The organism is Variovorax sp. efr-133-TYG-130, assembly GCF_030208835.1.
Taxonomy (GTDB): Bacteria; Pseudomonadota; Gammaproteobacteria; order Burkholderiales; family Burkholderiaceae_C; genus Variovorax.
In genome coordinates, this window is the sequence record NZ_JARVTD010000033.1 from 54848 (window position 1) to 111507 (window position 56660).

Below are 56660 nucleotides of genomic sequence, written 5' to 3' on the forward strand. Positions count from 1 at the left end.
AGCGCGTGGCAGGAGTCGAGCAGCTGCTCGACCGCATCGAGGCCGTGGCGCTCCTCGCATTCGGCGATGTAGTGCCGCGCGTAGACCAGGTAGTCGATGATGGACGAGGCATCCGTCCACATGCGGAACAGGTAGTTGCCCTTGAAGAAGCTGTTGTGGCCGTAGGCCGCATGCGCGATCACCAGGGCCTGCATGGCCATGGTGTTCTCTTCCATCAGATAGGCGATGCACGGATCGGAGTTGATGACGATCTCGTAGGCCAGCCCCATGTGGCCGCGCTTGTAGTTCTTCTCGGTCGAGATGAACTGTTTGCCGTACGACCAGTGGCGGTAGATCATGGGCATGCCCACGCTGGCGTAGGCGTCCATCATCTGCTCGGCCGTGATGACCTCGAGCTGGTTCGGGTACACGTCGAGGCCGTAGCTCCTGGCCGTCTTGGCGATCTCGGCGTGGTAGGTCTCGATGAGTTCGAAGGTCCAGTCGGAGGGGCTGGGCAGGCGTTCGTGAACACGGTCGGTGATCATGATGTCACCCCTTCCTTCTTGAACAGGTCGCGGAAGACCGGATAGATGTCCTGCGCGTCGGACACCTTGCGCATCGCGAAGTTGGGCTGCACGCCTTCGAGCTGCTGGTACTCCTGCCACAGGTTCTGCTCGGTCTCGGCCACCTGCACGTAGGCGTAGTAGCGCACCACGGGCAGGATGTTGTCGACCAGCAGCTCGCGGCAGCGGCCGCTGTCCTGGTGCCAGTTGTCGCCGTCGCTGGCCTGCGCGCCGTACACGTTCCACTCGCCGCTGGGGTAGCGCGCCTTGATGATCTCGTCCATCAGCACGAGCGCGCTCGACACCACGGTGCCGCCCGTTTCCGTGGCGTGGAAGAACTCTTCCTCGGTCACCTCCTGCGCCTGCGTGTGGTGGCGCAGGAACACGAGGTCGATCTTCTCGTAGTGCCGCGTGAGGAACATGTACAGCAGCATGAAGAAGCGCTTGGCCATGTCCTTGCGCGCCTCGTCCATGGAGCCCGACACGTCCATCAGGCAGAACATCACCGCCTTGGCGCTGGGCACGGGCGTCTTCACGCGGTTGCGGTAGCGCAGGTCGATCGGGTCGATGTAGGGCACGTGCCGCATGGTGCGGCGCAGCTCGGCGATGCGCTCCTCGGTCTCGCGGATCTCGTTCTGGACGAGGGCCTGCGCGGCCTGCGGATGCCGCTTCAGCTGCTCGAGGTGCGCCTCCAGGCGCTTGAGTTCCTTGCGCGGCTCGCCGCCCAGCGCGATGCGGCGGGCGAGGGCGCCGCGCATCGAGCGCACCACGTGCAGGTTGTTGGGGGAGCCGTCGCTGGTGAAGCCGGCGCGGTGGCTCTTCCACTCGGGCACGTCGGCGATCTGCGTGCGAATGAGGTGCGGCAGCGCGAGGTCGTCGAAGAAGACGCGCATGAACTCCTCGCGCGTGAGGCGGAAGACGAAGTCGTCCTCGCCTTCGCCGCCGTCGCTGGCTTCCTCGCTGCCGGAGCCGCCGCCGCCCCCGCCTTCGGGGCGCTTGATGCGGTCGCCCTTCAGGTATTCCTGGTTGCCAGGGTGCACATATTCGCGGTCGCCGCCGCGCGCATGGCCGAACACGGGCTCGGACACGTCGTGGCGCGGCAGGGTCACGTCTTCGCCTTGCTCCAGTTCGCGGATGTTGCGCCCGCTGACGGCGCGCCTCACCGCTTCCTGGATCTGCCCCTTGTAGCGCCTGAGAAAGCGCTCGCGGTTGCCAATGGACTTGTTCTTGCCCGATAGCCGGCGGTCGATGATCTGCTGCAGAATGGCCACGATGTCTGCTCCCTTAATGACGGATCACGCGTTCCTTCGTGAAACGCCGTGGAACCGGCTTTGCCGGGCCGCTGGCGTTGCCCCCTGCAAGGGGGTTGGCGAAGCGACACGAAGTGCGCGAAGCCTGGGGGTGTGCCATATCAAGAGCTCTTGCGCACCCGCAGATACCACTCGCAGAGCAGGCGCACCTGCTTGGCGGTGTAGCCCTTCTCCACCATGCGCGTCACGAAGTCCTCGTGCTTCTTCTGCTCGTCGGCGCTGCTCTTGGTGTTGAAGCTGATCACCGGCAGGAGTTCTTCGGTGTTGGAGAACATCTTCTTCTCGATCACCGCGCGCAGCTTCTCGTAGCTGGTCCACGCCGGGTTGCGCCCCGCGTTGCCGGCCCGTGCGCGCAGCACGAAGTTGACGATCTCGTTGCGGAAGTCCTTCGGGTTGCCGATGCCTGCAGGCCGCTCGATCTTCTCGAGTTCGGCGTTGAGCGAGGCGCGGTCGAACACTTCGCCGGTGTCCACGTCGCGGAACTCCTGGTCCTGGATCCAGTAGTCGGCGTAGGTCACGTAGCGGTCGAAGATGTTCTGGCCGTACTCGCTGTAGCTCTCCAGGTAGGCGGTCTGGATTTCCTTGCCGATGAACTCGGCGTAGCGCGGCGCCAGCAGCTCCTTGATGTAGCTGATGTACTTCTGCTCGACCTCGGGGGCGAACTGCTCGCGCTCGATCTGCTGCTCGAGCACGTACATCAGGTGCACCGGGTTCGCGGCCACTTCGGAGCTGTCGAAGTTGAAGACCTTCGAGATGATCTTGAAGGCGAAGCGCGTGGAAACGCCGCTCATGCCCTCGTCGACGCCCGCGTAGTCGCGGTACTCCTGGATCGACTTGGCCTTGGGATCGGTGTCCTTGAGGTTCTCGCCGTCGTACACCTGCATCTTGCTGAAGGTGCTGGAGTTCTCGGGCTCCTTCAGGCGCGTGAGCACCGAGAGCTGGGCCATCATGCGCAGCGTTCCCGGGGCGCAGGGTGCCTTGGCGAGCGACGAGTTGCGCACCAGCTTCTCGTAGATCTTGATCTCTTCGGAGGCGCGCAGGCAGTAGGGCACCTTGACGATGTAGATCCGGTCGAGGAAAGCCTCGTTGTTCTTGTTGTTGCGGAAGGCCTTCCACTCGCTCTCGTTGCTGTGCGCGAGCACGATGCCGTCGAAGGGGATGGCGCCGAAGCCTTCCGTGCCCTTGAAGTTGCTTTCCTGCGTGGCCGTGAGCAGCGGATGCAGCACCTTGATGGGCGCCTTGAACATTTCCACGAACTCCAGCAGCCCCTGGTTGGCCAGGCACAGGCCGCCGGAGTAGGCGTATGCGTCGGGGTCGTCCTGGGCGTAGGTCTCCAGCTTGCGGATGTCGACCTTGCCGACCAGCGAGGAGATGTCCTGGTTGTTCTCGTCGCCGGGCTCGGTCTTGGCCACGGCGATCTGCCGCAGCACGGACGGGTAGCGCTTGACGACCTTGAACTGGCGGATGTCGCCGCCGTACTCCTCGAGCCGCTTGACGGCCCAGGGCGAGAGAATCCGGTTCAGGTAGCGGCGGGGGATGCCGTATTCCTTTTCGAGGATCTCGCCGTCTTCGAGTGCGTCGAAGAGGCCGAGCGGGGATTCGTTGACCGGCGAACCCTGTATCGCATAGAAGGGCACGTGCTCCATGAGCTGCTTCAGGCGCTCCGCGATGGAGCTCTTGCCGCCACCCACCGGGCCCAGCAGGTAAAGGATCTGCTTCTTTTCTTCCAGTCCCTGCGCGGCGTGGCGGAAATAGGACACCACCTGTTCTATGGCGTCTTCCATGCCGTAGAACTCCTTGAACGCCGGGTAGATCTTGATGACCTTGTTGGCGAAGATGCGCGACAGACGGGGGTCGTTGCGCGTGTCTACCAACTCCGGCTCGCCGATAGCCTTGAGCATTCGCTCGGAGGCCGTGGCATACGCGGTGGGATCGCGCTTGCAGATGTCAAGGTAGTCCTGCAGCGAGATGACTTCCTCGCGTGTGCGCTCGTAGCGGGCGGCAAAGTTGCTGATCACATCCATGGTCACGCCTCCATCAAGAGTCAGTGGGCTTTTGGCCCGATGGCGTGCAACAAAGGCTTTGCGCAACATTTAAGGTGTGCCTGCCCTTGGCTGCATGCCGCGGAAAACTCCCTTACAACAATCTGCTAACAATCAGCATAAAGCAAAGATTGAACCCGGCAAATCATTTGTTAATTCAGAACCACGCTATCAAGTAAAGTTCCGCGAAAAACAAGGAACAAATTTCCGGATTTCGGCTAAATTCAAGGGCTGGCTTTTTGATTTTCTCCGGGTGAAAACGTCTATGCCGAACGGTCATTGGCCGTTTTTGATTTTTCTCCGGGAAAAACTCACCTATTGAGCTTCAAGTCTCAAAAAAACCTGCCTTCTTCTGCAATAACGCGCGATCTGCCGTTTGGTTTATTGCGCTAACAAAAAAATATAAAAGCAATCCTCGCGCCACCTCGCGCCACCTCGCGATAGGCGGTTTGCGCCAACCGGCGTGGGAGTGCCGCCCGTGCCCGCACCAACTTGGTGATCCATGAAAGACAAAGGGCCGCGATCGCGGCCCTTGTAGTGATGTGGTGCGGTCACGTCACCGCGGCGGCATCGAGTTCAGCTGAAGAACTCCTTCGCCTTGTCGAACCATCCCTTGTCGGTCGGGCTGTGCTTCTCGCCGCCCTTCTTGAGGGAGTCGTCGAGGTCCTTCAGCAGCTTGCGCTGGAACTCGGTGAGCTTCACCGGCGTCTCTACGCGCACGTGGCAGTACAGGTCGCCGGTGTAGCTCGAGTTCACGCCCTTGATGCCCTTGCCGCGCAGGCGGAACTGCTTGCCGCTCTGCGTGCCTTCGGGAATGTCGATGGCTGCCGCGCCCTTGAGCGTGGGCACGTTGATCTCGCCGCCCAGCGCTGCCGTGGTCATGCTCACCGGCACCACGCAGTGCAGGTTGTCGCCGTCGCGCTCGAAGATGTCGTGCTTCTTGAGGCGGATCTCGATGTACAGGTCGCCCGGCGGGCCGCCGTTGACGCCCGGTTCGCCGCTGCCGGTGACGCGCATGCGCTGGCCGTCGTCGATGCCCGCGCGGATCTTCACTTCGAGCGTCTTGTTGCGCTTGATCTTGCCCTGGCCGTGGCACGCGGTGCAGGGCTCGGGAATGATCTTGCCGCTGCCGTGGCAGGTGGGGCAGGTCTGCTGCACGCTGAAGAAGCCCTGGCGCATCTGCACCGCGCCCGCGCCGTGGCAGGTGGTGCAGGTGATGGGCTTGGTGCCGGGCTTGGCGCCCGAGCCGTGGCAGGTGTCGCACTCGTCCCAGGTCGGGATGCGGATCTCGGTCGTCTTGCCTTCCGCGGCTTCCTCGAGCGTGATCTCCATCGCGTAGCTGAGGTCGCTGCCGCGGAACACCTGGCGCCCGCTGCTGGTGCGGCCGCGGCCGCCGCCGCCAAACACGTCGCCGAAGATGTCGCCGAAGGCTTCCGCGAAGCCGCCGAAGCCTTCCGCGCCCGGACCGCCGCGCATGTTGGGGTCGACGCCGGCGTGGCCGTACTGGTCGTAGGCTGCGCGCTTCTGTCCGTCGGACAGCATTTCGTAGGCTTCCTTCACCTCCTTGAACTTGGCCTCGGCGTCCTTCGCGGTGTCGCCGTGGTTGCGGTCCGGGTGGTGCTTCATCGCGAGCTTGCGATAAGCCTTCTTGATTTCGTCCTCGCTCGCGTTCTTGGGGACGCCGAGGGTTTCGTAGTAGTCGCGTTTGGTGGCCATGGCAGGTCGGTCAGCAGATCAGGGAAGCAGCGGGAACTCGGGTAACTTGAAGCGAGAAAGGCTGGAGCACCTGCGCAGGTGTTCCAGCCTTGCCGAAGGGTCTGAAGATCAGCCCTTCTTGACTTCCTTGACTTCGGCGTCGACCACGTTGTCGTCGGCCTGCGCATGTGCGCCGGCTTCCGCGCCCGCCGGACCCGAAGCTGCCGAGGCGCCGGCCGCGGCCTGCGATTCGGCATACATCTTCTCGCCGAGCTTCTGGCTCGCGGTCATCAGCGTGTTGGTCTTTTCCTCGATCGCGGCCTTGTCTTCACCCTTGAGGGCTTCTTCCAGGTCCTTGATCGCGGCTTCGATCGCGTCCTTCTCGGTGGCTTCCAGGCTGGCACCGTGCTCGCCCAGCGACTTCTTCACGCTGTGGACCATGGCTTCGCCCTGGTTGCGGGCCTGCACGATCTCGAGCTTCTTCTTGTCGTCGGCCGCGTTCAGCTCGGCGTCCTTCACCATCTTCTGGATCTCGTCTTCGCTCAGGCCCGAGTTCGCCTTGATGGTGATCTTGTTTTCCTTGCCGGTGCCCTTGTCCTTGGCGCCGACGTGCAGGATGCCGTTGGCGTCGATGTCGAAGCTCACCTCGATCTGCGGCGTGCCGCGCGATGCCGGCGGAATGCCTTCGAGGTTGAACTCGCCGAGCAGCTTGTTGCCCGAGGCGATGTCGCGCTCGCCCTGGAACACCTTGATGGTCACGGCCGGCTGGTTGTCCTCGGCGGTCGAGAAGGTCTGCGCGAACTTCGTCGGGATGGTCGTGTTCTTGGCGATCATCTTCGTCATCACGCCGCCCATGGTCTCGATGCCCAGCGACAGCGGGGTCACGTCGAGCAGCAGCACGTCCTTGCGGTCGCCCGAGAGCACCTGGCCCTGGATGGCGGCGCCGACGGCCACGGCTTCGTCGGGGTTCACGTCCTTGCGCGGTTCCTTGCCGAAGAAGGCCTTCACCTTGTCCTGCACCTTGGGCATGCGGGTCATGCCGCCGACCAGGATCACGTCGTTGATGTCGCCCACGCTGATGCCGGCGTCCTTGATGGCCAGGCGGCAGGGAGCGATGGTGCGCTCGATCAGCTCGTCGACCAGGCTTTCGAGCTTGGCGCGGGTGAGCTTGATGTTCAGGTGCTTCGGACCCGTGGCATCGGCAGTGATGTAGGGCAGGTTGATGTCGGTCTGCGCGCTGTTCGACAGCTCGATCTTGGCCTTTTCAGCGGCTTCCTTCAGGCGCTGCAGGGCCAGCACGTCCTTGCTCAGGTCGACGCCCTGTTCCTTTTTGAACTCGCCGATGATGTAGTCGATGATGCGCTGGTCGAAGTCTTCGCCGCCCAGGAAGGTGTCGCCGTTGGTCGACAGCACTTCGAACTGCTTCTCGCCGTCGACGTCGGCGATCTCGATGATCGACACGTCGAAGGTACCGCCGCCGAGGTCATACACGGCGATCTTGCGGTCGGCCTTGTCCTGCTTGTCCAGGCCGAAGGCCAGGGCGGCAGCAGTGGGCTCGTTGATGATGCGCTTGACGTCGAGGCCCGCGATGCGGCCGGCGTCCTTGGTGGCCTGGCGCTGGGCGTCGTTGAAGTAGGCTGGCACCGTGATCACGGCTTCGGTCACGGTCTCGCCGAGGTAGTCTTCGGCGGTCTTCTTCATCTTGCGCAGGATGTCGGCGCTGACCTGCTGCGGGGCCATCTTCTTGCCGCGCACTTCCACCCATGCGTCGCCGTTGTCGGCCTTGGCGATGGTGTAGGGCATCAGGTCGATGTCCTTCTGGACTTCCTTTTCCTCGAACTTGCGCCCGATCAGGCGCTTGATCGCATACAGCGTGTTCTTGGGGTTGGTGACGGCCTGGCGCTTGGCCGAGGCACCGACCAGCACTTCACCGTCTTCCTGGTACGCGACGATCGACGGCGTGGTGCGCGCACCTTCCGAGTTCTCGATCACACGCGTGGTGTTGCCTTCCATGATCGACACGCACGAGTTGGTGGTGCCGAGGTCGATGCCGATGATCTTTGCCATGTTCTTTACTCCTGAAAGCCTGAAAAATATGTTGTTATGAACTTGTGGATAACCCGTCGCGATTCAAGGCATGAAGCGGGGATTTCCTGTGGGAATCTTGTGTGCGGGTGTTGGCTGGGGCCGATTACTTCGGCGCGCTGACCGTGACCAGCGCCGGGCGCAGCACGCGCTCGTTGATGGTGTAGCCCTTCTGCAGGACGGTCACCACCGTGTTCGGCTCCTGGTCGGCGGGCACCACCGAGATGGCCTGGTGCTGGTGCGGGTCGAACCTGGTGCCGGGGGCGGGGGCCACTTCGATCACCTTGTTGCGTTCGAGCGCGCTCTTGAGCTGGCGCAGCGTGGCTTCGGCGCCTTCGCGGATCTGCTCGGGCGTGGCGTCCTTGACGGCCAGGCCGGCTTCGAGGCTGTCGGTCACCGGCAGCAGGCTTTCGGCAAAGGCCTCGACGGCGAACTTGCGGGCCTTGGAGACTTCCTCGTCGGCGCGGCGGCGGGCGTTCTGCACGTCGGCCTGGGCGCGCAGGTACTGGTCGGCCAGTTCCGCGTTCTTGGCCTGCAGGGCAGCCAGCTCGCCTTGGGCCTGCGCCAGTGCGGCGAGGGCATCGGCTTCGTTGGCGGCTTGCGCGGCCTCCAGTTCTTCGGGGCTTGGCTCGCCTTGCAGCATTTGCGAATTCTGTGCGGATTGTTGCGGGTCAGACATTTTTCAAAGAACCGGCGTGAGCCGGAAAACAAACGATAGCCAGCCACTTGGGGCTGGCCAGAAGCATTTCAAGCGAAAAAAAGCAGCAAAAAGCGCCGCGCAGGCATGAAAAAGGCCCGCAAACGGGCCTTGGGGCCGTCGGCGCGAACGCTCAGTGGGCGTCGAGCAGCTCTACGTCGAACTTGAGCGTGGCGTTCGGGGGGATCACGCCGCCGGCGCCGCGGGCACCGTAGCCCAGCGATGCGGGGATGATCAGCGTGCGCTTGCCGCCGATCTTCATGCCGGCCACGCCTTCGTCCCAGCCCTTGATGACCTGGCCGGCGCCCAGCGAGAACGCGAACGGGTCGTTGCGGTCGCGGCTGGAGTCGAACTTGGCGCCCTGGGTGCCGTCGTTGTAGAGCCAGCCGGTGTAGTGCACGTGCACGTGCTGGCCAGCCTTGGCTTCGGCGCCGGTGCCGACTTCGGTGTCTTCGTATTGCAGGCCGGAGGGGGTGGTGGGCATGGGAAACGCTCCTTGCGTCGATGTGAGAAGAATGAATCGAAGGCGCGGAGTTTAACGAGGCCGGATTCGCCGGCCTGTCGTCTGTCAGCCGTGGCTGGTGTCGTCGCCGGGCTGCGCGGGTGTGGGAGCGGGCGCCGCGGCCGGGGTTTGCGGTTCCGGCGCGGGGACGGCAGCCGCGGGCGCGGGCACTGCCGGCGCTGCCGCCTTCTTGATCTGCCCCAGCTGCCACTTGCCGGCAAACGCCTGCAGGTCGGACAGCCGCTTGAGCAGGTCCTGTCCGCTGAGCGTGAGGCTGTAGCCGTCGCTGCCGTGGCCGACGATGCCGGCCTCGCGCAGTTCCTTGATGCGGGTATTGAGCGTGTTGGGAGTGATGCCGCCCACGCTGTCCTGCAGCAGGCGGAAAGTCTGGGCATGACCGTCGCGCAGCGCCCAGAGCACGCGCAGTGCGTAGCGGGCTTCGAGCAGGGCGAGCAGCTGGCTGACGGCTGCGTTTTCCTTGGTACTCATCGACATCATCTCCTCGAAGCTGGGCGGGCCGCCGACCTGGGTGCAGGGGCGACGGCGCGCGTTCTCTTGTATGTGGTTATGAACCGTCAGGGTGGCAGACGACTATAGCGCAAAGGATCGTGATGCTACTAGTTTTATAGCTGTGAACGCAAGCGGCATGCGGGTTGTGAGACAAAGCCTCACAAATTGGAGTAATTGGCCATGGCTTCGCCCAGCCGGATCGCGCGCCCTGGCGACCACTCCGGGTTGAACGCCAGCGCAGGCGCCGGGAACAGCATGACGACCGTCGAGCCGAGCAAGAAACGGCCCATCTCGTCGCCCTTGCGGATGTCGATCTGCTGGTCGTTGTAGCTCCACTCGCGCAGTTCGCCCACGCGCGGCGGATTGACCACGCCGTGCCACACCGTGGCCATGCTGCCGACGATGGTGGCGCCCACCAGCACCAGCACGAAGGGGCCGTGCGCCGACTCGAACACGCACACCACGCGCTCGTTGCGCGCGAAGAGGCCGGGCACGCCGCGCGCCGTGGTCGGGTTCACCGAGAACAGGTCGCCCGGCACGTGGATCATGCGCACCAGCCGACCGTCGCAGGGCATGTGGATGCGGTGGTAGTCCTTCGGGCTCAGGTAGAGGGTCGCGAAACTGCCGTGCGCGAACTTGGCTGCCAGCGTGGCGTCGCCGCCGACCAAGGCAGTGGTCGTGTAGTTGTGGCCCTTGGCCTGGAAGATCTGGTCGCCCTGGATCGGGCCGAACTGGCTGATCGCGCCGTCCACCGGGCAGGTCAGGTCGGCCTGCGCGAGCGGGCGCACGCCCGGCTTGAGCTCGCGCGTGAAGAACTGGTTGAAGCTCTTGTAGTGCTCGATGTCGGACTCGAGCGCCTCGCCCATGTCCACGCCGTACTTGGCCACGAAACGCCGGATGATCCACGTCGTGACCGCCCCCCGCTCCTTGCCCGCGACCCAGCCGGCGAAATTGGTCAGGGCCTGCTTGGGGAACAGGTATTGGGGCAGTACGGCGGAGCGGTCGGACACGTGGTGGGGGCCTGGAATGCGAATTGGAGGGGCATTCTATAAAGGGCTTCCCGGGCGGGGCCTAGGAAGCTTCCCTCGGTATTGGCCACGCGGGCCGCGGGCGCGGCGTTGCGTGCTAGTCGGCCTTGATTCCCGCGGCCTTGATCACCTGCGCCCACTTTTCCACTTCGGCCTTCTGGAAGGCCGCGATCTGCGTAGTCGTCAGGTCGGCCGGCTCCATGCCGAAGCCCTTGAGCTTGTCCTGCATCTCGGGTGTCGCGAGGATCTTGCGGATCTCGGCGTGCAGCCGGTCGACCACGGGCGCCGGCGTGGCGGCGGGCACGAAGATCGCCTGCCACGACACCACTTCGAAGTCCTTCAGGCCCGGCAGGCCCGACTCCGCGATCGTCGGCACGTCGGGCAGCGAGGCCAGCCGCTTCGATGACGTCACCGCGATGGCGCGCAGCTTGCCGCTTTGAATATGCGGGCCGGCCACCACCGTGGTGTCGAACATCATGTCGACCTGGCCGCCGATCGCGTCCTGGATCGCCGGGCCGCTGCCCTTGTAAGGGATGTGCGTGAACTTCACGCCCGACTTGTAGGCCAGCAGTTCGAGCGCCAAGTGCTGCGACGTGCCCGTGCCCGCCGAGGCCGACGACAGCCCGCCCGACTTGGTCTTGCTGGCCTCCAGGATGTCCTTCAGCGTCTTGTACGGGCTGTTCTGGCTCACCACCAGCACCACCGGGTTAGTGCCGATCAGCGTCACCGGCGCGAACGACTTGATCGGGTCGTAGCCGATCTTGGGGTACAGGCTCACGTTGATGGCGTGCGAGCTGATGGTGCCGCCCACCAGCGTGAAGCCGTCCGGCGCGGCGCGTGCGCCGACCTCCGAACCCACGCTGCCGCCGGCGCCGCCCTTGTTGTCGATGATCACGCTCGTGCCCAGCACCGGGCCGAGCTTCTGCGCGATGAGCCGGCCCAGCACGTCGGTCGTGCCGCCCGCGGGAAAAGGCACGAGGTAGGTGATGGCCTTGCCCGTCGGCCAGTTGCCGCTCTGCGCGAACGCCGGAAGGCCGGCGGCGAGCGAAGAGGCGAGGGCGGTGCGGATGAGTGTGCGGCGTTGCATGGTCTTGTCTCCTTTGATTTCAGCGCGGCTCAGGGCTTGATGCCGAGCTTGGTGATCAGCGCCTTGAAGTACTCGTTGTCCTTGGCCAGCGTTTCCTTGAAGGCGGCGCCGTCGGTGTAGGCGTAGCCCAGGTTCTGCTTGTCCATCACCTCGCGCAGCAGCGGTTCCTTGGCGGTCTTGGCGGCGATGTCGCGCAGCTTGGCCATCACTTCGGGCGGCGTGTTCTTCGGCGCGCCGAGGCCGCGCCAGGTGCCGATGGAAATGTCGATGCCGCGCTCCTTGGCGGTCGGCACCTTGTCGAAGGCGGCCAGGCGCTTGTCGGCCATCACCATCAGCATCTTGAGCTTGCCGGCCTGAACGTAGGTCGACACCTCGGCCGGGCTCACGGCCACCGCGTCGACGTGGCCGCCGAGCAGCGCCAGCACGGCCGGGCCCGCGCCCTGGAACGGAATGTGGTTGAACCTGGCGCCGGTCTTGTCCTCCAGCGCCGATGCGGCCAGGTGCCAGATCGAGCCGGTGCCCGAATTGCCCACGCCCAGCTCGCCCGGCTTCTTCTTGGCCGCGGCCAGGAATTCCTCGATGGTGTTGTAGGGCGAGTCGGCCTTCACCGTGATGGCGGCCGGGTCGGCGTTGAGCTGCGCGATCGGCTGGAAGTCGTCGTAGTTGAACTTGGCCAGGCCCAGGTGCGGCAGCGTCAGCAGCTCGACCGTGAGCACGGCCAGCTTGTAGCCGTCGGGCCGCGAATGGATCACCTCGTTCCAGCCGATGGCGCCGCCGGCGCCGGGGCGGTTCACGATCACGATGCTCTCGGACATGTGCTTGCGGCTCGCGTCGGCGAAGGCGCGGGCCAGCGCGTCGGTGCCGCCGCCGGGCTGGTAGGGCACGACCAGCTCGACAGTGTGGTTCGGGTAGTCGTTGCCGGCGGCTTGCGCGGCGGGCGCCGCAAGGCCGAATGCAAGGCCGAGCGCACCCGAGAGGGCCGCGAGCTTGCGCAGGAATTTCGTCGTCATCTGTCTCGTCTCCGTTGTTCGTCTTGCTGTTGCTGGAAAAAAAGCGTTCGCAGTCAGGGCATGTACTGCCCCCCGTTCACTTCGATCACCTGCCCCGTGACATAGCCCGAGAGCTGGTCCGAGGCGAGATACAGGAAAGCGCCGACGCACTCCTCGGGCTCGCCGAGGCGGCCCATGGGAATGCTGGCGCGGAAGTTGTCGAGCATCGCGGGCGTCGAGAAGCGGTCCTGGAACGGCGTCTGAATGACGCCCGGCGCCACCGCGTTCACGCGGATGCGGTCGCCCACCAGTTCCTTCGCCAGGCCGTGCGTGGCCGTGCTCACGAAGCCCTTGGAGCCCGCGTACAGGTACGCGGCCGGCCCGCCGCCGGTGCGCGCCGCGACGGAGGTCACGTTGATGATGTTGCCGCCGCCCTGCGAGCGCATCAGCGGCACCACCTCGCGGCAATAGGCGAGCACCGAGCGCGCGTTGATGTGCATCACCTCGTCGAACAGCGCGTCGTCGAACTCGGCGATGGGCACGCGCTTGACAAGGCTGCCGGCGTTGTTGACCAGCACGTCGATGCCGCCGAACTCGGCCACCGTCTGCTTCACGCTGTCGCGGATCGCGCCGGTGTCGCGCACGTCGGCCTTCACGGCCACTGCCGCGCCGCCCGCCGCGCGGATGGTCTCGACCACCTGGTTGGCCGCGGCCGCCGAGCTGTTGTAGTGCACCGCCACGCGCATGCCGCGCGCCGCGAACGCAATGGCCACCGCAGCGCCGATGCCGGTGCTGGCACCGGTGACGAGGGCTGTCTTGTCCTTGAGGTCTTCCATGTGTGTGCTCCGTACGGGGTTGTTCAGGTCACCGGCGCCGGGTTGAAAAGCACCAGCGCGTTGTGCAGCTTCCAGTGCTCGGCCCAGGTCTTCTTGCGGCCGCTGGCCACGTCGAGCATCAGGTGGAACATCTCCCAGCCGATGTCTTCGATGGTGGCCTCGCCGTCGGCGATGCGGCCCGCGTTCACGTCCATCAGGTCGTGCCAGCGGCGCGCCAGGTCGCTGCGCGTGGCGACCTTGATGACCGGCACTTCGGCCAGCCCGTAAGGCGTGCCGCGGCCGGTGGTGAACACATGCAGGTTGATGCCGGCCGCCAGCTGCAGCGTGCCGCAGATGAAGTCGCTGGCCGGCGTGGCCGCATAGATCAGGCCCTTCTGCGTGGCTTTCTCGCCCGGCGCCAGCACGCCCGTGATCGGCGCCGAGCCCGACTTGACGATGGAGCCCATCGCCTTCTCGACGATGTTCGACAGGCCGCCTTTCTTGTTGCCCGGCGTGGTGTTGGCGCTGCGGTCGACGCGGCCCTTCTGCAGGTAGGCGTCGTACCAGGCCATCTCGCGGATCATGGCTTCGGCCACCTCCGGCGTGGAGGCGCGCGAGGTGAGCTGGTCGATGCCGTCGCGCACCTCGGTCACTTCCGAGAACATGACCGTGGCGCCCGCGCGCACCAGCAGGTCGGTGCAGAAGCCCACGGCGGGGTTCGCGGTGACGCCGGAGAACGCGTCGCTGCCGCCGCACTGCACGCCCACCACCAGTTCGCTGGCCGGCACGGTCTCGCGGCGGCGTGCGTTCAGGCGTGCCAGATGCACCTCGGCCTGCCGCATGACCGAATCGATCATCGACATGAAGCCGATGTGCTCGTCGTCCTGCAGGCAGACCACGTCGAGTTCCGCGTCGCCTTCCTTGCCGTCGGTTTCGCCGCGCTTGTCGACGATGGGAATGCTGCCCGGCGGCAGGAGCCGCTCGGGCTGCAGCTTCTCGCAGCCCAGGCTCACCACCATCACCTCGCCGCCGAAGTTCGGGTTGAGGCTGATGTTGCGCAGCGTGCGGATCGGCACGATGGCGTCGGGCGCGTCGATGGCCACGCCGCAGCCATAGCCGTGCGCCAGCGCCACCACGTCGTCCACGTTCGGGTACCTGGGCAGCAGCTCGGCCTTGATGCGCTGCACCGCGAAGTCGATCACGCCGGCCACGCATTGCACCGTCTCGGTGATGGCGAGGATGTTGCGCGAGCCCACCGAGCCGTCGGCGTTGCGGTAGCCCTCGAAGGTGTAGCCCTCCAGCGGCGGCAGGGCGGGGGGCTTGACGGTCGCGATGGGCAGGCCGTCGAGCTCGGGCGCCAGCGGCATGCGCATCACGCGCTCGTGCACCCAGCTGCCGCGCGGCAGCGCCTTCTGCGCATAGCCGATCACAACGTTGTAACGGACGATGGCCTCGCCTTCGGCCAGGTCGACCAGCGCGACCTTGTGGCCCTGGGGTACGTTGTCCACCAGCCGCAGGCCGTCGGCGAACTCGGCGCCGGCCTTCAGGCCGCCATCGTTGGCGACGATGGCGACGTTGTCGTTGGCGTGGATGCGGATGTAGAGCGGCGAGGCTCCGGTGGCGTTGCTCATCGTGCGAACCTCTTTTTGCTTACAGCACCTTGTGGCCGGTCAGCATCGTGGGCAGCCAGGTGGAGAAGGCCGGCACGTAGGTCACCAGGGTGATGGCGATGAAGATCGCCAGATAGTAGGGCCACGCGGTTTTCGTCGCCTCCCCGATGGATATCTTGCCGATGGCGCAGCCGATGAACTGCACCGTGCCCACGGGCGGATGCACCAGGCCCAGTGCGCAGTTCAGCAGCAGCATCATCCCGAACTGCACCGGGCCCACGCCCATCTGGATGGCCAGCGGCAGGAACAGCGGCGTGGTGATCAGGATGTGCGCCGCCATGTCCAGGAAGATGCCCAGGAAGATCTGGATGATGTTGATGTACAGCAGCATCAGCCAGGGGCTGGAGGTGGCGGCCAGCAGCACTGTTTCGATGGCGTCCGGAATCTCCAGGTAGGCCATCTGGTAGCGCAGCATGTTCGACACGCCGATCAGCAGCAGGATCACGCCGGTGGTCTTCGAGGCCTTGGCCAGCGACTTGAAGAGTTTCTCGCGCGTCATCGTGCGGTAGGCCACCACCGTGAGCAATAACGAATACGTCACCGCGATGGCCGCCGCCTCGGTGGCTGTTGCCACCCCCTGCATCACGCAGACCAGGATGATCACGATCACCATCAGGCCGGGAATGGCCGACAGGAAGGTCTTGCCCACCATGCCCCAGCCGGGGAAGCGCTCGACCATGGTGCTGCCGTCGGTGCGCCTGGGGTAGCCGTGCTTGGCGGCCTGCCAGTAGGCGGCCACCAGCATGCACACCATGATCCAGAACACCGGGATCAGCCCCGCGAACATCAGGTCGCCGATGGACACGCCCTTGATGATGTGCCCGTCGATCGTGCCCACCGCGGCCTGCGCGGCGAAGGCGTAGATGATCATGTTGTGCGAGGTCGGCATCAGCGCGCCCGAGAGCGATGCATGCGTCGTCACGTTCACCGCGTAGGCCGCGCTGTAGCCCTCGCGCTTCATGATCGGGATCATCACGCCGCCCATGGCCGAGGTGTCGGCCACCGGCGAACCCGAGACGCCGCCGAAGAGCGTGGACGCCACCACGTTGGCCAGACCCAGGCCGCCCTTCCAGTGGCCCACCAGGCTGCGCGCGAAGGCAACGATCTTGTCCGCGATGCCGCCGTGCAGCATCAGTTCGCCCGAGAAGATGAAGAACGGAATGGCCAGGAACGAGAACACGTTCATGCCCGACACCATCATCTGGATGGCGGTCTCGAAGGGCAGGCCTTCGTAGGCGAACGTCGCCAGGCAGCTCAGCCCGATGGCGAAGGCCACGGGCATCCCCAGCAGCAGGAACAGCACGAAGCTGAGGGACAGCACTGTCAATGCCATGATGGAACGACCTTCTGGCCGGTGAACTGAGCAGCCAGGTGCTCGATGGAGAAGAGGGTGATCAGCACCCCGGCGAAGAGGATCGGCACGTAGCGCACGGCTTCGGACAGGCCCAGCGTGGGAATCGTCGATTCGCGCGTGGACACTGCCATTTCGGCGCCGCCCGCGAACAGCGCCACGGCGAAGCCGATGGTCAGCACGTAGGTGAGCGCCTTGCACCAGAACTGGCCCTTGGGTGGCAGGGCCTTCACCAGCGAATCGAGGCCGATGTGCCCGGCGTCCCGCACGCCGGCGGAGGCGCCGAACATGGCGACCGAGATCACCAGCAGCAGCGCGACCTGCTCGACATACGGCGGGGCGTCATTGAAGACGTAGCGCAGCACCACGCCATAGACGACCACCGCGAGCAGGCCGACGAGGCACACGCAGGCGATGTACATCGCCCAGCGGGAGAGCCGCGCGTTCAATGAGGTAAGCAGGCTCATGTGCGGCGCGCGTCACTTGGTGTTGACGATTTCCTGCACCAGCGCCTTCTGCTCCGGCGTGGTCGCGAACTTGTCCCACACCGGCTTCTCGACGTCGACGAAGCCCTTGCGGTCGATCTCGGAGGCCGCGACGATCTTGGCGCCGCCCTTGATGACGGCCGCCTTGGCGTCCTTCTCGCGCGGCTCCCACAGCTTCACGTAGTAGGGCACCGAGTCTTTGGCGGCCTTGCGGATCGCGACCTGCTCTTCCTTGGTGAGCGTGTCCCAGATCTTCTTGGAGAACACCAGCACTTCGGGCGTCATGACGTGCATGGTCTCGGAGTACACCGGCGCGGCCTCGAAGTGCTTGGCCTCTTCGTACGAGGGATAGTTGTTCTCGGCGGCGTCCACCAGGCCGGTCTTCAGGCCCGTGTAGACCTCGGCGATGGGCATCGGCGTGGGCGAGGCGCCGGTGGCGCTCACCAGGCTCACCATCAGGTCGGAGGGTTGCACGCGGATCTTCAGGCCCTTCATGTCGGCCACCGACTTGATCGGCTTCTTGGCATACACCGAGCGCGCGCCGCTTTCATACATGCACAGGCCGATGAAGCCGGCCTTCTCGAAGGCGGCCAGCACCTTGTCGCCGGCCGGGCCGTACATCGCCTTGCGGAAGTGCTCGATGTCGCGGAACAGGAAGGGCAGCGACGGAATGACCGACTCCGGCACGATGCCGTGGAACGACGCGCTGCTCACGCGCACCATGTCGAGCGCGCCGATCTTCACCTGTTCGACCGTGTCCTTCTCGGAGCCCAGCGAGCTGTCCGCGAAGATCTTGATGTTGTCCTTGCCACCCGTGGCCTTCGACAGTTCATCGCCCATGAACTTCACCGCCTGGTTGGTGGGGAAGTCCTTGGCGTGCACCTCGGCGGAACGGAAGGTTCGCGCCATGGTGGCGTTGCTTGCCGTGAATGCGATCAAACCAATCGCGATCAGGCCCGACAGCTTCTTCATTTGTAGTGATTTCATTTTTGATGCTCCTCGGTGGATGAAAAGAAAACGCAGCGGATGGATGTATCGATAAACGGGTCAGATGCCGAAAGCGGGCTCCGCGAGGCCCTGTGCGCCGGGCCGCAGCGCGAACACGCCGCCGGCCAGTGGTTGGTCCGACAGGTCGATGCCGCCGGGCCGGATGGAGGTGACGAAGAGAGTGTCGAGCCCGGCGCCGCCGAAGGCGCACATCGCGGGTTTCTTCACCGGCACTTCGAGCGAGCGGTCGAGCCGGCCGTCGGGCCTGAAGCGGTGCACCAGGCCGGCGTCGTTGCCGCAGATCCAGTAGCAGCCGTCGGTGTCCATGGCCGCGCCGTCGGGGCGCCCGGGCAGGGGCTTCATGTCGACGAACAGGCGGCGGTTGCCGGGGGTGCCGGTTTCCGTGTCGTAGTCGAAGGCCCAGACGGCCTGCACCGTGGGGTGCGAGTCCGAGAGATACATCGTGCGGCCGTCGGGGCTGAAGGCCAGGCCGTTGGGCACGACGAGGTCGTCGAGGCGCAGGGCGGCGCTGCTGTCGCCCCTGCCGTAGCTGTAGAGCCGGCCCACGCGTGCGCCCGCCGCCATGTCGAGCAGCATCGTGCCGGCCCAGAAGCGGCCCTGGCGGTCGCAGCGGCCGTCGTTGAAGCGCATGGCCGGGGCGGCGTGCTCGACGGGCGCCAAAGACGAGGCGGCCAGCGTGCCGTCGGCCTGGGGCTTGAGCGAGAACAGGCCGCTTTCCATGCCGGCGATCCATTCGCCCGGCACGTCGGCGCGCGGCGCGATGCAGGCGATCATTTCGCCGGCGGTCCACTTCGCATGGCCTTCGCCCGCATGCCAGCGGTTCAGCGTGCGCGCCGGAATGTCGACCCAGTAGAGCGCCTGTTCGCGCGCATGCCACACCGGGCTTTCGCCGGTGCCGTTGCGCGCATCGAGAACGAGTTCAGCGCTCATCGCCGAACGGCCCTTGTGCCGTGAAGGCGCCGCCCTGGTAAATGGCGTTCGGGTCGGTCGGCGCGACGGGCGGCTGTGCCTCGACCTTGTCGCGAAACACTTCCGAGCTGTCGCGCGGCAAGAAGCCCAGGTGCGCGGCGGCGCTGTTGTCCCACCACACGTCGCGGTTGTTCGACATGCCGTAGACCACCGTGTGCTTCACGTCCGGCGTGAACAGCGACTTCTCGATCAGCGCGGTCAGGTCGTGGTAGCTGAGCCAGGTGCTCATCATCCGGCGGTTGGCCGGCTCGGGGAACGAGGAGCCGATGCGGATGCTGACGGTCTCGATGCCCCAGCGGTCGAAGTAGAACTGCGCCACGTCCTCGCCGAAAGACTTCGACAGGCCGTAGTAGCCGTCGGGCCGGCGCGGCGCATGCGAATCGATGTGCTCGCTCTGCTTGTAGAAGCCGATCACGTGGTTCGAGCTGGCGAACACCACGCGCTTCACGCCGTGGCGGCGCGCAGCCTCATAGATGTGGAACACGCCCTTGATGTTGGCTTCGAGGATTTCCTCGAACGGCCGCTCGACAGACACGCCGCCCAGGTGGACGATGGCGTCGCAGCCGTCCACCAGCGCATCGACCGCCGCCTTGTCCGACAGGTCGCAGGGCACGACTTCCTCGTGCGCATCGGCGGCCGGCGCCAGCGAGGCGATGTCCGAGAGCCGCAGCACCTCGGCGAATGGCTTCAGCCGCTCGCGCAGCACCTTTCCGAGGCCGCCGGCGGCGCCGGTCAGCAGGAGGCGGTTCATCTTGTTGTCTTTCATCTTTGCCCGTCCGTGCACGCAGTGGTTGCGGTTTCCGGCAGCCCGCCGTCGCGGTGTCGTGCCGACGGCAGCGGCCGGTACGATGCCGGCAGGGCGAGGTCGAAAGGGCGCTGCATGTCGGTGCTGTGGAAACCGGGCAGCCGCTGGCGGATCGGCCGGCGGCGTCCAGAGGTTATTGAGTGTTAGGTTATCTGTTGTCGTACAACTAGTTTGGGGATTATCATCGTGACCATGGTTCAGTCGACTGCGGGTAATCCCTCGATATCGGAAGCGCCGGCGGAAGCGGCGTTCGTGGGGCGTCCGCGCCAGCGCGCACGCGGCCTCGCGCATGGGCTGGTGGAAGACCTGGGCGAGAAGATCCGCAACCAGTCGCTGCGGCCCGGCGACAAGCTGCCGACCGAGTCGGCCATCATGCAGGCCTACGGCGTGAGCCGCACCGTGGTGCGCGAGGCGCTGTCGAAGCTGCAGGCCGGCGGCCTGGTCGAGACGCTGCACGGCGTGGGCACCTTCGTGCTGCAGCCGCGCACGGGCGGCGTGTTCCGCCTCGACCCCGGCGAGATCGCTGCTTCGGTCGACGTGCTGGCCGTGCTCGAACTGCGCATCAGCCTGGAGACCGAGTCGGCCGGCCTTGCCGCCAGCCGCCGCACCGACGAGCAGCTCGTGGCCATGCGGCAGGCGCTCGACGACTTCGAGCACAACGTGGTCGTGGCGGGCGACACCGTGGGGCCGGACTTCCGCTTCCACCTGCAGATTGCCGAATCGACCGGCAATCCCTACTTCGCGGACATCATGAGACACCTGGGGACCACCCTCATTCCGCGCACCCGCATCAGCGCGATCCGCACGCACGAGGGCGGGGCGCCTTACCTGAGCCGCGTGAACCGCGAGCACGAAGAAATCTACGCGGCCATTGCGCGCCGCGACCCCGAATCGGCCCGCGCGGCCATGCGCATCCACCTGACAAACAGCCGCGAGCGCCTGCGCATGGCGCAAGAGGCCGCGCAGCAGCAGAAGGCGAAAGCCGATGCCGTCACCCCGGACGGTGCTGCTTCGGCCGAGAACGCCACTTCAAGCTGAGTTTTCTTGTTGTCCCGGCTGGACAACTTATTTTTGTAGTTGTACGATGACTGATAACTTGATTCGAGTATCAGGCAAAGTCACGACAGCCAGCGAACAAAAGGAGACAGCATGACCATCAACCGACGCGGCGCGCTAGGGGCCGCACTTGCCACGACACTGGCCGCGAGCCTGCCCGCGCGGGTTCTTGCGCAGGGCAGTGGCGGCAACTGGCCGTCCAAGCCGCTCAAGCTCATCGTTCCATACCCGCCGGGCGGTTCGTCCGACATCATTGCGCGGGCGATCAGCCAGCCGCTGTCCGAGGCGCTCGGCCAGTCGGTCATCGTCGACAACCGCGCCGGTGCCAACGGCAACCTCGGCGCCGACCTGCTGGCCAAGGCGCCGGCCGACGGCTACACGCTGATGCTGTGCGACCTGGGTGCGCTGGCCATCAGCCCCTCGCTGTACCCCAAGCTGCCGTTCGACCCGTCGAAAGACCTGCGCGGCGTGGCCATGCTGGCTTACTCGCCGCACCTGCTGGTGGTGCACCCGTCGGTGCAGGCGAACACCTTGAAGGAGCTGGTCGAGCTCTCGAAGAAAAGCGATCTCAACTTCGCCGTCACCGCCAGCGGCAGCACTGCGCACCTCGCGGGCATCGAACTGCAGCGCAAGGTGGGCGCCAAGTGGGAATACGTGCCCTACAAGGGCGGCGTGCAGGCGGTGCTCGACACGGTCGCGGGCCAGACGCAGGTGCTGATGAACGGCATGCTCGCCACCTATCCGCAGGTGCAGGCCGGCAAGCTCAAGCTCATCGCGGTGTCCAAGGCCACGCGCATGCCGCTGATCGGCAATGTGCCGACCATCGCCGAGCAGGGCGCCCCCGGCTACGAGTCTGGCACCTGGCAGGGCGTGGTCGCGGGACGCGGCGTGCCCGACGCCGTGATCGCGCGGCTCAACCGCGAGCTGGTGCGCATCATCCGCACGCCCGACATCCGCGCCCGGCTCGCCGGGCAGGGCGCCGAAGTCGTGACCATGGCCGCGCCGGAGCAGGACCAGTTCTTCGCCAAGGAACGCGCGCGCTGGGCGCAGGTCGTCAAGGAAGCGAACGTCAGGCTCGACTGACCGGCCGCTTCGCACCCCTTTTCTTTCTCATTCAAAACTTCACTGGACTCTTTCCCATGAACCCGCAAGAACTCAAGACCATCATGGGCTCCGGCCTGCTCTCGTTCCCGTTGACCGACTTCGACGCGAACGGGGACTTCAACAAGAGCAGCTACGAGAAGCGCCTCGAATGGCTCGCCCCCTACGGCGCCAGCGCGCTGTTCGCGGCCGGCGGCACGGGCGAATTCTTCTCGCTCACCGGCGACGAGTACCCCGGCATCATCAAGACGGCGGTGGACACCTGCCGCGGCGTGGTGCCGATCATTGCCGGTGCCGGCGGCCCCACGCGCTTTGCCATCCAGTGCGCTCAGGCCGCAGAGAAGGCCGGGGCGCACGGCATCCTGCTGCTGCCGCACTACCTCACCGAAGCCGGCCAGGAAGGCCTGGCCGCGCACGTCGAGGCCGTGTGCAAGAGCGTGAACTTCGGCGTGATCGTCTACAACCGCGCCACCAGCCGCCTCAAGCCCGACACGCTTGCCGGCCTGGCCGAGCGCAACCCCAACCTCGTGGGCTTCAAGGACGGCATCGGCGACATCGAGGCCATGGTCGCCATCTACCAGAAGATGGGCGACCGCTTCGCCTACCTGGGCGGCCTGCCCACGGCCGAGGTCTATGCCGCCGCCTACAAGGCGATGGGCACGCCGGTGTATTCGTCGGCCGTCTTCAACTTCATTCCGAAGACCGCCATGGACTTCTACAAGGCCGTGGCCGCCGACGACCTGCCCACGCAGCACCGCCTGCTGAAGAACTTCTTCATGCCCTACCTCGAGCTGCGCAACCGCGTGCCGGGCTACGCGGTGAGCATCGTGAAGGCCGGCGCAAAGATCGTCGGCCACGACGCCGGGCCCGTGCGCGCGCCGCTCACCGACCTGAAGCCGGCCGAGATGGAGCAGCTCAAGGCGCTCATCGACGCGCTCGGCCCGCAGTAAGCCCCGGCAAAAGACCAGAAATACTGGAGACGCATGTGATGCCCGCCATGCGCATGACTTCACGGCCTTCCAGTTGCGCGAATGGACGCGATGGAAGACATTGATCGACACCCGCCACATCACCGCAGACTGAGGCACCGAGCCCGAAGATGACAAGTCCTGAATCCGTTGTTTCCAAAGCCGTGCCGGGTGCGCCCGTCGTCACCGGCATGCGCGTGGTTCCCGTTGCGGGCCACGACAGTATGCTGATGAACCTCAGCGGCGCGCACGGCCCGTTCTTCACGCGCAACCTGCTGATCCTGACCGACAGCGCCGGGCGCACCGGCGTGGGCGAGGTGCCCGGCGGCGAGAAGATCCGCCAGACGCTGGAAGACGCGCGCGGCCTCATCGTGGGCCAGCGCATCGGCAACCACAACGCGGTGCTCAACAGCATGCGCAGCGCTTTTGCCGGCCGCGACAGCGGCGGCCGCGGGCTGCAGACCTTCGACCTGCGCGTGACCATCCACGCGGTAACAGCGGTGGAAGCCGCGCTGCTCGACCTGCTCGGCCAGTTCCTCGAAGTGCCCGTGGCGGCCCTGCTCGGCGAAGGCCAGCAGCGCGATGCGGTGCAGATGCTCGGCTACCTCTTCTACGTGGGCGACCGCAAGAAGACCGACCTGCCCTACGAGAGCGACCCCGGCGCCGACAACGACTGGTTCCGCCTGCGCCACGAAGAAGCCATGACGCCCGAAGCCATCGTGCGCCTGGCCGAGGCCACGCATGCGCGCTACGGCTTCACCGACTTCAAGCTCAAGGGCGGCGTGCTGCGCGGCGAAGAAGAAGTCGAGGCCATCCGCGCGCTGCACGAGCGCTTTCCGCAAGCGCGTGTCACGCTCGACCCGAACGGCGGCTGGCTGCTGCAGGACGCCATTCGCCTGTGCCGCGACCTGCACGGCGTGATGGCCTATGCCGAAGACCCCTGCGGTGCCGAAGGCGTGTTCTCCGGCCGCGAGGTGATGGCCGAGTTCCGCCGTGCCACCGGCCTGCCGACCGCGACCAACATGGTGGCCACCGACTGGCGCGAGATGGTGCACAGCCTCTCGCTGCAGTCGGTCGACATTCCGCTGGCCGATCCGCACTTCTGGACACTGCAGGGCTCGGTGCGCGTGGCGCAGCTGTGCCAGGCCTGGGGCCTGACCTGGGGCTCGCATTCGAACAACCACTTCGACGTGTCGCTCGCGATGTTCACGCACGTGGCCGCCGCCGCGCCGGGCAAGGTGACGGCCATCGACACGCACTGGATCTGGCAGGACGGCCAGCGCCTGACCCAGGCGCCGCTGCGCATCGAAGGCGGCTTCGTGAAGGTGCCCACGCGCGGGGGCCTGGGCGTGGAGCTGGACATGGACGAGGTCGAGAAGGCGCACCAGCTGTACCTGAAGCACGGCCTTGGCGCTCGCAACGATGCGCAGGCGATGCAATACTTGATCCCCGACTGGACTTTCGACAACAAGCGACCGTGCATGGTCCGCTGAAGGAACAACCCTCATGCAGAACTTCGACAACCTCATCGCAGGCGAATGGCGTGCCGGCGCGAGCTACAGCCCCAACGTCAACCCGAGCAACCTGTCCGACGTGCTCGGCCAGTACACGCAGGGCGATGCCGCCCACGTGGACGCTGCCGTCGCGGCGGCTACCGCAGCCTTTCCGGCGTGGGCCACGGGCAGCATCCAGGCCCGCTCCGACGCGCTCGACAAGATCGGCAACGAGATCCTCGCGCGCAAGGAAGAGCTGGGCACGCTGCTGGCGCGCGAAGAAGGCAAGACCAAGGCCGAAGGCATCGGCGAGGCCACGCGCGCGGGCCAGATCTTCAAGTTCTTCGCCGGCGAATGCCTGCGCCTGTCGGGCGAGGTGCTGCCGTCGGTGCGGCCCAACATCGGCGTGGAAATCACGCGCGAGCCGGTCGGCGTGGTCGGCCTCATCACGCCGTGGAACTTTCCCATTGCCATTCCGGCCTGGAAGATCGCGCCCGCGCTGGCATTCGGCAATTGCGTGGTGCTCAAGCCCGCGGACCTGGTGCCGGGCAGCGCCTGGGCGCTGAGCGAGATCATCAGCCGCTCGGGCATTCCGGCCGGTGTGTTCAACCTGGTGATGGGGCGCGGCAGCGTGATCGGCAATGCGCTGGTCAATCATCCGGGCATCCACGCGATCAGCTTCACCGGCTCGGTGGGCGTGGGCCGCAACATCGCGATCCAGTGCGTCACCAACCACAAGAAGGTGCAGCTCGAAATGGGCGGCAAGAACCCGCAGGTGATCCTGGACGACGCCGACCTCGCACAGGCCGTGGAGCTGAGCGTGCAGAGCGCGTTCTACTCGACCGGCCAGCGCTGCACAGCGTCGAGCCGCCTCATCGTCACCGAGGGCATCTATCCGAAGTTCATCGCCGCTATGAAGGAACGCATGGCGAAGATCAAGGTGGGCGACGCGCTCGCGCAGGGCACCGACGTGGGCCCGGTCTCGTCGAAGTCGCAGCTCGACCAGGACATGGAATACGTCTCCATCGGCAAGGGCGAGGGCGCCACGCTGGCGGCCGGCGGCGAGCTGCTGAAGCTGGAGACCGATGGCTACTACATGTCGCCGGCGCTCTTCAGCGAATCGGCCGCGGGCATGCGCATCAACAAGGAAGAGATCTTCGGCCCGGTGGCAAGCGTGATCCGCGTGAAGAACTACGAGGAAGCACTGGCCACGGCCAACGACACCGAGTTCGGCCTGTCGGCCGGCATCGCCACCACGTCGCTGAAGTACGCCACGCACTTCAAGCGCCACAGCCAGGCCGGCATGGTGATGGTCAACCTGCCGACGGCGGGTGTGGACTACCACGTGCCCTTTGGCGGCCGCAAGGGTTCGAGCTACGGTCCGCGCGAGCAGGGGCGTTATGCGCAGGAATTCTTCACTACGGTGAAGACTGCCTATACGCTGGCCTGATTCGTTCGTTCGTTCGTTCAGGGCGCGTGCACAGGCCATCGGGTACTCCCCTCCGCGAATGTCCCCCGGCCTGCGGCCTCCTCCTTTATTTCGCTGCGGGGAGCACCCGACGCCCTGCGCACAGGGACGCAGCTTGGGCTTTCAAGCCGAGCCAGTTCCGGGTTCTGCGCTGCGCGCCTTTTCGTTCAGCTGAAACAGTTGGGCCGCTTTGCGAGCCAGGTCGGCCGCTAGCCAGAGCAGGTTGTCCAGTTGCCTGGGCCCGTCGTCGCTGCACCAGTCGATCTCTTCGCCGTGGCACACCCACAGCAGGGCTTCGAGTTGGGAGAGGGTGTTTTCGAGAAGATCCGCGGGGTCTTGGGCGGTGTCTTCGGGAGATACCGGCGTGCGAGGCCGGGCTATAGTCTTGGTAGCCATTTTTGTGCGGTCCTTTAGAGGGTAGTGCACGAACTTGGTTAGACGGTCGGGGTGCTAGTAACACCCCGGTCGTCGCCTTTTGACACCTCGCTTCTGCATCGCTGCTGTCGCACCGACGACCTGCCGCGAGGCAAGCAGCCTTCGAACATACAAGTGGGTTGTGGAGTTGCTCCCGCTAGCGGGGTGTGGAGTGACAGGGGCATTCACTCTAGAGAAGAACCAGGCGAAACAGCCGCACCGCGCTGCACGAAGTCTCGCCAACCGCCAACAAATGCAGCTTCCACAGCGGCGCTCAACGATCAGGCCGATGGGGTGCCTTGCGCAGCGAAATAAAGGAGGAGGCCGAAGGCCGGGGGACATTCGCGGAGCAAGGTACCCCGTCGGCCTGATCGCGCCCTGAACGACACAAGCAAAGCTAGGCCGCAAGCGCCCCGCGCCCGCGCCGCATCCAAAGCTCGATCAACTCGAACAGCCCTTCGCTGACCAAAGCCAACGCAGCAGCCGGCAACGCGCCCGCCATCAGCAGCTCTCGGTCGTTGAGCGCCAACCCCGTCACGATGCGCTCACCGAACCCGCCGGCACCGATGAACGCCGCAATCGTCGCCGTGCCGATCGCGATCGCCGTCGCCGTGCGCACCCCCGCGAGCAGCGTCGGCAACGCCAGCGGCAGCAGCACCAGCCGCAGGCTCTGCGGCGGCGTCATGCCCAGCGCCGTGCCCGCCAGCCGCAGGCCGTCAGGCACCTCGGCCAGGCCCGTGACCGTGTTGCGCATGATCGGCAACAGCGAATAGAGCGTGAGCGCGATCAGCGCCGGCAACGCGCCGATGGCGCCGAGCATCGAGATCAGCACCGCCAGCAACGCCAGCGAAGGCACCGTCTGCAACAGGCTCGCGAAGCCCAGCACCAGCGCGCGCAGCCGCACATGCGGGAACACCAGGATCGCGATCGGCACGCCGATGAGAATCGCGACGCCCACCGACAGCGCCACCAGGAACAGATGCTGCCGTGCCAGCTTCCACAGGTCCGGCCCGAACAGCTTGGCGGTGAAGCCACGGCGCTCTTCCTTCGGTTGCTGCTGCCCCGCCTTCGCTTCCTTGCCGGTGCTCGCGAGAAAGTCGCGCGCAATCACGTCGAAAGGCACGCTCTGCAGTTCGGCGCGGGCATTCATCGCGATCATCGCGTGCTCGTCCACGCGGCCTTCGAGCGTTTTCAACGCAGCCCAGGCCTCGGGCAGGCGTTTGGGCAAATCGAGCTTGTAGAGCACCACCGCGTCGTAGCGCGGAAAGTACTTCCTGTCGTCCTCCAGCACGCGCAGGCCCAGGTGGTCGATCTTCGCGTCGGTGGTGTAGATGTCGATCGCATCGATCTGCCTGGCCCCTATGGCGTCGTATGCCAGCCCGTGGTCGAGTCCCGAGGGTGTCTGCTTGAAGCCGTAGCGCTCGGCCAGGCCCTTCCAGCCGTCGGCGCGGCCTATGAATTCATTGGAAAGGCCCAGCTTGAATTCAGGGTGCTTCGCCAGGTCGCTCAGCGTGCGCAGGCCCAGCCGGTCGGCATCCGCCGCGCGCACCGCGAGCGCATAGCCGTCGTTGAAGCCCAGCGGAATCGCCACGCCCAGGCCCATCGGCGCGAGCGCCGCGTTCATGGCCTCGCGCGTGTCCGCCGGCGAGCCCTTGAGTATTTCCAGCGCGATGGTGCCGGTGTATTCGGCATACATGTCGATCGCGCCCGAGCGCAGCGCCTCGTACACGATGGCCGTGTTGCCCAGGCCCTGCCGCACGACGGGCGGCGACGCGGTGTGCGGCGCGGCGGTCTGCGCCAGCAACTCGGCAAGGATGTACGACTCGGTGAAGCGCTTGGAGCCGACGCGCAGCGTGTCGTCCGCCGCATGCGCGACATTGGCGACATGCGTCAGGCCCAGCCAGGCGAGCGTCAGGAGCAGGGCAAGGCGGCGGAGGCAACGGGGCAGATGCATCGCGGCCAGTTTATAGACATCGACCGGATTGGCGTACCCGCCAATCTCCTACACGCCGTCGTGCGCGCAACCGATGGGCCGCGGGCTGCCGCGCGCGCACCATCCGAGTCATGAAGTCCAAACCCGCGAAGCCCGAAACTCCCGAAACGCCAAAGGCCGAAACGGCCGACCCCTTGCCCGCTGCCGATGTGCACGGCCTGCGCGAACTCCCCGGTGTGCACGTCGAAGGCTACAGCCTCCAGTTGCGCGACAAGGACGGCTTCGTGGGCGACCAGGCGAGCCAGACGGCCTTCAGGGAACTGCTCGAGCGCTGGCGCAAGCGGCGCCGCAAGAACGGCAAGGATCCGCTCGGAGTGCTGCACTCGCGCGACCTGAGCAAGAAGGCGCTCGACCGCGTGCTGGGCGCGAAGAAGGCCTCGGAGGCCGCCGACGTGATGCACGGCGTGATCGAGGAGTTCACCGAGGAACTGGCGTCCGTCATCCAGCGCTTCCTGCGCCAGCCCTCATGGCAGAAGGTTGAGCGCATCGTGATCGGCGGCGGCTTTCCCGAGAGCGACGTGGGCGAGCGCGCGGTGCTGCAGACGGGCGCCATCCTCGAAGAGATGGGCCTGCACGTGCAACTGGGCCGCCTCTCGCACAACGTGGACGACGGCGGCCTGATCGGCTGGGTGCACCTGACGCCGCCCGCGCTGCTGCGCAAGTACGACGCCATCCTGGCGGTCGACATCGGCGGCACCAACGTGCGCTGCGGCATCGTGAAGACGCGCTACCGCAAGGCGCCCGACTTCTCGCGCGCGGAGGTGATCCGGCGCGAGAAATGGCGCCACGCCGACGAAGGGCCCAACCGCAGCAACATGGTCGAGCACATCGCCGACATGCTGATGGACATGGTGCGCTACAGCGAGCGCAAGAAGATCCGGCTCGCGCCGTTCATCGGCATCGGCTGCCCGGGGTTGATTCGCCCCGACGGCTCCATCGCGCGCGGTGCGCAGAACCTGCCCGGCGACTGGGAAAGCCACGCCTTCCACCTGCCGACGGCGGTGTGGCGCCGCATGCTCACACTGGGCGCCGACCCGATGCTGGTGCTGATGCACAACGACGCGGTGGTGCAGGGCCTGAGCGAGCTGCCCTTCATGCGCGACGTGAAGCAGTGGGGCGTGCTGACCATCGGCACGGGGCTGGGCAACGTGAGCTTCACGAACAGGCCCTGAAGCGGCGGCCCGGCGCTACAGGTCTTCGGCCCGCATTCCTTCGACGCGCACGTTCGCGGAGGCGGAGGCAACGTTGCCTGCCGCGTCGGCGGCGCGCACCTCGACGTTCGCGGCGCCCGGCCGCTTCGGCGTCCAGGCGCATACGTAGGGCGCGGCGCGCAGCGTGCACGCGGTCCTGCCGTCGACGATGAACTTCAGCTCGGCCACGGCCACGTTGTCGGATGCGGTGGCGGCAAGCCGCGTCGCCATGCCGGCCGTTAGGCTTGGCGGAACCGACAGCGAGACGGTCGGCGGCACGCTGTCCGAAGGCGGATTGACGATCACGTTGGCCGAGGCGACAGCGGAGTTGCCCGCCGCGTCGACCGCCACCACGCGGATCGTCTGCGCGCCGGGCGAGGTCGGTGTCCAGCTGCAGGTGTAGGGCGGGGCGGTGAAGGTGCAGATCGGAATGCTGTCGCGGCCCAGCACCTTGACGCCCCACACCCCCGCGTTGTCCACCACGGCCGGCGCGATGACGGTGAGCTGCCCCACCGTGGCCATGGAGGGGGCGGCGAGCGACACGATGGGCGGCGTGGCGTCGGCGCTGCCTAGCGCCAGGTCGATGGTGAACATCGACTGTCCCTGCACGGCCTTCTGCTCGAAGGCGTCGAAGATGGTGAACCAGCTCGCGCCGGGCGCGCGGTTGGCGGCGCGTGCCTTGGCCAGGAGCGTCGTCTTGCCGACGGCGAAGCAGCTGAAGCCGCAGTTCCAGTCGAAGGTGAAGCGGCCCGACGCATCGGCCACGCCGGTCACCAGCATGACCAGCGGCTTGCCGCCGCCCGGGTCCCGCCACACCGACACCTGCGCGCCGGGCAGCGCGGCGCCGCTGTCGCGGTCGGTCACGCGCACCTGGGTGGCGGTGGTGGCGGCCATGAACTTCGAGCTGCCGAGCTTCGGCCAGTCGCTCCAGTCGGTGTCGATGTTGGCCTTGGTGCCGGCGGTGAAGCGGATCATGTCCAGCGTCGCGACGCGGTTGGCGGCGGGGTCGCGGCGCTGCTCGAACACGGTGCCCAGCAGCGGATCGAGCCGCCAGTCCTGGCGGGTCCACCAGTAGCGGTCGGTGTCGCTCGACAGGGCGAGGTCGGTGATGGGCGCGACGCCGGTGGTGTCGGCCACGGCGATGCCGTTGTAGTACTCGCCCGCGCCGGCGCCGAACACGTGCTCCAGCTCGTGCAGCAGGGTCTTGAGCTGGCGGCCGAGATAGTCCTTCTCGGTCGACTCTGGCGCCGCCGGCGTGATGGCGCGCGACAGGCGCAGCGGGTCGTGGATGGCGATCCAGTTCAGGTTCCAGGCCACGCCTTTCTGCGGAAAGGTCCAGCTGGTCGACAGTCCGCCGTGGCTGTAGCCGCGGGTGGATCTCGACACGCAGACCACCACTTCGCCGTTCACCAGGCCGTTGTAGCTGCAGGCCGGCGCGGCGGCGGGCGCCACGAGCTGCAGGTCGGTGGCGGGGTCGAAGACGAAGCTGCGCACGGTCTCGCGGGTGAAGACGGTGTTGACGTCGGCCACGTACTGGGCGAGCCGGCGGCCTGCCTCGGCGGGGCCGATGTCGGCGGCCAGCTCGGGGTCGACGAAGAACTTCAGGCGGTGGGTGCTGGGCGTTGCGCGACCGACTTCGTCCATGGCGGCGAAAGCGGACGGTATTCCGGACAGTGCGATGAGAACTGGAAGCGCCAGGACCAGTTTCGCGAGATTCGCAAGTGCGCGCGGCGAGAAGAATGCTCGCATCGGATTTCCCCGGATGGCCGGGGCACTGGACTCGAACGGACGGCGCTTCGGGCCGCCGTGTGGCGGCGTCCCGGGCGGGCTTCCCCGCAGGGCGAGGGGTTGCGGGAATCCGTTCGAGCCCGCCTCACGACTGGAAAGTCATGGGCCGGGCACGCCTGTCAACTACCGAAACCGGTGGATATTTTAGTGTCCGCGTTCGTCTGGTTGCACTTTTGTTGCATTTATGCACTCAAGATTACAGCTGAAAGGCTACCGTGAGCAGCAGCCCTTCCGCCAGGTCGCGCATCAGGCCGGGACGCCGCGCGCGGTAGGGCTCGCCGGCCGATGCGGTGGTCTCGATCCACTCGGCCAGCCAGTCGATTTCTTCCTCGCCGTAGAACACCACCGCCGCCTCGTGGTTCAGCAGCAGGCTTCGCAGGTCGAGGTTGATCGAGCCGCACATCGCCAGCTCCTCGTCCAGCACCACCGCCTTGGCATGCACCATGAACGGCAGCATCCTGAAGTCCACGCCCGCGCGAGCGAGGTCGCGCATGGCGCGGGCGCGCACGAAGTCCGCCAGGCGATGGTTCGACTGCGCGGGCATCGCGATGGTCACCTGCACGCCGCGCCGGGCAGCCAGCCGCAGCGCGTCGCGCAGTCCGTCGCCGGGCACGAAGTAGGGCGTGATCGCCAGCACGCGGTGCTCGGCACGGAAGCAGGCGTCGATCAGCAGCGCGTGCGCGGTGTCCTCGGTCTGGTCGGGGCCGCTCGGCAGGAACTGGGCCATTGCGGTGCCGGGGCCTTCGGGCATGTCGTCGGCGGTGATGGCGCGGGCCTTGCGCGGGCGCACCGAACTCCAGTCGTGGTCGAACTGGCGCGCCGCAGCCGCGGCCACGCTGCCGCGCAGGTCGAACGACAGGTCGCGCCATGGCTGCGGGTGCTTTGCGTTGCCGGTGAAGTACTCGCCCGCGAGATTGCGCCCGCCCGACCAGAGCCAGCCGTCGTCGGCGATGGTGAACTTGCGGTGGTTGCGCAGGTTGCGCGGGCCGATGCGGCGCAAGCTGAAGAAGGGCCGGAACACCGCCACCTCGCCGCCCGCCGCGCGCAGCCGGTCGAAGTGATGGCGCGGCAGCGACAGCGCCCCGAAGCCGTCGAGCAGCACCCGCACCTTGATGCCCTCGCGCGCCCGCTTCGCGAGCCGGTCGATCACCGCATGGCCGAGCGCGTCGTTGCCGATGATGAAGGTGCACACGTCGATGCGCTCCTTTGCACCGTCGATCACCTCCCACAGCGCCTCGCGCGCGGCCTCGCCGTCGGCATGCATGCGGATGGCCGAGCGGCCCGGCGGCGCGAGGCCGAAGCTTTCGATCAGGTCGGCCGCCCAGTGGCCCGGCGGCACCGAGCGCGGCGGCCGGGGCGAGCCGGCCGGGCGCAGCTTGCGCTGGCCGAACAGCAGGTACATCGGCAGGATGAAATAAGGCATCAGCACCAGCCCCATGACCCAGGCGATGGCCGTGGTGGGGGCGCGCTGCTCGCGGCGCGCGCGGGTGGTCAGCACATAGACCAGCAGCGCGAAGGTCACGACGAGAAAGTGCTGCGAAGGTGTGGGCAGCCAGTCGAAACGGGTGTTGTGCGGCATGGCGCAATGATGCGTCAGCGCGGAATCAGCGTTGCAGGAAGGCCGGCACACCGCGCCCTTGCGAGGCAAGGAACCGCATCATCGGATCGACCACCGCGCGCACCGCCGGCCTTTCGCCAACGCGGGTGCGCCATGCGAGCAGGCGCGGCGTGGCGTCGGTCATGCCGGCGCCCTTGCGGTCGGCGAACACGCAGGCCATGTAGAAGGCGATGTCCGCGAAGCCGTAGGGCCCCGCGAGGTAGTCGCGCGCGGCGAGCAGGCCTTCCATTTCGTCGTAGTAGCGCGCGCAGGCGGCGCATGCCGCGACGGCAGGCGCGCTCTGCATCGCGTCCTGCAGGCCGAAGAGCTTGATGACTTGGGGGAAGAAGACCTCGTCGGACTTCTGCTCGAGTTGCCGCGCGCGGGCCCGGTCGGCAATGCCCTCGGGCCACAGCGCGGGAGCCGGATAGCGGTCTTCGAGGTACTCGAAGATCTGGGTCGAGTCGAAGAGCGAGACCCCGCCGTCGATCTCGTCCACCAGCACCGGCACCTGCTGCTTGACGGGGTTCACGCGCAGCACCTCGGGGTGCTTGGGTTCGTAGGCCTCGCCTTCGATGAACGGCACCATGACCAGTTCGAAGGCAACGCCTTTTTCGCGCGCCGCGATCTCGACCTTGGCGCCGAACATGCTGAGGGGGCCGGAGTAGATCCGGGTCATTGCAGCTGCTCCGTTGCATGACTTGATCCGCGATGCATGAAGCCGAGCCGGGCCATTCGGGGAACACCGTGGAACCGGCTTTGCCGGGCCACAGGTGTTGCCCCCGGCGAGGGGGTTGGCGAAGCGACACGAAGTGCGCGCAGACTGGGGGTGAGTCTTTTCATTCCCCCGACTTCAACAGAAACCGCGCGTCAGGTCGAGCCCCAGACCTCCTGCGCGGTCTCTACCACCAGGCGCAGCTTGTTGCGCTGCGCTTCCACCGCGATGTTGTTGCCGTGCACGGTGCTGGAGAAGCCGCACTGCGGCGACAGCGCGAGCTGGTCGAGCGAGGCGTACTTGGCGGCCTCGTCGATGCGGCGCTTGAGCTCGTCCTTGTCTTCCATCTCGCCGAACTTGGTGGTCACCAGGCCGAGCACCACGGTCTTGCCCTTGGGCAGGTAGCGCAGGGGCTTGAAGTCGCCCGAGCGCGCGTCGTCGTACTCCATGAAGTAGGCGTCGAGGTCCATCTCCTTGAGCAGCGCCTCGGCCACCGGCTCGTAGTTGCCCGCAGCGGCGTGCGTGCTCTTGAAGTTGCCGCGGCACAGGTGCATGGCCAGCAGCATGCCTGGCGGCTTCTGCGCGACCACCTTGTTGATGAATGCGGCGTAGCGGTGCGGCAGTTCGTTCGGGTCGTCGCCGCGCTTGCGGGCGGCTTCGCGCATGTGCTCGTCGCACAGGTAGGCGAGGTTGGTGTCGTCCATCTGCACGTAGGTGCAGCCGGCGGCGGCCAGCGAGCGCAGCTCGTCGCCATAGGCCTTGGCCACGTCGTCGTAGAACGCCGGGTCGAGCTCGGGGTAGGCGTCCTTGCTGATGCCGGCGCGGCCGCCGCGGAAATGCAGCATGGTGGGAGAGGGGATTGTCACCTTGGGCGTATTGCCCGCGGCCACCTGGCTCTTGAGGTACTGGAAGTCGGCGAGCTGGATGTCCTTCACGTGGCGGACCTTGTCGATCACGCGCATCGCGGGCGGTGCGAGTTCCTCGGTTCCGTCGGGCTTGCGGATGGTGACCGGAATGTCGGTCTTCACGCCGCCGAGCTGGTCGAGGAAGTCGATGTGGAAATAAGTGCGGCGGAACTCGCCGTCGGTGATGCTTTTCAGGCCGATGTCTTCCTGGAACTTGACGATCTCGGTGATCGCCTTGTCTTCGACCAGGCGAAGCTGTTCCGGCGTGATCTCGCCCTTGGCCTTTTGCTCGCGCGCTTCGAGCAGGTATTTGGGGCGCAGGAAACTGCCCACGTGGTCGTAGCGGGCGGGCAGGGCGGCGTGCTGTGACATGGATGACTCCGTCTTGGTGAGGGGGAACTGGCCGGACATCGTATCGCCATCGAAACGTCGGAGGCTGTATACAGTGGACTCGGTGTTTTCCCTAGAAATGCCAGAAATGACTGGAAATTTCCGTGTTTCTGTATACATTGAGTATTCATGAAAACGCCCACGACCGCCTTTCCGCTGAACGCCTGGTATGCCGCCGCCTACGACGTCGAAGTGCGCCATGCGCTGCTGCCACGCACCATCTGCAACCAGAAAGTGGTGCTGTTCCGACGCACCGACGGCGAAGTCGCCGTGCTCGAAGACGCCTGCTGGCACCGGCTGATGCCGCTGTCGCTGGGCCGCCTCGAAGGCGACGAGCTGGTGTGCGGCTACCACGGCCTCGTCTACAACAGCCAGGGCCGCTGCACCCACATGCCGAGCCAGGAAACGCTCAACCCATCGGCCTGCGTGCGCAGCTTTCCGGTGGTCGAGAAGCACCGCTTCGTGTGGATCTGGCCCGGCGACCCCGCCAAGGCCGATCCGGCGCTGGTGCCCGACATGCACTGGAACGACGACCCGGCATGGGCCGGCGACGGCAAGATGATCCGCGTCCACTGCGACTACCGCCTGGTGGTCGACAACCTCATGGACCTGACGCACGAGACCTTCGTGCACGGTTCGTCCATCGGCAATCGCGAAGTGGCCGAGGCGCCCTTCGTGGCCACGCACGGCGACCGCTCTGCCACCGTCACGCGCTGGATGGAGAACATCGACCCGCCGCCGTTCTGGGGCGGCCAGATCCGCCATGCGCGCGGCTACACCGGCAAGGTCGACCGCTGGCAGATCATCCGTTTCGAAGGCCCGTGCACCGTGAACATCGACGTCGGCGTGGCCGAGGCCGGCAGCGGCGCGGTGCCGAAGAACGGCGACGCGGGCGACCGCAGCAAGGGCGTCAACGGCTACGTGCTCAACACCATCACGCCCGAGACCGACAAGACCTGCCTGTATTTCTGGGCCTTCTCGCGCAACTACTGCCTGGGCGAGCAGCGTCTCACGCACGAGCTGCGCGAAGGCGTCGCGGGCATCTTCCGCGAAGACGAACTGGTGCTCGAGGCGCAGCAGAAAGCCATGGACGAGCACCCCGACCACAAGTTCTACAACCTCAACATCGACGCCGGTTCGATGTGGGCGCGCAAGCTCATCGACCGCATGATCGAGAAGGAAAAGCCCGCGCGCGCCGCCATTCCGATCCACCCCGCCGAGCAGCCGGGCGAGAAGCAGGCCGCATGAGGGCGGCCGTGGTCTCCTCCGCCGCGGAACAGCTGCCCGGCGACAGCGGCAGCTCGCAGGCCGTGAAGGCGCAATTGCGCCTGCGCGAAATGATCCTCGCGGGCGAACTGCCCGGCGGCGCGCGCATTGCCGAAGTGGCCGTCTCCGAGCAGCTCGGCGTGTCGCGCACGCCGGTGCGCACCGCGCTGATGCGGCTCGAGCAGGAAGGCCTGCTCGAAGCGCTGCCCAACGGCGGCTACGCGGTGCGTACCTTTTCCGAGCGCGACGTGGCCGATGCCATCGAACTGCGCGGCACGCTCGAAGGCCTGGTGGCCCGCCTCGCGGCCGAGCGCGGCGCCGCGCCGGTGGTGCTGCGCGAAGCGCGCGCCTGCCTCGCGCGCATCGACGAGCTGCTGCGCGAGCCCGCGCTCGACGACGCGGCTTTCTCGCGCTACGTGACGCACAACGAACGCTTCCATGCGCTGCTCTGCGAAATGGCCGGCAGCCCGGTCATCGCGCAGCAACTGGAGCGGGTGGTGAACCTGCCGTTCGCGTCGCCCTCGGGCTTCGTCATCGTGCAGGCGAATTCGCCCGCTGCGCGCGACATGCTCGTGATCGCGCAGGACCAGCACATCCAGGTGCTCGACGCCATCGAGTCCGGCGAAGGCTCGCGCGCCGAGTCGCTGATGCGCGAGCACAGCCGCATCGCGCGGCGCAACCTGCGCGAGGCGCTGCACGGCACGCCGAGCGCCGAGCAGCGCCCGCTGCCGGGCGTGCAGCTGATCCGCCGCCGCGGCTGATTCCTTCCTTTCCCTCCCTTCCTGTTGGTGTTGTTCCCCGATGAAAAGCGATCTTCAATGGATGCAGGCGCAGGTGGTTGCGCTGCGCGACGTGACGCCCACCGTGCGCGAGTTCGAACTGCGCCCCGACGGCGGATTTGCCGGTGCCTATGAACCCGGCGCCCACCTGCAGGTGCAGGTGATGACGGCGCAGGGCAGGCTGCAGACCCGCTCCTACTCGCTGGTCGGCGAGGGCGACGGCCGCTGCTGGCGCATCGCCGTCAAGCGGCTGGACGACGGCCGCGGCGGATCGCTCGCGATGTGGCGGCTGGCCGTGGGCGACCGGCTGCAGGTCAGCGCGCCGCAGAACCACTTCGCGCTCGACATGTCCGCGCCCGGCTACCTGCTGGTGGCGGGCGGCATCGGCATCACCCCGCTGGTGCTGATGGCGCAGCGGCTGGGCGAGCACGCCCGGCGCGGCGGCGTGCCGGTGAAGATGCTCTACGGCGCGCGCAACGCCGACGAGTTCGGCTACCTCTCGCATCTGCGCGAAGCGCTGGGCGAGGGCGTGGAAGCGCACGAAGGCTCGGCGCCCATCGACTTCGCCGCGGCCATCGACGCGTTGCCGCCCGGCGGCCAGCTCTACACCTGCGGCCCGGTGCCGATGCTCGAGGCGCTCAAGCGCGCCTGGCATGCGGCCGGCCGGCCCATCGCGGACCTGCGCTTCGAGACCTTCGGCAGCAGCGGCCGTCTGGCCACGCAGGCGTTCCAGGTGCGCATTCCGCGCCATGACCTCGCCATCACGGTGCCTGCCGACTGCACGCTGCTCGAGGCGCTGGACGCCGCCGGCGTGCAGACGCTGTCGGACTGCAAGCGCGGCGAGTGCGGCCTGTGCGCCATGGACGTGATCGCCGTCGACGGCGAGATCGACCACCGCGACGTGTTCCTCAGCGCGCACGAAAAAGAGGCGACCACGCGCATCTGCGCCTGCGTGTCACGCGCGGTGGGTACGCTCACGCTCGACTCCGCCTATCGCCCCGACAGCTGATCCCGCCCCGGGCGAAAGCCGTCTTGCGCGATGATCGCGCAGTTCATTTATTGATCGCGCAACAATGCCAGCCTCATGAGGCGGGGTAGGTGAATGCCTGCTGCGCCCTTTGTTGCAAAGTGTTGAAAATAGCCCCGGTTTCGAGTTCCGTCCCTGAAGGAAAAAACATGCAAAGACGCCATCTCATCCAGACCGCAGCCCTGTCGGCGCTCGCGCTTTCAATGTCGCTGGCCAGCGCCCAGGACAACAAGTTCAAGATCGGCCTGATCCTGCCGATGACGGGCCAGTCGGCATCCACCGGCCGCCAGATCGAAGCCGCCGCGCGCCTGTACATGGCCCAGAACGGCGACACCGTGGCCGGCAAGAAGGTCGAGCTGATCGTCAAGGACGACACCGGCCTGCCCGACGTCACCAAGCGCCTGGCGCAGGAACTGGTGGTGAACGACAAGGTCAACGTGCTGGCCGGCTTCGGCCTGACGCCCCTGGCCCTGGCCGTGGCGCCCATCGCCACCCAGTCGAAGACGCCCGAAGTCGTGATGGCCGCCGCCACGTCGAGCATCACCGAGGCATCGCCCTACATCATCCGTTCGAGCTTCACGCTGCCGCAGGTGTCGGTGGCCATGGGCGACTGGGCGCCGAAGAACGGCGTGAAGACGGTCGTCACGCTGGTGGCCGACTACGGCCCGGGCAACGACGCCGAGAAGTTCTTCAGCGAGCGCTTCCAGCTCAACGGCGGCAAGGTGATCGAGAAGCTGCGCGTGCCGCTGCGCAACCCCGACTTCGCCCCGTTCCTGCAGAAGGTGCGCGACGCGAAGCCCGACGCGCTGTTCGTCTTCGTGCCCTCGGGCGCTGGCGCGGCCGTCATGAAGCAGTTCCTGGAGCGCGGCATGGACAAGGCCGGCATCAAGATGATCGCCACCGGCGACGTGACGGACGACGATCAACTCAACGACATGGGCGACGGCGCGCTGGGCGTGGTCACCTCGCACCACTACTCGGCCGCGCACCCGTCGGCAATGAACAAGAAGTTCGTCGAGGCCTTCGAGAAGGCCAACCCGAAGATGCGCCCCAACTTCATGGCCGTGGGCGGCTATGACGGCATGCGCGTGATCTACGAAGCGCTCAAGGCCACCAAGGGCCAGGGCGGCGGCGAAGCGCTGCTGGCGGCCATGAAGGGCCAGGTCTTCGAGAGCCCGCGCGGCCAGGTGCTGATCGACGCGCAGACGCGCGACATCGTGCAGGACGTGTACCTGCGCAAGGTCGAGAAGAAGGACGGCCAGCTCTACAACGTCGAGTTCGACGTGATCAAGAGCGTCAAAGATCCCGGCAAAGCCAAGTAAAGGGCTCGCCCCCAGGCTGCGCGCACTTCGTGTCGCTTCGCCTTCCCCCTACCGGGGGCAACACCCGAGGCCCGGCGAAGCCGGTTCCTCGGTGTTTCCCGAAGAGACCGCGAGGCGCGGCAAGTGTTTGAGTAGCTGACATGTTGACCATTCTTTTCGACGGCATCGCCTACGGCATGCTGCTCTTCGTGCTCGCCGTGGGGCTGGCCGTGACGCTCGGGTTGATGAACTTCATCAACCTCGCGCACGGCGCCTTTGCCATGGCCGGCGGATATCTCACGGTGTTTGCCATGCAGAAGCTGGGCGTGCCGTTCCTGGCCTGCCTGCCGCTGGCGTTTATCGTCGTCGCGCTCGCCGGGGCCTTGCTGGAACGCACGCTCTACCGGCCGATGTACGGCAAGCCGCACCTGGACCAGGTGCTCTTTTCCATCGGCCTGGCCTTCATGGCGGTGGCCGCCGTCGACTACTTCGTCGGCTCTTCTCAGCAGAACGTGCAGTTGCCCGAATGGCTGCGCGGGCGCACCGAGATCGGCGACGGCGCGCTGCTGCTGGGCATGGGGCACTACCGGCTCTTCATCATCGCGGTCTGCGCGGTGCTGACGGTGGTGCTGCAGCTCATCCTGTCGAAGACGCGCTTCGGCAGCCGGCTGCGCGCGGCGGTCGACGACCCGCGCGTGGCGGCGGGGCTGGGCATCAACGTGAACATCGTGTTCCTGCTGACCTTTGCCGTGGGCTCGGGCCTCGCGGGGCTGGGCGGCGCGCTGGGCGCCGAGATCCTCGGGCTCGACCCGACCTTCCCGCTGAAGTACATGATCTATTTCCTGATCGTGGTTTCGGTCGGCGGCACCTCGTCGATCACCGGGCCGCTGGCGGCCGCGCTGCTGCTCGGCATTGCCGACGTGGCGGGCAAATACTTCATTCCGAAGATGGGTGCGTTCACCGTCTACCTGCTGATGATCCTGATCCTGATGTGGCGCCCACAGGGCCTGTTCACGCGCAAGGGGGGCCGCTGAATGAGCGCTCCTTCTTCCGCCGCCGATTTCCAGTCGGCCCTGCTGCGCAAGGCGCGCTGGCATCCGCTCGAGTTCGTGGCCTGGGCCGTTGCTTTCGCGCTGCCGCTGGTCATGCCTTCGCATTCGCTGCTGGTCAACGAGATCGCCATCGTCGCGCTGTTCGCGATGTCGCTCGACCTGATCCTGGGCTACACCGGCATCGTGTCGCTGGGCCATGCCGCCTTCTTCGGCTTCGGTGCGTATGCGGCGGCGCTGTTCGCCAAGCTGGTGATGCCCGACCCGACCGTGGGCCTTCTGTTCGCCGTCGTGCTGTCGGCGTTGCTGGGCCTGGTGGCGAGCGTGACCATCCTGCGCGGCAGCGACCTCACGCGGCTGATGGTCACCCTGGGCACGGCGCTGCTGCTGCTCGAACTGGCGAACAAGCTCGACTGGCTGACCGGCGGCGCCGACGGCCTGCAGGGCGTGGTGATGGGCCCGGTGCTCGGCATGTTCGACTTCGACCTGTACGGCCGCACGGCGGCCTGGTATTCGCTGGCGGTGATGCTGGTGCTGTTCCTGCTGATGCGCCGGCTGGTGCATTCGCCGTTCGGCGCCACGCTGAAGGCGATCCGCGACAACCGGCTGCGCGCGATGGCCATCGGCATCCCGGTGGTGCCGCGGCTGGTCACGGTCTACACCGTCGCTGCCGGCGTTGCCGGCGCGGCGGGCGCGCTGCTGGCGCAGACCACCGGCTTCGCATCGCTCGACGTGCTGGCCTTCGACCGTTCGGCCGACGTGCTGCTGATGCTGGTGATCGGCGGCGTGGGCTGGCTCTACGGCGGGGTGGCGGGCGCCATCGTGTTCAAGCTGCTGCAGACCTGGCTGTCGGCGGTGACGCCGCAGTACTGGATGTTCTGGATCGGCCTGATCCTGGTGCTGCTGGTGCTGGTGGGCCGCGACCGCCTGCTGAAGCCCTGGACATGGTTCGGCGCCGGCAGGAAGAAGGGCGGTGCGGCATGAGCGACACCGTGCTCTCCACCCACGGCCTCGTGATGCGCTTCGGCGGCATCACGGCCACCAACAACGTGACGATGGAGCTCAAGCGCGGCGCCCGCCATGCGCTGATCGGCCCCAACGGCGCGGGCAAGACCACGCTCATCAACCAGCTGACGGGCGTGCTCACGCCGACCGAAGGCCGCATCACGCTGCTGGGCGAAGACATCACAAAGCTCGCGCCGCACAAGCGCGTGGCGCGCGGCCTGGTGCGCACATTCCAGATCAACCAGTTGTTCGACTCGATGACGCCGCTGGAAACGCTGGCGCTGGTGGTGTCGCAGCACCAGGGCGCGGGCGCGCAGTGGTGGCGGCCGCTCGGCTCCAGCAAGGCGATCGTCGAACGCGCGACGCAACTGCTCGAGCAGTTCCACCTGAGCGACGTGGCCCGCCAGCAGGTCAAGCACCTGGCCTACGGCAAGCGCCGCCTGCTGGAAATCGCGATCGCCCTGGCCTGCGAGCCGCGCGTGCTGTTGCTCGACGAGCCGGTGGCGGGCGTGCCCGCCGGCGAGCGCGAAGAGCTGCTGCAGACCGTGGCCGCGCTGCCGGCCGACGTGTCGGTGCTGCTGATCGAACACGACATGGACCTGGTGTTCAGCTTTGCCGACCGCATGACCGTGCTGGTCAACGGCACGCTGCTGACCGAGGGCGACCCCGAAACCATCGCCAACGATCCCAAGGTGAAAGAGGTCTATCTGGGCCACGGAGAAGCTGCCCATGTCTGAGCTGCTGCGAATCGAAAACCTGAGCGCCGGCTACGGCGAGGCCGTGGTGCTGCACGACGTGGCGTTCACGCTGGGCGAAGGCCAGACGCTGGCGCTGCTGGGGCGCAACGGCACCGGCAAGACCACGCTGATCAACACGCTGGCGGGCGCGACGCGCCAGCACGGCGGCAGCATCGCGCTGGGCGGCCAGGCGCTGCACAAGCTGGCGCCGCACCAGCGCGCGGCGGCCGGCATCGGCTGGGTGCCGCAGGAGCGCAACATCTTCAAGTCGCTCACGGTGCACGAGAACCTCACCGCCGTGGAGCGGCCCGGCAAGTGGAACACCCAGCGCGTCTACGAGATGTTCCCGCGTCTTGCCGAGCGCAAGACCAACCTGGGCACGCAGCTCTCCGGCGGCGAGCAGCAGATGCTGGCCGTGGGCCGCGCACTGGTGCTCAACCCCAGGCTGCTGCTGCTCGACGAGCCGCTCGAGGGGCTCGCGCCCATCATCGTGGAAGAGCTGCTGCGCGCCATCCGCCGCATCACGCAGGACGAGGGGCTGGCCGCGATCATCGTGGAGCAGCATCCGCAGGCGATCCTCGCGATTTCCGACGAGGCGGTGGTGCTGGACCACGGCACCATCGTGCACACCGACTCGGCCGCGGTGCTGCGCGCCCAGCCTCAGGTGCTGGACCGGCTGCTCGGCGTCGCGCGCTGAAGCCTCTTCAGATCGCGCAGCCGTCGGGGTCGCACACCGGCGGCGTCGCGGCGGTGTGGGTGGCGGCCGGCTGAGACGCCGCGACCAGCGCGGCGAGCTGCGCCTTCCAGTCTTCGGCGCGGCCCAGCCACGGGCCGATGTCGATGCGGCCCGCGCGGCCTTCGGCCTGCGTCAGCACGAAGGTCGGAAAACCCTGTCCGCCCGCGCGCTGCAGGAATTGCCGGCTCTCGGCAATGTGCTGCGCAGTCGGCGCGCCCGCGAGGCGATCGAATGCCGCGGCGAAAGCCTCGGCGCCGAGACCGAGTTCGGCCGCCAGTGCCTTCAGCACTCCCACGTCGGCGATGCGCCGGCCTTCCACGTAATGCGCCTGCTGCAGGCGATGCGCCATGTCCAGCCCGCCGCCGTCGCGCAGCGATTCGGCCGCGAGTACGGCGGTGGTCGGTGGTTCGGAGTCCATCACCGCGCCGGTGTCGCGCAGCAGGCCTTCGAAGTAGTTCTCGCCGAAGGGCTGGCCCGTCATCTCGGCGATGCGGTGGTCGTGCGGCATCACGTAGTCGCGCCACTGCGGCGTGATCTGGCGGCGGTTGGCGCCGGTCATCATGCCGCCGCCGTGGAACTCGACCCTCAGGCCGGGTACGCCGCGCGCTGCGTCGACCAGCGGCGCGGCGGCGTAGCACCAGCCGCACAGCGGGTCGAAGATGTAGTGCAGGGTGGTGGTGCTGTCATTCACTGCGGCCATTTCATTTCTCCCTTGATGACCTTGGCGCCGAGTTCCAGCGACGAGGCGTCTTCCAGCTTCGGGTAGCGCTTCTTCATCGCGGCGATGAGCGCGGCCGAGTCCTTGGCCTTGGCGGCCTCGGTCTCGAAAGCCTTGAGGTAGCCGCGCGTGAATTTCACCGACGCGATGGTGTAGGGCGCCGAGCCGTCGGCATTCGGCAGGTAATGGCCGGGCACCACCGTCTTCGGGTGCAGGGCCTGGATGCGGTCCAGCGTCTTGAGCCAGTCGCGGCGCGATCCGGGCGTTTGCGTGTCGGCCACCCACACGTGGATGTTGGCCGACACGGGAATGCCGCCGACCACCGCCTTCAGCGAGGGAATCCACGCGAAGCTGCGCTCGGGCGTGGGGCCGTCGAGGCCGATGACCTGGATCTTGCGGCCTTCGAGTTCGAGGCTGTCGCCGGTCAGCGCCTCGGGCACCACCAGCGACCTGGGCGCGTTGTCCTTCAGGATCGGGCCCCAGTGCGCCAGCTTGCCGTCCTTCGACGCCTGGATGGCAGCCACCGTCTGCGGCGTGGCGACGATCTTCGCGTCGGGGAAGGCGGCGTGGATCACGTCGAGGCCGAAGTAGTAGTCGGGGTCGCTGTGGCTGATGTAGACCGTGGTGAGCTTCTTGCCCGTGGCCTTGATCTTCTGCACCAGCGCCTCGGCGTCGTTGCGCTGGAACTGCGCGTCGATCAGCACGGCGTCGGTCTGGCCGGTCACGATCTCCGACGAGACCGGGAACATCGACTTCGCGCCCGGGTTGTAGACGTCGAGCTTGAGCGGTTGCGCGGCCGTGGCGGCTTGCGCGGCCAGCGGGGCGAGGCTCAGCGTAGTGGCGAGGGCGGCGGCGGAGAGAAGGGCTCTGCGGAACATGGTGCGATCTTTCTGTGTGCGGTGAGGGGTGTGACAGCGCTGATGTTTCGAATGTTAGGTTGCGTGAACAGAAACAAAAACCCGACGAACCGCAATGAATCGTTTCCGATTCCGGTCGAATCGGAGGCGCGGCGCCCTTATTAGTCCGTCGCGCAGCGCTGCAGATGCGCCACCAGCAACTGCGCCGAGGGCGACAGCGTGGCCTCGTCCCTGAAGCAGATCGCGAACCGCCGGCGCGCCCAGGCATCGGTCAGCGGCATCAGCCGCAGGCCGTAGGCATCGGTGAAGGGCCGCGCCACTTCCGCCGGCACCACGCTGATCGCCAGCCCGGCCCGCACCACGCGCAGCGCCGCGTCGAAGTTCGACACCAGCACCCGGTGCACCAGCGGCTTGCCCGCCACCGCCGCCTCGCGCGCCAGCATCAGCTGCACCGCGCTGAGCGCGGGCATGCCGACGAATTCATGGTCGAGCACGTCCTCGAAGCGCACTTGCGCGTGTTGCGCGACCGGGTGCGACGGATGCGCGACGATGGCCAGGTGGTCGGCGCGGTAGCTGCGCCGCTGCAGTCCTTCGAGGTCGGCCGCGTCCCAGCACAGGCCGATGGAGGCGATGCCTTCGCGGATGCCGCGCACGATCTCCGGGCTCACGCGCTCCTCCATGTCGACGCGGATGTTGCGGTGCGCCGGGTTCTGCAGGAAGCCGGCCACGTCTTCCGCCAGCGACTCGGCCATGACCGACGCCGAAGCCAGGATGCGCACATGCCCGCGCGCGCCGCCCGCATAGGCGGCCATGTCGCGCTCGATGCGGTTCACGCTGCCGAGCATGGCGCGGGCGTGCTCCAGCAGGGTCTCGCCGGCCGGCGTCGGCACCACGCCGCGCCGCTTGCGCAGCAGCAGCGGCGTGCCCACCGCCTCTTCGAGCTGCGCCAGCCGCTTGCTGATGGCCGAGCCGACGATGCTGGCCTGCTCGCCGGCGCGCGCGATGCTGTGCGTTTCGCAGACGGAGACGAAGAGGCGGAGTGTGGTCAGGTCGAGGTCGCGCATGGTGTCTCAAGATGTTCCGGTTTGGAAGCGAATGGCTTCCAAAATATACCTTCTGGATCGAATTGGAACTTCTAACATCCGGCCCATACCCTCACGACGGAGACAAAGTCTTGATTCACGCCTTCCTGCCGCCCCGCGCGGTCGTCCGCGAAGTGGGCCTGCGCGACGGCCTCCAGAGCATCGCCCGCGTGCTGCCCACCGAACGCAAGCTCGAATGGATCCGCGACGCCCACGCGGCCGGCCAGCGCGAGATCGAAGTCGGCTCGTTCGTGCCGGCGCACCTGCTGCCGCAACTGGCCGACACCGCCGAACTGCTGGCCTATGCGAAGACGCTGCCGGGGCTGTTCGCCTCGGTGCTGGTGCCCAACCTCAAGGGCGCCGAGCGTGCCATCGCGGGAGAGGCCGACCTGATGATCGTGCCGCTGTCGGCCAGCCATGCGCACAGCCTTGCCAACCTGCGCAAGACGCCGGACGAAGTGGTGGCCGAGGTCGGCCGCATCCGCGCGGCACGCGATGCGGCGGGGTCGAAGACGCTGATCGACGGCGGCGTGGGCACGGCCTTCGGCTGCACGCTGCAGGGCCGTGTCGATCCCGACGAAGTGCTGCGGCTGATGCAGGCGCTGCTCGACGCCGGCGCCGACCGCGTGAGCCTGGCCGACACCGTCGGCTATGCCGATCCGGCGATGGTGCGCAGCCTGTTCGAGCGCGCGCTGCGCATCGCGGGAGACCGGCTGTGGTGCGGCCATTTCCACGACACCCGCGGCATGGGGCTCGCGAACGCGTATGCGACGCTGGAGGTCGGCATCACGCGTTTCGACGCCTGCCTGGCCGGCATCGGCGGCTGCCCGCACGCGCCCGGCGCCAGCGGCAACGTCGACACGGAGGACCTGGTGTTCATGCTCCAGAGCATGGGCGTCGAGACCGGCGTCGACCTGCCGAAACTGCTCGACCTGCGCCGCCGCGTGGCGGGCTGGCTCGATGGCGAAACGCTGCAGGGCACGGTATGGCGCGCGGGCTTTCCCAAGACCTTTGCCGTGGCCGAGGGAGTCGCCGCATGAGCGCCACCGAAGAAAAGAAGCGCCTGCCGCTCGCGGGCATCCGCGTGGTCGAGTTCACCCACATGGTCATGGGCCCGACCTGCGGCATGGTGCTCGCGGACCTGGGGGCGGAAGTCATCAAGGTCGAGCCGATCGAGGGCGACCGCACCCGGCACCTGCTGGGTGCGGGCGCGGGCTTCTTTCCCATGTTCAACCGCAACAAGAAGAGCATTGCGCTCGACCTGCGCAACCCCCAGGGGCTGGAAGCCGCGCTGCGCCTGTGCGCCACGGCCGACGTGGTGGCGCAGAACTTCAAGCCCGGCACCATGGACAAGTACGGCCTGGGCTACGCCGCGCTCGGCAAGCTCAACCCGCGCCTCGTGTACGTCAACCACACCGGCTTCCTGCCCGGCCCCTACGAGCACCGCACCGCGCTCGACGAGGTGGTGCAGATGATGGGCGGGCTGGCCTACATGACCGGGCGCCCGGGCGATCCGCTGCGCGCAGGCACCAGCGTGAACGACATCATGGGCGGCATGTTCGGCGCCATCGGCGCCATTGCCGCGCTGATGCAGCGCGCCGAGACCGGCAAGGGGCAGGAAGTGCAGTCCGCGCTGTTCGAGAACAACGTGTTCCTGGTCGGCCAGCACATGCTGCAGTACGCCATCACCGGCCAGGCCGCCGCGCCGATGCCGGAGCGCATCTCGGCCTGGGCGCTGTACGACGTGTTCACGGTGAAAGACGGCGAGCAGATCTTCCTGGCCGCGGTGAGCGACGCGCAATGGAAGACGTTCTGCGACGCGCTGGGCTTCGACGACCTGAAGGCCGACGCCGCCCTGCAGACGAACAACGAGCGCGTGCGCGCGCGGCCCACCTTGCTGGCCGACTTGCGCGAGCGGCTGGCCGGGCGTTCGGCGTCGGAACTGTCGGCCATCTTCGAGGCCAACGGCCTGCCTTTCGCGCCGATCACGCGGCCCGAAGACCTCTATGCCGATCCGCACCTCCAGGCCACCGGCGGCCTCGTGGACATCCGCCTGCCGGACGGCGAGCGTGCCGGCGAAATGGCGCAGACCACGCTGTTCCCGATCACGCTCGGCGGCGAGCGCCTGGGCGTGCGCATGCATCCGCCGACGCTGGGCGAGCACACCCGCGAACTGCTGGCCGAACTGGGCTATGCGCGCGAGCAGGTCGATGAACTGCTTGCGGGCTCGGCGGTGGCCTAATCCACGCGCCGGCGCGAATTTTCAAAACCATAAAGAGAGACAAAGCCATGAGCGACAAGACATTCCTCCCGATGAACCGCCGTTCGGTGCTGGGCTTCGGCGCCTGCGCCGCGGCGGTGGCCGCATGCCCGGCGCTCGCGCAGGGCTCGGACAAGCCGATCCGCTTCATCCTGCCGATCAGCGCCGGCTCCGGCGTCGACACCATCGTGCGCGCGGCGGCGCCCGCGCTCGGCAAGGCCTTCGGTCAGCCCGTGGTGATCGAAAACCTGCCGGGCGCCGGCGGCATCACCGGCGCGGCAGCCATCGTCAAGGCCGCGCCCGACGGGCTCACGCTGGGCATGGTGTCGAACAACCACGTCATCAACCCGGCGGTGTTCAAGAAGATGCCCTTCGACGCGATCACCGACATCACGCCCATCAGCGTGGTGGGCGCCACGCCGCTGGTGCTGGTGGCCAACCCGAAGCTGCCCGCAAAGAACGTGCAGGAGCTGATCGCGCTGCTGCGCGCCAAGCCCGGCGGCTACAACTACGCTTCGTCGGGCAACGGCACCATCATTCACCTGGCCGGCGAGATGTTCATGGACGAGGCCGGCGTGAAGGCGCGGCACATCCCGTACAAGGGCACGGGCCCGATGGTCACGGACATGATCGGCGGGCAGGTCGAGATGGGCGTGGTGTCGCTGCCGGCGGTGCAGCCGCACATCAAGAGCGGCGCGCTGCGCGCCATCGGCCTGTGCGGCGCCACGCGTTCGCCGGCCGCGCCGGACATCGCGACCATCGCGGAGCAGGGGCTGCCCAACTACGCGGTCGAAGGCTGGTTCGCGGTGATCGGGCCGGCGAAGATGCAGGCTGCCGACGTGCAGCGCGTGCACGACGCGGTGGCGGCGGCCTTCACCAGCGCCGAGGTGAAAGAGGCGATGGACAAGCAGGGCAACGTCATCAAGCCCACCACGCCCGCGCAGGCCGCGGCGTATTTCCGCAGCGAGGCGGCGCGCTACGCGGCGCTGGTGAAGAAGGCGAACGTCGTCCTGGAATGAAGGATTTGCTCCTTCCCCTTCCGGGGGAAGGCTGGGATGGGGCAGGCAGAGCGCCTGCAATGGGCGCCGCTTTGGGCAATGCATCAGGGCCTAGGCCGGACCGACCGCGCGGTAGAGCGCCCGCACGAAATCCGACTGCGTGATCATTCCCGTCAGGCGTTTCTCGCCGTCGATGATCGGGATGTGGTGATGCCCGCCTTCGGAGAACAGCGGCACCAGGTCGACCACCGGCCGGTCGGCGCTGGCCACGCGCACCTGGCGCGTCATGATCTGGCCGACCACTTCGGGCTTGTTCGACATCACGGTGCGCGTGGCACGGATCAGCTCGCGCAGCCTGCCCGCGATGCCGTCGTGGTGCTGCAGGTCGAGCTGGCGGAAGAAGTCGGCCTGCGTGACGATGCCGACCACGCGGCGCGTGCGGTCCGTGACCGGCAGGGCCTTGATGCGGCGTTCGTGCATCAGCGCCCAGGCCTCCTGCAGCGGCGTGCCGAACTCCACCGAGATGGGCTCGCGCGACATGATGTCGGCGCAATGCAGCGTGCCGAGGCGGCGCTTGTACGACTCCAGCTCGGTCTGCTGGATCAGCGATTCGAGGTCGTCGCGGCTGATGTCCAGCACCTGGTTGTAGCGGGCCAGCACGGCGTCGATGTCGGCCTGGCTGAAGCGCGCATCGGCCGCCGGCGGGCGCGCGACCTGCACATGCGGATAGCGCCGGCCGGTGAGCGTGTTGTAGAGCACGCCCGCCAGCACCAGCAGCAGCGAGTTGGTGAAGAAGGGGAACAGCGCGGACGAGAAATGCGTGGTGTGCGTCAGCACCGCGAGCAGCGCCGCGGCGCCGCCGGGCGGGTGCAGGCAGCGCGCCCCGAACATGAGCGCGACGGCCAGTGCCACGGCCACGGCTGCGGCGATGGTCGGCTCTGGAATCCAGCTGGCGCAGGCGATGCCCACCACCGCCGAGAGCGTGTTGCCCCCGATCACTGGCCAGGGCTGCGCCAGCGGGCTTGCCGGCACCGCGAACACCAGCACCGCGCTGGCGCCCAGCGGCGCGATCAGCCAGACGCTCGCGTGCAGCGGACCTGCCAGCCAGTGCGACAGCAGCGCCGCCGCCAGCAGGCCGAGGCCCGCGCCGGCCACCGCGCGCAGGCGTTCGCGCGCATCGACGGTGGTGTGCGCCGGCAGCCAGGCGCGCGCGTGGGCCAGCAGGGCGTCGAACCGCATCGGAGCGCGCGCTGCCTGCTCAGCCTTCGTGCGCCACCATGCGCCCGATCTCGGGCCAGCGGCCGTGCAGCCACACCCAGGCGACGAGTCCGATGGCGAGCATGGCCATGGAGGTCAGCGCCAGCGCGAGCGTGGAATGCATCACCAGCGGCGCCACCGCGCCGGCCACGATGCCGTTGGCGGTGGAGCCGATCACCGCCTGCAGCGACGACGCCATGCCGCGGCGTTCGGGGTGCAGGTCGAGCACCAGCAGTGTGACCACCGGCACCATCAGCGCCCAGCCGAAGGCGAACACCGCCAGCGGCCACAGCGCCCATGCCACGTGCGCCTGGAAGAAGGTGTTGGCCACCACGTTGACCACCGAGGTGACCAGCATGATGAGAAAGCCGTCGCGGATCTGCCGCTTGGGCGCCACCTTGCCCGCCATGCGCCCGCTGGCGCGCGCGCCCAGCATGATGCCGCCGATGGTCAGCAGGAAGAACCAGAAGAACTGCTGCGGCTGCAGCGCCAGGTGGTCGCCCAGAAAGGCCGGCGCAGCCAGCACGTAGAGGAACATGCCGTTGAAGGGCACGCCGCTGGCAAAGGCCAGCAGCAGGAAGCGCGGGTCGGAGCACAGGTCCCAGTAGCCGCGCATCAGGTGGCGCACCTGGAAGGGCTGGCGGTGGTCCTTGTGCAGTGTCTCGGGCAGCAGCTTGTAGTTGGCCGTGAACAGCACCACGCCCACCGCCACCAGGAACCAGAACACCGCATGCCAGCCCGCGTGCACGAACAGGAAGCCGCCCACGATGGGCGCGATGGCCGGCGCCACGCCGAAATAGATCGTGACCTGGCTCATCACCCGCTGCGCCTCGGCGGGCGGGAACATGTCGCGGATCACCGCGCGCGAGACCACGATGCCCGCTCCGGTCGACAGGCCCTGCAGTCCGCGGAACAGCACCAGCTGCGTGATGTTCTGCGACAGCGCGCAGCCCAGCGACGCCAGCGTGAACACCGCCAGCCCCCACAGCACCACCGGGCGGCGCCCGAAGCTGTCCGACAGCGCACCGTGGAACAGGTTCATGAACGCGAAGCCGAACAGGTAGGCCGAGAGCGTCTGCTGCATCTCTGCAGGCGTGGCGCCGATCGACTGCGCGATGCCGGAGAACGCCGGGATGTAGGTGTCGATCGAGAAGGGCCCGAGCATGCCCAGCACGGCGAGCAGCACGGCAAGCGCCCAGCGCGGGGCCTGCCAGAGTTTGTCTGCATCGGGATTCATGGAAAGGCAGCTCCGTTGTACTTGTTGTCTGTCTACGAAAAAGAGAACGCCCGCCGCCCGTATGAGGGGCAAGGCGGGCGCTTTGGCTTCAGCGAACCCGGATTACAGGGTGTCGATGAAGCTGCGCAGCTTGTCCGAACGGCTCGGGTGCTTCAGCTTGCGCAGCGCCTTGGCTTCGATCTGGCGGATGCGCTCGCGGGTCACGTCGAACTGCTTGCCGACTTCTTCCAGCGTGTGGTCGGTCGACATTTCGATGCCGAAGCGCATGCGCAGCACCTTGGCTTCGCGCGGCGTGAGCGAGTCGAGGATGTCCTTGACCACGTCGCGCAGGCCGGCCTGCATGGCGGCTTCGATGGGCGCCGTGTTGCTGCTGTCCTCGATGAAATCGCCCAGGTGCGAATCGTCGTCGTCGCCGATGGGGGTTTCCATCGAGATCGGCTCCTTGGCGATCTTCATGATCTTGCGGATCTTGTCTTCCGGGATCTCCATCTTCGCGGCCAGGATGCCGGCGTCGGGCTCGAAGCCGAACTCCTGCAAGTGCTGGCGCGAAATGCGGTTCATCTTGTTGATCGTCTCGATCATGTGCACCGGGATGCGGATGGTGCGCGCCTGGTCGGCGATCGAGCGGGTGATGGCCTGGCGGATCCACCACGTCGCATATGTCGAGAATTTGTAGCCGCGACGGTATTCGAACTTGTCGACCGCCTTCATCAGGCCGATGTTGCCTTCCTGGATCAGGTCCAGGAACTGCAGGCCGCGGTTGGTGTACTTCTTGGCGATGGAGATCACGAGGCGCAGGTTGGCCTCGATCATTTCCTTCTTGGCATCGCGCGAAGAAGACTCGCCTTCGTTCATGCGCTTGTTGATGTCCTTGAGCTGCGTGAGCGGCACCACCACGCGCGACTGGATGTCGGCGAGCTTCTGCTGCAGTTCCTGCACCGGCGGGATGTTGCGCCCGAGCACCGTGCTCCACGGCTTGCCGGCGGCGGCCTGCTTCTCGACCCACTTGAGGTTCAGCAGGTTGGACGGAACGACGTTGCCGTTCTTGTCGAAGCCGCTGAAGTCGCGGATGAACTCTTCCTGCGGGAAGCCGCACTTGTCCACGATGATGCGGCGCAGCTCGCGTTCCTTCTTGCGGACGTCGTCCACCTGCATGCGCACCAGGTCGCACAGCTTCTCGATGGTGCGCGCGGTGAAGCGGATGGTCATCAGCTCGTCCGACATGGCCTGCTGGGCCTTGGCGTACGCCGGCGTGCCGTAGCCTTCCTTGTCGTAGATCTTGTGGACCTTCTCGAACAGGGCGGCGATGCGGTCGAAGCGCTCGAGCGCGTCGCGCTTGAGTTCTTCGAGCTTCTTGGTCAGGGCCTTGGAGCCGCCCTTGCCGTCGTCGTCGTCTTCCTCGTCGAATTCGTCGAAGTCTTCCTCGGCCACGTAGTCGTCGGCCTCGTTGGGGTTCGAGAAGCCGTCGACGATGGTCGAGATGACGACCTTGCCCTCACGGATCTCGGCGGCCAGGCGCAGGATTTCGGCGATGGTGGCGGGGGAGGCCGAGATGGCTTCCATCATGGCCATCAGGCCGCCTTCGATGCGCTTGGCGATTTCGATTTCGCCTTCGCGGGTCAGCAGCTCGACCGTGCCCATTTCGCGCATGTACATGCGCACGGGGTCGGTGGTGCGGCCGAATTCGCTGTCCACCGTGGAGAGCGCCGCTTCGGCTTCTTCCTCGGCTTCTTCCACCGTGGTGGCGGTGGGCGCGGTGTTGTTCAGCAGCAGGGTCTCGGCGTCGGGCGTCTGCTCGTACACCGCCACGCCCATGTCGTTGAGCATGGTGACCACGACTTCCATGGTCTCGGCGTCGACCAGCTTGTCGGGCAAGTGGTCGGAGATTTCGCCGTGCGTGAGGTAGCCGCGGGTCTTGCCCAGCGTGATCAGGGTCTTCAGGCGAGAGCGGCGCTTGGCCAGGTCTTCTTCGGAGAGGACGGTCTCGTCGAGGCCGAACTCCTTCATCAAGGCGCGTTCCTTCGCCTTGCTGATCTTCATGCGAAGCGGCTTGACCTTCTCTTCGGTGGTCGTGGCTGCCGCGGGTTCGTCGCCGGCCAGGTCGTCCTCGATGTCCGACAGGTCGATGTCGCTCTCGGGCGCGTCCTTGTCAGCCTTGGGCTTGCGGCCGCGCTTGGCGCCGGTGGTGGCAGCGGCGCCGGCGGCCTTGGGCGGGCGCCCGACTTTCTTGGCGGCGGGGGCGGCGGCTTTTTTGGGATCGTCGAGAGAGGTCGATTTCGTGGGCACGGTTTTCACTTTCGTTGCGGCTGCCGATTTGGTTGCGGCGGCACCCGTCTTAGTTGCCGGCGACTGGCCGGCTTTCAACGGTTTTTCTGCTGCGGGCTTGGTGGCGACGCTTTTGGCAAGTGAAGGAGCAGGCTTCTTTGAACTGGGCATACGACCTCGTTACGGCAAGAAAAGACAAGCGGAATCACAGGCGCGCCGTCACGCGGACAGCGCCACCACGCCCGTGCACAGGCACGGACAAAACAATTGGGAAAGAGGAAGTGATTCCTCAACAGGCAAGATGTCGGGCGAACATTTGGTGTGCAGTCCTTGCGGTTATTGACCCTTTCCGCCGGAATTTACCGTTGGAGTGCGTTGCGCTAGGGGTCGGCCCGGAGGTGCTGCTGTCGCTCTTGCCTAATTTCGCCAGTTGCGAAGCCCTACATTATAGCGCGTTGCGCAAATTTCAAGCACTTTCTGTACCGGAAGGGCGCAGGCGGTTGCGCAATTCGAGCCGTCGGGCCTCCAGCGCCTTGTAGCGCTCCAGGGCCTTCGGGTCCTTGCCCACGGCCGCGATGGCCTCGCTCTGCTGGGCTTTCAGGCGGTCGTCGAGCATGAAGTCGAGCACGCTGGTCAGCTCCTTGGCGGCGTCTGCCAGATGCTGTTCTTCCTCGCCCTCGGGCACCGGTCCGGCTTCGGACACGGCCATGAGCCGCTCGGCCAGCGGCTCGAATTCGAGCCCGCGCAGGCCCTCGCGCAGCGCCGCCCAGGGCTGTACGCCATGCTCGTGCAACTGGCTGTCGAGCCAGGTGAAGAGGGCGCCGTGGGCGCCGGGCAGGTCGCACAGCATCAGGTGCAGCTCGTGCGAAAGCGCCTCCCACTGCGCCATGTTCGACAGCAGCAGCCGCACCGCCACGTCGGGCCGGCTGGGCGGGGTGCCGCGGCCGCGCAGCGGCTCGATGGGCTCCTCGAACTTGCCGCCCCAGCGCTTGCCCTTGGTGAACTTGCGCTGCGGCTGGAACTTGGGCTTGCTATCGCTTTCATAGCGCGGCGGCTCGTAGTCCTGCGGCGGAGGCATGTCGGGGTAGTAGTCGTCGCCGCCGCCCGTGTACATGGGCGGCTCGTTGTGGCGCTGTCCGGCGGAGGCGCCGCCAGGCTTGCGCGGGCCGGGCGTGGAGGCCCACAGCTCCGAGAGCGCCGCCGCGTCCAGCTGCACCAGCGTGGCGATCTCGCCCAGCAGCTGCCGCTTTAGCGCGCCGTCTGGCATGGCGCTCCAGAGCGGGCGCACGTTGCTGGTCATGTGGGCGCGGCCTTCGGCGGTGGTCAGGTCGCAGCCTTCGCGGGCGGCCTCGAGCATGAAGCGCGACAGCGGGGTGGCTTCGGCCACGAAGCGGGCGAAGGCCTCGGCGCCGTGTTCGCGGATGAAGCTGTCGGGGTCGTGCTCGGCCGGCAGGAACAGAAACTTGATGCTGCGCACGTCGGTGGCGTAGGGCAGCGCGCCGTCGAGCGCCTTGCGCGCGGCGCGGCGGCCGGCGGCGTCGCCGTCGAAGCTGAACACCACCGATTCGGTGAAGCGGAAGAGCTTTTGCACATGCTCGCTCGTGCAGGCCGTGCCCAGCGTGGCCACCGCGTTCGGAAAACCGAGCTGCGCCAGCGCCACCACGTCCATGTAGCCCTCGGTGACCAGTGCGTAGCCCCGGTCGCGGAAGGCGGCTCGGGCTTCATAGAGGCCGTAGAGCTCGCGGCCCTTGCTGAACACGGGCGTCTCGGGCGAGTTCAGGTACTTGGGCTTCTCGTCGCCCAGCACCCGGCCGCCGAAGCCGATGCATTCACCCTTCACGTTGCGGATCGGGAACATCACACGGTCGCGGAAGCGGTCGTAGCGCTTGGCTTCCTCCTCGCTGAGCTTGCCTTCCTCGTTGTTGACGATCACCAGGCCGCTCTCGGCGAGCAGCGGGTCGTCGTAGTCGGGGAACACGCTGGCCAGCGCGCGCCAGCCGGCCGGCGCATAGCCGATGCCGAACTGCTTGGCCACTTCGCCGGACACGCCCCGGCCCTTCAGGTATTCGATGGCGCCGGGCGCCTGGCGCAGGTGCTTGCGGTAGGCGTCGCCGGCCTTTTCGAGCACGTCGGTCAGCGTCGCCTGCTTCTGGCGCTGGCTGGCCGCGCGGGCGCGCTCGGCGGGGGAGGCGTCGTCTTCGGGCACCTGCAGGCCGTACTGCCCGGCCAGGTCATGCACCGCCTCGACGAAGCCCATGCCCGCATGCTCCATCAGGAAGCCGATGGCGTTGCCATGCACCCCGCAGCCGAAGCAGTGATAGAACTGCTTGGTCGGGCTGACGGAGAAAGAGGGCGATTTCTCGCCGTGGAACGGGCACAGGCCCATGAAATTGGCGCCGGCCTTCTTGAGCTGCACATAGCGGCCGACGATTTCGACCACATCGGCGCGCGCGATGAGTTCCTGGATGAATGAAGCGGGGATGGTCATGTAGGCGAAGAGCGGCAAATCATACGCAAGCCGCCGAACGCCCGGGGCCGGGCGGCATACTGGCCGCGACCGAAATCCACGCATGACGATGTCCAACCCCTTGCAACATGCTGCTCCCGTGCTGCGCCACCCCGTGCGATTCGCCTGGGAAGCGCTGAAGGAGTTCCGCGCCAACCAGGGCCTGCTGCTCGCGGGCGCGGTGGCTTACTACGCGCTCCTGTCCATCGTGCCGCTGCTGATCGTGAGCGTGATCGCGCTGTCGCACGTCATCGAGCAGGCCGAATTGCTGCGCACCATCGGGCGGTACCTCGAATGGCTGCTGCCGGGGCAGTCGAAGGCCATCGTGGCCGAGCTGTCGAGCTTCCTGGATCACCGCGACGTGCTCGGGCCGGTGCTGCTGGTGACGATGATCTTCTTCAGCTCGCTGGCCTTCAGCGTGCTCGAGAGCGCAATGGCGGTGTTCTTCCACCACCGCAAGGCCGCACACAAGCGCCATTTCCTCGTGTCGGTGGCCATGCCGTACGTCTACATCCTGTGCCTTTGCGTGGGGCTGCTGCTCGTCACGCTGGTGTCGGGCGCGCTGCAGCTGGTGGGGCAGGAGAGCGTCGACCTGCTGGGGCACAGCTGGTCGCTGTCGGGCATTTCGGGACTGCTGCTGTACCTGCTGGGGCTGGGCGGCGAGATCTTCATGCTGACCTCGCTCTACCTCGTGATGCCGGCCGGGCGCATGTCGCTGCGGCATGCGCTGCTGGGCGGCGTGACGGCCGCGCTGCTGTGGGAGGCCACGCGGCGCGTGCTGATCTGGTACTTCTCGACGCTGTCGCAGGTGAACGTGGTCTACGGCTCGCTCACCACGGCGATCGTGGTGCTGCTGAGCCTGGAAATTGCGGCCACCCTGGTGCTGCTGGGGGCCCAGGTGATCGCGCAGTA

The 56660-nt window shown here is 66.9% G+C and carries 49 protein-coding genes and 2 pseudogenes (2 of these 51 running past the window's edge); 20 read left to right on the forward strand and 31 right to left on the reverse strand.

What is annotated here, in order from left to right; translation table 11 throughout:
* The 3 genes from QRN67_RS27485 to QRN67_RS27495 all read right to left on the reverse strand — a co-directional run.
* Positions 1 to 524, reverse strand: the 5' portion of a protein-coding gene (locus QRN67_RS27485) for a SpoVR family protein (protein ID WP_081268599.1). The gene continues 1000 nt to the left of window position 1, outside the view; only the first 524 of its 1524 coding nucleotides appear in the window; its start codon is at positions 522 to 524; its stop codon lies beyond the left edge, outside the window.
* Positions 521 to 1813 (reverse strand): YeaH/YhbH family protein, encoded by a 1293-nt coding sequence (locus QRN67_RS27490; protein ID WP_285414444.1) that lies wholly within the window; start codon positions 1811 to 1813, stop codon positions 521 to 523. The genes QRN67_RS27485 and QRN67_RS27490 overlap by 4 nt, the downstream gene beginning before the upstream one ends.
* Before the next feature lie 140 nt (positions 1814 to 1953).
* On the reverse strand, positions 1954 to 3876 hold the full coding sequence (locus QRN67_RS27495; protein WP_106933825.1) for a PrkA family serine protein kinase: 1923 nt from the start codon (positions 3874 to 3876) through the stop codon (positions 1954 to 1956).
* 76 nt (positions 3877 to 3952) lie between these two features.
* Here QRN67_RS27495 and QRN67_RS27500 point away from each other — a divergent pair, with 76 nt between their 5' ends.
* Positions 3953 to 4216, forward strand: a complete 264-nt coding sequence (locus QRN67_RS27500) for a hypothetical protein (RefSeq protein ID WP_285414445.1) — start codon at positions 3953 to 3955, stop codon at positions 4214 to 4216.
* 254 nt (positions 4217 to 4470) lie between these two features.
* On the opposite strand, the gene dnaJ is transcribed toward QRN67_RS27500, so the two are convergent.
* The 15 genes and pseudogenes from dnaJ to QRN67_RS27575 all read right to left on the reverse strand — a co-directional run bounded on the left by dnaJ (position 4471) and on the right by QRN67_RS27575 (position 19551).
* Entirely contained in the window at positions 4471 to 5610 is a 1140-nt protein-coding gene (gene dnaJ, locus QRN67_RS27505) for a molecular chaperone DnaJ (RefSeq protein ID WP_285414446.1), read from the reverse strand.
* Positions 5611 to 5718: 108 nt separating this feature from the next.
* Positions 5719 to 7656 carry a molecular chaperone DnaK gene (dnaK, locus tag QRN67_RS27510; protein WP_285414447.1) on the reverse strand — a complete coding sequence of 646 codons (1938 nt, stop codon included), beginning with the start codon at positions 7654 to 7656 and terminating at the stop codon, positions 5719 to 5721.
* Positions 7657 to 7780: 124 nt separating this feature from the next.
* Positions 7781 to 8353 (reverse strand): nucleotide exchange factor GrpE, encoded by a 573-nt coding sequence (gene grpE, locus QRN67_RS27515; RefSeq protein ID WP_081268603.1) that lies wholly within the window; start codon positions 8351 to 8353, stop codon positions 7781 to 7783.
* A 151-nt stretch (positions 8354 to 8504) separates the two neighbouring features.
* Positions 8505 to 8855: an FKBP-type peptidyl-prolyl cis-trans isomerase gene (locus tag QRN67_RS27520; protein ID WP_056590059.1), complete on the reverse strand. Its 351-nt coding sequence runs from the start codon at positions 8853 to 8855 to the stop codon at positions 8505 to 8507.
* Between the two features lie 204 nt (positions 8856 to 9059).
* Positions 9060 to 9362, reverse strand: a pseudogene (locus QRN67_RS27525) (winged helix-turn-helix transcriptional regulator); the annotation flags it as partial.
* A 179-nt stretch (positions 9363 to 9541) separates the two neighbouring features.
* Positions 9542 to 10393, reverse strand: coding sequence for an archaetidylserine decarboxylase (gene asd / locus QRN67_RS27530; protein ID WP_081268604.1), 852 nt, complete (start codon positions 10391 to 10393; stop codon positions 9542 to 9544).
* Positions 10394 to 10508: 115 nt separating this feature from the next.
* Complete coding sequence (locus QRN67_RS27535) at positions 10509 to 11498, reverse strand: Bug family tripartite tricarboxylate transporter substrate binding protein (protein ID WP_285414449.1); 990 nt, start codon at positions 11496 to 11498, stop codon at positions 10509 to 10511.
* A gap of 29 nt (positions 11499 to 11527) precedes the next feature.
* Positions 11528 to 12508, reverse strand: coding sequence for a tripartite tricarboxylate transporter substrate binding protein (locus QRN67_RS27540; protein WP_285414450.1), 981 nt, complete (start codon positions 12506 to 12508; stop codon positions 11528 to 11530).
* Positions 12509 to 12561: 53 nt separating this feature from the next.
* Entirely contained in the window at positions 12562 to 13323 is a 762-nt protein-coding gene (locus QRN67_RS27545) for an SDR family NAD(P)-dependent oxidoreductase (protein ID WP_106933829.1), read from the reverse strand.
* Between the two features lie 23 nt (positions 13324 to 13346).
* Positions 13347 to 14933, reverse strand: a complete 1587-nt coding sequence (gene garD, locus QRN67_RS27550; protein WP_285414451.1) for a galactarate dehydratase — start codon at positions 14931 to 14933, stop codon at positions 13347 to 13349.
* Between the two features lie 19 nt (positions 14934 to 14952).
* A complete protein-coding gene (locus tag QRN67_RS27555) occupies positions 14953 to 16305 on the reverse strand; it encodes a TRAP transporter large permease (RefSeq protein WP_285414452.1) in 1353 nt (450 codons plus the stop codon).
* On the reverse strand, positions 16296 to 16790 hold the full coding sequence (locus QRN67_RS27560; RefSeq protein ID WP_285414453.1) for a TRAP transporter small permease: 495 nt from the start codon (positions 16788 to 16790) through the stop codon (positions 16296 to 16298). The genes QRN67_RS27555 and QRN67_RS27560 overlap by 10 nt, the downstream gene beginning before the upstream one ends.
* A 12-nt stretch (positions 16791 to 16802) precedes the next feature.
* The gene (locus tag QRN67_RS27565; protein WP_285414454.1) at positions 16803 to 17795 is read right to left on the reverse strand and encodes a TRAP transporter substrate-binding protein; all 993 of its coding nucleotides are present in this window, start codon (positions 17793 to 17795) and stop codon (positions 16803 to 16805) included.
* Positions 17796 to 17855: 60 nt separating this feature from the next.
* Entirely contained in the window at positions 17856 to 18746 is an 891-nt protein-coding gene (locus QRN67_RS27570; RefSeq protein WP_285414455.1) for an SMP-30/gluconolactonase/LRE family protein, read from the reverse strand.
* The gene (locus QRN67_RS27575) at positions 18736 to 19551 is read right to left on the reverse strand and encodes an NAD-dependent epimerase/dehydratase family protein (protein WP_285414456.1); all 816 of its coding nucleotides are present in this window, start codon (positions 19549 to 19551) and stop codon (positions 18736 to 18738) included. Before QRN67_RS27575 ends, QRN67_RS27570 begins: the two co-directional genes overlap by 11 nt.
* Positions 19552 to 19782: 231 nt before the next feature.
* Between QRN67_RS27575 and QRN67_RS27580 the strand changes: the two genes are divergently transcribed.
* From QRN67_RS27580 to QRN67_RS27600, 5 genes are all read left to right on the forward strand, one after another.
* Complete coding sequence (locus QRN67_RS27580) at positions 19783 to 20628, forward strand: FadR/GntR family transcriptional regulator (protein WP_081268614.1); 846 nt, start codon at positions 19783 to 19785, stop codon at positions 20626 to 20628.
* Between the two features lie 111 nt (positions 20629 to 20739).
* Entirely contained in the window at positions 20740 to 21729 is a 990-nt protein-coding gene (locus QRN67_RS27585) for a Bug family tripartite tricarboxylate transporter substrate binding protein (RefSeq protein ID WP_106933835.1), read from the forward strand.
* 56 nt (positions 21730 to 21785) lie between these two features.
* The gene (gene kdgD / locus QRN67_RS27590) at positions 21786 to 22697 is read left to right on the forward strand and encodes a 5-dehydro-4-deoxyglucarate dehydratase (protein WP_081268616.1); all 912 of its coding nucleotides are present in this window, start codon (positions 21786 to 21788) and stop codon (positions 22695 to 22697) included.
* A gap of 149 nt (positions 22698 to 22846) precedes the next feature.
* Complete coding sequence (gudD, locus tag QRN67_RS27595; RefSeq protein WP_285414457.1) at positions 22847 to 24208, forward strand: glucarate dehydratase; 1362 nt, start codon at positions 22847 to 22849, stop codon at positions 24206 to 24208.
* A 13-nt stretch (positions 24209 to 24221) separates the two neighbouring features.
* Positions 24222 to 25658: an aldehyde dehydrogenase family protein gene (locus QRN67_RS27600; protein ID WP_285414458.1), complete on the forward strand. Its 1437-nt coding sequence runs from the start codon at positions 24222 to 24224 to the stop codon at positions 25656 to 25658.
* A gap of 141 nt (positions 25659 to 25799) precedes the next feature.
* Here the strand turns inward: QRN67_RS27600 and QRN67_RS27605 are convergent, their stop codons facing one another.
* Both QRN67_RS27605 and QRN67_RS27610 read right to left on the reverse strand, forming a co-directional pair.
* Entirely contained in the window at positions 25800 to 26072 is a 273-nt protein-coding gene (locus tag QRN67_RS27605; protein WP_285414459.1) for a hypothetical protein, read from the reverse strand.
* A 415-nt stretch (positions 26073 to 26487) separates the two neighbouring features.
* Positions 26488 to 28044: a glycine betaine ABC transporter substrate-binding protein gene (locus QRN67_RS27610; protein ID WP_285414460.1), complete on the reverse strand. Its 1557-nt coding sequence runs from the start codon at positions 28042 to 28044 to the stop codon at positions 26488 to 26490.
* Positions 28045 to 28154: 110 nt separating this feature from the next.
* Here QRN67_RS27610 and QRN67_RS27615 point away from each other — a divergent pair, with 110 nt between their 5' ends.
* Positions 28155 to 29255 carry an ROK family protein gene (locus tag QRN67_RS27615; protein ID WP_285414461.1) on the forward strand — a complete coding sequence of 367 codons (1101 nt, stop codon included), beginning with the start codon at positions 28155 to 28157 and terminating at the stop codon, positions 29253 to 29255.
* Between the two features lie 15 nt (positions 29256 to 29270).
* Here QRN67_RS27615 and QRN67_RS27620 read toward each other — a convergent pair whose 3' ends face one another.
* The 4 genes from QRN67_RS27620 to QRN67_RS27635 form a co-directional block, all read right to left on the reverse strand.
* Entirely contained in the window at positions 29271 to 30917 is a 1647-nt protein-coding gene (locus QRN67_RS27620) for an Ig-like domain-containing protein (protein WP_285414462.1), read from the reverse strand.
* Positions 30918 to 31257: 340 nt separating this feature from the next.
* Complete coding sequence (locus QRN67_RS27625; RefSeq protein WP_285414463.1) at positions 31258 to 32640, reverse strand: phospholipase D-like domain-containing protein; 1383 nt, start codon at positions 32638 to 32640, stop codon at positions 31258 to 31260.
* A 25-nt stretch (positions 32641 to 32665) separates the two neighbouring features.
* Positions 32666 to 33337, reverse strand: a complete 672-nt coding sequence (locus QRN67_RS27630) for a glutathione S-transferase family protein (RefSeq protein ID WP_285414464.1) — start codon at positions 33335 to 33337, stop codon at positions 32666 to 32668.
* Positions 33338 to 33528: 191 nt separating this feature from the next.
* Positions 33529 to 34650 carry a 5-methyltetrahydropteroyltriglutamate--homocysteine S-methyltransferase gene (locus tag QRN67_RS27635; RefSeq protein WP_106937390.1) on the reverse strand — a complete coding sequence of 374 codons (1122 nt, stop codon included), beginning with the start codon at positions 34648 to 34650 and terminating at the stop codon, positions 33529 to 33531.
* 147 nt (positions 34651 to 34797) lie between these two features.
* Here QRN67_RS27635 and QRN67_RS27640 point away from each other — a divergent pair, with 147 nt between their 5' ends.
* From QRN67_RS27640 to QRN67_RS27675, 8 genes are all read left to right on the forward strand, one after another.
* Entirely contained in the window at positions 34798 to 35916 is a 1119-nt protein-coding gene (locus QRN67_RS27640; protein WP_106933843.1) for an aromatic ring-hydroxylating dioxygenase subunit alpha, read from the forward strand.
* Positions 35913 to 36695 carry a GntR family transcriptional regulator gene (locus QRN67_RS27645; protein ID WP_285414465.1) on the forward strand — a complete coding sequence of 261 codons (783 nt, stop codon included), beginning with the start codon at positions 35913 to 35915 and terminating at the stop codon, positions 36693 to 36695. Before QRN67_RS27640 ends, QRN67_RS27645 begins: the two co-directional genes overlap by 4 nt.
* Positions 36696 to 36735: 40 nt before the next feature.
* On the forward strand, positions 36736 to 37722 hold the full coding sequence (locus QRN67_RS27650) for a PDR/VanB family oxidoreductase (protein WP_106933845.1): 987 nt from the start codon (positions 36736 to 36738) through the stop codon (positions 37720 to 37722).
* Between the two features lie 167 nt (positions 37723 to 37889).
* On the forward strand, positions 37890 to 39062 hold the full coding sequence (locus QRN67_RS27655) for an ABC transporter substrate-binding protein (protein ID WP_285414466.1): 1173 nt from the start codon (positions 37890 to 37892) through the stop codon (positions 39060 to 39062).
* Positions 39063 to 39202: 140 nt separating this feature from the next.
* A complete protein-coding gene (locus QRN67_RS27660; RefSeq protein ID WP_081268628.1) occupies positions 39203 to 40075 on the forward strand; it encodes a branched-chain amino acid ABC transporter permease in 873 nt (290 codons plus the stop codon).
* The gene (locus QRN67_RS27665; protein ID WP_285414467.1) at positions 40076 to 41074 is read left to right on the forward strand and encodes a branched-chain amino acid ABC transporter permease; all 999 of its coding nucleotides are present in this window, start codon (positions 40076 to 40078) and stop codon (positions 41072 to 41074) included.
* On the forward strand, positions 41071 to 41832 hold the full coding sequence (locus QRN67_RS27670; RefSeq protein ID WP_081268630.1) for an ABC transporter ATP-binding protein: 762 nt from the start codon (positions 41071 to 41073) through the stop codon (positions 41830 to 41832). Before QRN67_RS27665 ends, QRN67_RS27670 begins: the two co-directional genes overlap by 4 nt.
* Positions 41825 to 42529: an ABC transporter ATP-binding protein gene (locus QRN67_RS27675; protein WP_285414468.1), complete on the forward strand. Its 705-nt coding sequence runs from the start codon at positions 41825 to 41827 to the stop codon at positions 42527 to 42529. The genes QRN67_RS27670 and QRN67_RS27675 overlap by 8 nt, the downstream gene beginning before the upstream one ends.
* Positions 42530 to 42536: 7 nt before the next feature.
* On the opposite strand, the gene QRN67_RS27680 is transcribed toward QRN67_RS27675, so the two are convergent.
* The 3 genes and pseudogenes from QRN67_RS27680 to QRN67_RS27690 form a co-directional block, all read right to left on the reverse strand.
* On the reverse strand, positions 42537 to 43268 hold the full coding sequence (locus QRN67_RS27680) for a DsbA family protein (protein ID WP_285414469.1): 732 nt from the start codon (positions 43266 to 43268) through the stop codon (positions 42537 to 42539).
* Positions 43262 to 44164 (reverse strand): annotated as a pseudogene (locus tag QRN67_RS27685) (MBL fold metallo-hydrolase); the annotation flags it as partial. The gene QRN67_RS27680 and the pseudogene QRN67_RS27685, both read right to left, overlap by 7 nt.
* A gap of 140 nt (positions 44165 to 44304) precedes the next feature.
* A complete protein-coding gene (locus QRN67_RS27690) occupies positions 44305 to 45207 on the reverse strand; it encodes a LysR family transcriptional regulator (protein WP_081268634.1) in 903 nt (300 codons plus the stop codon).
* 110 nt (positions 45208 to 45317) lie between these two features.
* On the opposite strand from QRN67_RS27690, the gene QRN67_RS27695 reads away from it, so the two are divergent.
* From QRN67_RS27695 to QRN67_RS27705, 3 genes are read left to right on the forward strand one after another with little or no spacing between them, the layout of a single operon-like run.
* Complete coding sequence (locus tag QRN67_RS27695) at positions 45318 to 46265, forward strand: hydroxymethylglutaryl-CoA lyase (protein WP_285414470.1); 948 nt, start codon at positions 45318 to 45320, stop codon at positions 46263 to 46265.
* Entirely contained in the window at positions 46262 to 47467 is a 1206-nt protein-coding gene (locus tag QRN67_RS27700; RefSeq protein ID WP_285414471.1) for a CaiB/BaiF CoA transferase family protein, read from the forward strand. Before QRN67_RS27695 ends, QRN67_RS27700 begins: the two co-directional genes overlap by 4 nt.
* 47 nt (positions 47468 to 47514) lie before the next feature.
* The gene (locus QRN67_RS27705) at positions 47515 to 48504 is read left to right on the forward strand and encodes a tripartite tricarboxylate transporter substrate binding protein (RefSeq protein ID WP_503010949.1); all 990 of its coding nucleotides are present in this window, start codon (positions 47515 to 47517) and stop codon (positions 48502 to 48504) included.
* A gap of 90 nt (positions 48505 to 48594) precedes the next feature.
* Here QRN67_RS27705 and QRN67_RS27710 read toward each other — a convergent pair whose 3' ends face one another.
* From QRN67_RS27710 to rpoD, 3 genes are all read right to left on the reverse strand, one after another.
* On the reverse strand, positions 48595 to 49722 hold the full coding sequence (locus QRN67_RS27710) for an HPP family protein (RefSeq protein WP_285414472.1): 1128 nt from the start codon (positions 49720 to 49722) through the stop codon (positions 48595 to 48597).
* Between the two features lie 19 nt (positions 49723 to 49741).
* On the reverse strand, positions 49742 to 50977 hold the full coding sequence (locus QRN67_RS27715) for a multidrug effflux MFS transporter (RefSeq protein WP_081268639.1): 1236 nt from the start codon (positions 50975 to 50977) through the stop codon (positions 49742 to 49744).
* Between the two features lie 102 nt (positions 50978 to 51079).
* The gene (gene rpoD, locus QRN67_RS27720; protein WP_285414473.1) at positions 51080 to 53263 is read right to left on the reverse strand and encodes an RNA polymerase sigma factor RpoD; all 2184 of its coding nucleotides are present in this window, start codon (positions 53261 to 53263) and stop codon (positions 51080 to 51082) included.
* On the opposite strand from rpoD, the gene QRN67_RS27725 reads away from it, so the two are divergent.
* Positions 53256 to 53585, forward strand: coding sequence for a hypothetical protein (locus QRN67_RS27725; protein ID WP_234382456.1), 330 nt, complete (start codon positions 53256 to 53258; stop codon positions 53583 to 53585). The two genes, rpoD and QRN67_RS27725, sit on opposite strands and share 8 nt — an antisense overlap.
* 123 nt (positions 53586 to 53708) lie before the next feature.
* On the opposite strand, the gene dnaG is transcribed toward QRN67_RS27725, so the two are convergent.
* On the reverse strand, positions 53709 to 55730 hold the full coding sequence (gene dnaG / locus QRN67_RS27730; RefSeq protein ID WP_285414474.1) for a DNA primase: 2022 nt from the start codon (positions 55728 to 55730) through the stop codon (positions 53709 to 53711).
* An 82-nt stretch (positions 55731 to 55812) separates the two neighbouring features.
* Between dnaG and QRN67_RS27735 the strand changes: the two genes are divergently transcribed.
* Positions 55813 to 56660, forward strand: the 5' portion of a protein-coding gene (locus QRN67_RS27735) for a YihY/virulence factor BrkB family protein (RefSeq protein ID WP_081268641.1). It continues 100 nt past the right edge of the window; the window shows 848 of its 948 coding nt (coding positions 1-848); the start codon lies at positions 55813 to 55815; its stop codon lies beyond the right edge, outside the window.

Bases quoted from the DNA above. Each gene is read 5' to 3' on its own strand.
- QRN67_RS27585 (WP_106933835.1), top strand. From the start codon at position 20,740: ATGACCATCAACCGACGCGGCGCGCTAGGGGCCGCACTTGCCACGACA.
- QRN67_RS27660 (WP_081268628.1), top strand. From the start codon at position 39,203: ATGTTGACCATTCTTTTCGACGGCATCGCCTACGGCATGCTGCTCTTC.
- QRN67_RS27560 (WP_285414453.1), bottom strand. From the start codon at position 16,790: ATGAGCCTGCTTACCTCATTGAACGCGCGGCTCTCCCGCTGGGCGATG.
- QRN67_RS27675 (WP_285414468.1), top strand. From the start codon at position 41,825: ATGTCTGAGCTGCTGCGAATCGAAAACCTGAGCGCCGGCTACGGCGAG.
- QRN67_RS27605 (WP_285414459.1), bottom strand. From the start codon at position 26,072: ATGGCTACCAAGACTATAGCCCGGCCTCGCACGCCGGTATCTCCCGAA.
- grpE (WP_081268603.1), bottom strand. From the start codon at position 8,353: ATGTCTGACCCGCAACAATCCGCACAGAATTCGCAAATGCTGCAAGGC.
- QRN67_RS27625 (WP_285414463.1), bottom strand. From the start codon at position 32,640: ATGCCGCACAACACCCGTTTCGACTGGCTGCCCACACCTTCGCAGCAC.
- QRN67_RS27670 (WP_081268630.1), top strand. From the start codon at position 41,071: ATGAGCGACACCGTGCTCTCCACCCACGGCCTCGTGATGCGCTTCGGC.
- QRN67_RS27645 (WP_285414465.1), top strand. From the start codon at position 35,913: ATGAGGGCGGCCGTGGTCTCCTCCGCCGCGGAACAGCTGCCCGGCGAC.
- QRN67_RS27680 (WP_285414469.1), bottom strand. From the start codon at position 43,268: ATGGCCGCAGTGAATGACAGCACCACCACCCTGCACTACATCTTCGAC.
- QRN67_RS27715 (WP_081268639.1), bottom strand. From the start codon at position 50,977: ATGAATCCCGATGCAGACAAACTCTGGCAGGCCCCGCGCTGGGCGCTT.
- dnaK (WP_285414447.1), bottom strand. From the start codon at position 7,656: ATGGCAAAGATCATCGGCATCGACCTCGGCACCACCAACTCGTGCGTG.
- QRN67_RS27640 (WP_106933843.1), top strand. From the start codon at position 34,798: ATGAAAACGCCCACGACCGCCTTTCCGCTGAACGCCTGGTATGCCGCC.
- dnaJ (WP_285414446.1), bottom strand. From the start codon at position 5,610: ATGGCCACCAAACGCGACTACTACGAAACCCTCGGCGTCCCCAAGAAC.
- QRN67_RS27655 (WP_285414466.1), top strand. From the start codon at position 37,890: ATGCAAAGACGCCATCTCATCCAGACCGCAGCCCTGTCGGCGCTCGCG.
- QRN67_RS27610 (WP_285414460.1), bottom strand. From the start codon at position 28,044: ATGCATCTGCCCCGTTGCCTCCGCCGCCTTGCCCTGCTCCTGACGCTC.
- QRN67_RS27650 (WP_106933845.1), top strand. From the start codon at position 36,736: ATGAAAAGCGATCTTCAATGGATGCAGGCGCAGGTGGTTGCGCTGCGC.
- QRN67_RS27700 (WP_285414471.1), top strand. From the start codon at position 46,262: ATGAGCGCCACCGAAGAAAAGAAGCGCCTGCCGCTCGCGGGCATCCGC.
- QRN67_RS27690 (WP_081268634.1), bottom strand. From the start codon at position 45,207: ATGCGCGACCTCGACCTGACCACACTCCGCCTCTTCGTCTCCGTCTGC.
- QRN67_RS27635 (WP_106937390.1), bottom strand. From the start codon at position 34,650: ATGTCACAGCACGCCGCCCTGCCCGCCCGCTACGACCACGTGGGCAGT.
- QRN67_RS27620 (WP_285414462.1), bottom strand. From the start codon at position 30,917: ATGGACGAAGTCGGTCGCGCAACGCCCAGCACCCACCGCCTGAAGTTC.
- kdgD (WP_081268616.1), top strand. From the start codon at position 21,786: ATGAACCCGCAAGAACTCAAGACCATCATGGGCTCCGGCCTGCTCTCG.
- QRN67_RS27630 (WP_285414464.1), bottom strand. From the start codon at position 33,337: ATGACCCGGATCTACTCCGGCCCCCTCAGCATGTTCGGCGCCAAGGTC.
- QRN67_RS27615 (WP_285414461.1), top strand. From the start codon at position 28,155: ATGAAGTCCAAACCCGCGAAGCCCGAAACTCCCGAAACGCCAAAGGCC.
- QRN67_RS27570 (WP_285414455.1), bottom strand. From the start codon at position 18,746: ATGAGCGCTGAACTCGTTCTCGATGCGCGCAACGGCACCGGCGAAAGC.
- QRN67_RS27540 (WP_285414450.1), bottom strand. From the start codon at position 12,508: ATGACGACGAAATTCCTGCGCAAGCTCGCGGCCCTCTCGGGTGCGCTC.
- QRN67_RS27580 (WP_081268614.1), top strand. From the start codon at position 19,783: ATGGTTCAGTCGACTGCGGGTAATCCCTCGATATCGGAAGCGCCGGCG.
- garD (WP_285414451.1), bottom strand. From the start codon at position 14,933: ATGAGCAACGCCACCGGAGCCTCGCCGCTCTACATCCGCATCCACGCC.
- QRN67_RS27545 (WP_106933829.1), bottom strand. From the start codon at position 13,323: ATGGAAGACCTCAAGGACAAGACAGCCCTCGTCACCGGTGCCAGCACC.
- QRN67_RS27520 (WP_056590059.1), bottom strand. From the start codon at position 8,855: ATGCCCACCACCCCCTCCGGCCTGCAATACGAAGACACCGAAGTCGGC.
- QRN67_RS27705 (WP_503010949.1), top strand. From the start codon at position 47,515: ATGAGCGACAAGACATTCCTCCCGATGAACCGCCGTTCGGTGCTGGGC.
- QRN67_RS27495 (WP_106933825.1), bottom strand. From the start codon at position 3,876: ATGGATGTGATCAGCAACTTTGCCGCCCGCTACGAGCGCACACGCGAG.
- QRN67_RS27565 (WP_285414454.1), bottom strand. From the start codon at position 17,795: ATGAAATCACTACAAATGAAGAAGCTGTCGGGCCTGATCGCGATTGGT.
- QRN67_RS27710 (WP_285414472.1), bottom strand. From the start codon at position 49,722: ATGCGGTTCGACGCCCTGCTGGCCCACGCGCGCGCCTGGCTGCCGGCG.
- QRN67_RS27555 (WP_285414452.1), bottom strand. From the start codon at position 16,305: ATGGCATTGACAGTGCTGTCCCTCAGCTTCGTGCTGTTCCTGCTGCTG.
- dnaG (WP_285414474.1), bottom strand. From the start codon at position 55,730: ATGACCATCCCCGCTTCATTCATCCAGGAACTCATCGCGCGCGCCGAT.
- QRN67_RS27665 (WP_285414467.1), top strand. From the start codon at position 40,076: ATGAGCGCTCCTTCTTCCGCCGCCGATTTCCAGTCGGCCCTGCTGCGC.
- QRN67_RS27575 (WP_285414456.1), bottom strand. From the start codon at position 19,551: ATGAAAGACAACAAGATGAACCGCCTCCTGCTGACCGGCGCCGCCGGC.
- QRN67_RS27535 (WP_285414449.1), bottom strand. From the start codon at position 11,498: ATGCAACGCCGCACACTCATCCGCACCGCCCTCGCCTCTTCGCTCGCC.
- QRN67_RS27600 (WP_285414458.1), top strand. From the start codon at position 24,222: ATGCAGAACTTCGACAACCTCATCGCAGGCGAATGGCGTGCCGGCGCG.
- gudD (WP_285414457.1), top strand. From the start codon at position 22,847: ATGACAAGTCCTGAATCCGTTGTTTCCAAAGCCGTGCCGGGTGCGCCC.